38 protein-coding genes, 1 tRNA gene and 2 rRNA genes (2 of these 41 only partly in view) are annotated in these 51,305 nt (G+C 58.1%); 21 read left to right on the plus strand and 20 right to left on the minus strand.

Features of this window, described 5'->3' with window-relative positions; genetic code table 11:
- The 4 genes from ccoN to rnk (QTL56_RS12940) all read right to left on the minus strand — a co-directional run.
- Nucleotides 1–658 carry the beginning of a cytochrome-c oxidase, cbb3-type subunit I gene (gene ccoN / locus QTL56_RS12925; protein WP_245137985.1) on the minus strand. 995 nt of this gene lie to the left of the window's left edge, so 658 of the gene's 1,653 nt are visible here — the first part of the coding sequence; its start codon is at nt 656–658; the stop codon falls past the left edge of the window.
- A gap of 273 nt (nt 659–931) precedes the next feature.
- Nucleotides 932–1,837, minus strand: a complete 906-nt coding sequence (locus QTL56_RS12930) for a DMT family transporter (RefSeq protein WP_245137984.1) — start codon at nt 1,835–1,837, stop codon at nt 932–934.
- Between the two features lie 68 nt (nt 1,838–1,905).
- Entirely contained in the window at nt 1,906–2,187 is a 282-nt protein-coding gene (locus QTL56_RS12935) for a hypothetical protein (RefSeq protein WP_245137983.1), read from the minus strand.
- 398 nt (nt 2,188–2,585) lie between these two features.
- Nucleotides 2,586–2,999 (minus strand): nucleoside diphosphate kinase regulator, encoded by a 414-nt coding sequence (rnk, locus tag QTL56_RS12940; protein WP_245137982.1) that lies wholly within the window; start codon nt 2,997–2,999, stop codon nt 2,586–2,588.
- A gap of 248 nt (nt 3,000–3,247) precedes the next feature.
- Between rnk (QTL56_RS12940) and QTL56_RS12945 the strand changes: the two genes are divergently transcribed.
- Nucleotides 3,248–4,461, plus strand: a protein-coding gene (locus QTL56_RS12945; RefSeq protein ID WP_245137981.1) for an IS3 family transposase whose coding sequence is annotated in 2 segments (ribosomal slippage) — nt 3,248–3,590 and nt 3,590–4,461 — 1,215 coding nt in all. Because the reading frame shifts where the segments join, the coding sequence is not laid out codon by codon here.
- 429 nt (nt 4,462–4,890) lie between these two features.
- Here QTL56_RS12945 and QTL56_RS12950 read toward each other — a convergent pair.
- From QTL56_RS12950 to rnk (QTL56_RS12965), 4 genes are all read right to left on the minus strand, one after another.
- Nucleotides 4,891–6,120: an HPP family protein gene (locus tag QTL56_RS12950; protein WP_289393193.1), complete on the minus strand. Its 1,230-nt coding sequence runs from the start codon at nt 6,118–6,120 to the stop codon at nt 4,891–4,893.
- 26 nt (nt 6,121–6,146) lie between these two features.
- A complete protein-coding gene (locus tag QTL56_RS12955) occupies nt 6,147–6,761 on the minus strand; it encodes an alpha/beta hydrolase (protein WP_245137980.1) in 615 nt (204 codons plus the stop codon).
- A gap of 482 nt (nt 6,762–7,243) precedes the next feature.
- Nucleotides 7,244–7,783 (minus strand): GreA/GreB family elongation factor, encoded by a 540-nt coding sequence (locus QTL56_RS12960; RefSeq protein ID WP_245137979.1) that lies wholly within the window; start codon nt 7,781–7,783, stop codon nt 7,244–7,246.
- Between the two features lie 140 nt (nt 7,784–7,923).
- On the minus strand, nt 7,924–8,343 hold the full coding sequence (gene rnk / locus QTL56_RS12965; protein WP_245137978.1) for a nucleoside diphosphate kinase regulator: 420 nt from the start codon (nt 8,341–8,343) through the stop codon (nt 7,924–7,926).
- Between the two features lie 882 nt (nt 8,344–9,225).
- Here rnk (QTL56_RS12965) and QTL56_RS12970 point away from each other — a divergent pair.
- Complete coding sequence (locus tag QTL56_RS12970; protein ID WP_245137977.1) at nt 9,226–10,206, plus strand: sugar-binding transcriptional regulator; 981 nt, start codon at nt 9,226–9,228, stop codon at nt 10,204–10,206.
- Nucleotides 10,207–10,267: 61 nt separating this feature from the next.
- Entirely contained in the window at nt 10,268–12,322 is a 2,055-nt protein-coding gene (locus tag QTL56_RS12975; protein ID WP_245137976.1) for a bifunctional aldolase/short-chain dehydrogenase, read from the plus strand.
- 100 nt (nt 12,323–12,422) lie between these two features.
- Here QTL56_RS12975 and QTL56_RS12980 read toward each other — a convergent pair whose 3' ends face one another.
- From QTL56_RS12980 to QTL56_RS12990, 3 genes are read right to left on the minus strand one after another with little or no spacing between them, the layout of a single operon-like run.
- Nucleotides 12,423–13,466, minus strand: coding sequence for a substrate-binding domain-containing protein (locus tag QTL56_RS12980; protein WP_245137975.1), 1,044 nt, complete (start codon nt 13,464–13,466; stop codon nt 12,423–12,425).
- Between the two features lie 50 nt (nt 13,467–13,516).
- On the minus strand, nt 13,517–14,563 hold the full coding sequence (locus QTL56_RS12985; RefSeq protein WP_245137974.1) for an ABC transporter permease: 1,047 nt from the start codon (nt 14,561–14,563) through the stop codon (nt 13,517–13,519).
- Nucleotides 14,560–16,077, minus strand: coding sequence for a sugar ABC transporter ATP-binding protein (locus QTL56_RS12990; protein WP_245137973.1), 1,518 nt, complete (start codon nt 16,075–16,077; stop codon nt 14,560–14,562). The genes QTL56_RS12985 and QTL56_RS12990 overlap by 4 nt, the downstream gene beginning before the upstream one ends.
- A gap of 145 nt (nt 16,078–16,222) precedes the next feature.
- On the opposite strand from QTL56_RS12990, the gene mtnK reads away from it, so the two are divergent.
- The 5 genes from mtnK to QTL56_RS13015 are packed head-to-tail and all read left to right on the plus strand — an operon-like array spanning nt 16,223 to nt 21,647.
- The gene (gene mtnK, locus QTL56_RS12995; protein WP_245137972.1) at nt 16,223–17,494 is read left to right on the plus strand and encodes an S-methyl-5-thioribose kinase; all 1,272 of its coding nucleotides are present in this window, start codon (nt 16,223–16,225) and stop codon (nt 17,492–17,494) included.
- Complete coding sequence (gene mtnA / locus QTL56_RS13000) at nt 17,491–18,585, plus strand: S-methyl-5-thioribose-1-phosphate isomerase (protein ID WP_245137971.1); 1,095 nt, start codon at nt 17,491–17,493, stop codon at nt 18,583–18,585. The genes mtnK and mtnA overlap by 4 nt, the downstream gene beginning before the upstream one ends.
- Nucleotides 18,586–18,589: 4 nt before the next feature.
- Nucleotides 18,590–19,525 (plus strand): transketolase, encoded by a 936-nt coding sequence (locus QTL56_RS13005; RefSeq protein ID WP_245137970.1) that lies wholly within the window; start codon nt 18,590–18,592, stop codon nt 19,523–19,525.
- A gap of 2 nt (nt 19,526–19,527) precedes the next feature.
- Nucleotides 19,528–20,529, plus strand: coding sequence for a transketolase family protein (locus tag QTL56_RS13010; protein WP_245137969.1), 1,002 nt, complete (start codon nt 19,528–19,530; stop codon nt 20,527–20,529).
- Nucleotides 20,529–21,647 carry a RuBisCO large subunit C-terminal-like domain-containing protein gene (locus QTL56_RS13015; RefSeq protein WP_245137968.1) on the plus strand — a complete coding sequence of 373 codons (1,119 nt, stop codon included), beginning with the start codon at nt 20,529–20,531 and terminating at the stop codon, nt 21,645–21,647. Before QTL56_RS13010 ends, QTL56_RS13015 begins: the two co-directional genes overlap by 1 nt.
- A gap of 129 nt (nt 21,648–21,776) precedes the next feature.
- On the opposite strand, the gene QTL56_RS13020 is transcribed toward QTL56_RS13015, so the two are convergent.
- Nucleotides 21,777–24,401 (minus strand): AAA family ATPase, encoded by a 2,625-nt coding sequence (locus tag QTL56_RS13020; RefSeq protein WP_245137967.1) that lies wholly within the window; start codon nt 24,399–24,401, stop codon nt 21,777–21,779.
- On the minus strand, nt 24,398–25,522 hold the full coding sequence (locus QTL56_RS13025; protein ID WP_245138032.1) for a metallophosphoesterase family protein: 1,125 nt from the start codon (nt 25,520–25,522) through the stop codon (nt 24,398–24,400). Before QTL56_RS13025 ends, QTL56_RS13020 begins: the two co-directional genes overlap by 4 nt.
- A 319-nt stretch (nt 25,523–25,841) precedes the next feature.
- On the opposite strand from QTL56_RS13025, the gene QTL56_RS13030 reads away from it, so the two are divergent.
- The 6 genes from QTL56_RS13030 (at nt 25,842) to QTL56_RS13055 (ending at nt 36,323) form a co-directional block, all read left to right on the plus strand.
- Nucleotides 25,842–26,714, plus strand: coding sequence for a DUF4238 domain-containing protein (locus QTL56_RS13030; RefSeq protein WP_245137966.1), 873 nt, complete (start codon nt 25,842–25,844; stop codon nt 26,712–26,714).
- Between the two features lie 468 nt (nt 26,715–27,182).
- Nucleotides 27,183–28,769: a carbamoyltransferase C-terminal domain-containing protein gene (locus QTL56_RS13035; RefSeq protein ID WP_289393194.1), complete on the plus strand. Its 1,587-nt coding sequence runs from the start codon at nt 27,183–27,185 to the stop codon at nt 28,767–28,769.
- Nucleotides 28,770–28,786: 17 nt separating this feature from the next.
- Nucleotides 28,787–29,620: a glycosyltransferase family 32 protein gene (locus tag QTL56_RS13040; RefSeq protein ID WP_245137964.1), complete on the plus strand. Its 834-nt coding sequence runs from the start codon at nt 28,787–28,789 to the stop codon at nt 29,618–29,620.
- Nucleotides 29,621–29,818: 198 nt separating this feature from the next.
- Nucleotides 29,819–31,750 carry a family 16 glycosylhydrolase gene (locus QTL56_RS13045; protein WP_245137963.1) on the plus strand — a complete coding sequence of 644 codons (1,932 nt, stop codon included), beginning with the start codon at nt 29,819–29,821 and terminating at the stop codon, nt 31,748–31,750.
- A 326-nt stretch (nt 31,751–32,076) separates the two neighbouring features.
- Nucleotides 32,077–34,446, plus strand: coding sequence for an ATP-dependent nuclease (locus QTL56_RS13050; RefSeq protein ID WP_289393195.1), 2,370 nt, complete (start codon nt 32,077–32,079; stop codon nt 34,444–34,446).
- Nucleotides 34,443–36,323 carry a UvrD-helicase domain-containing protein gene (locus tag QTL56_RS13055; RefSeq protein ID WP_245137962.1) on the plus strand — a complete coding sequence of 627 codons (1,881 nt, stop codon included), beginning with the start codon at nt 34,443–34,445 and terminating at the stop codon, nt 36,321–36,323. The genes QTL56_RS13050 and QTL56_RS13055 overlap by 4 nt, the downstream gene beginning before the upstream one ends.
- Nucleotides 36,324–36,517: 194 nt before the next feature.
- Here the strand turns inward: QTL56_RS13055 and QTL56_RS13060 are convergent, their stop codons facing one another.
- The 4 genes from QTL56_RS13060 to QTL56_RS13075 all read right to left on the minus strand — a co-directional run bounded on the left by QTL56_RS13060 (nt 36,518) and on the right by QTL56_RS13075 (nt 39,836).
- Nucleotides 36,518–37,651, minus strand: coding sequence for an RHE_PE00001 family protein (locus QTL56_RS13060; protein ID WP_245137961.1), 1,134 nt, complete (start codon nt 37,649–37,651; stop codon nt 36,518–36,520).
- 269 nt (nt 37,652–37,920) lie between these two features.
- A complete protein-coding gene (locus QTL56_RS13065) occupies nt 37,921–38,706 on the minus strand; it encodes a hypothetical protein (RefSeq protein ID WP_245137960.1) in 786 nt (261 codons plus the stop codon).
- Nucleotides 38,666–39,250 carry a hypothetical protein gene (locus QTL56_RS13070; protein ID WP_245137959.1) on the minus strand — a complete coding sequence of 195 codons (585 nt, stop codon included), beginning with the start codon at nt 39,248–39,250 and terminating at the stop codon, nt 38,666–38,668. Before QTL56_RS13070 ends, QTL56_RS13065 begins: the two co-directional genes overlap by 41 nt.
- A 94-nt stretch (nt 39,251–39,344) precedes the next feature.
- The gene (locus tag QTL56_RS13075) at nt 39,345–39,836 is read right to left on the minus strand and encodes a hypothetical protein (protein WP_245137958.1); all 492 of its coding nucleotides are present in this window, start codon (nt 39,834–39,836) and stop codon (nt 39,345–39,347) included.
- Nucleotides 39,837–40,405: 569 nt separating this feature from the next.
- On the opposite strand from QTL56_RS13075, the gene QTL56_RS13080 reads away from it, so the two are divergent.
- The 7 genes from QTL56_RS13080 (at nt 40,406) to QTL56_RS13110 (ending at nt 48,345) form a co-directional block, all read left to right on the plus strand.
- A complete protein-coding gene (locus QTL56_RS13080; RefSeq protein WP_245137957.1) occupies nt 40,406–41,302 on the plus strand; it encodes a hypothetical protein in 897 nt (298 codons plus the stop codon).
- A 68-nt stretch (nt 41,303–41,370) separates the two neighbouring features.
- Nucleotides 41,371–41,871: a hypothetical protein gene (locus tag QTL56_RS13085; RefSeq protein WP_245137956.1), complete on the plus strand. Its 501-nt coding sequence runs from the start codon at nt 41,371–41,373 to the stop codon at nt 41,869–41,871.
- Nucleotides 41,861–43,774, plus strand: coding sequence for an AAA family ATPase (locus QTL56_RS13090; RefSeq protein WP_245137955.1), 1,914 nt, complete (start codon nt 41,861–41,863; stop codon nt 43,772–43,774). Before QTL56_RS13085 ends, QTL56_RS13090 begins: the two co-directional genes overlap by 11 nt.
- Nucleotides 43,775–43,856: 82 nt before the next feature.
- The gene (locus QTL56_RS13095; RefSeq protein WP_245137954.1) at nt 43,857–44,531 is read left to right on the plus strand and encodes an FtsH/Yme1/Tma family ATP-dependent metallopeptidase; all 675 of its coding nucleotides are present in this window, start codon (nt 43,857–43,859) and stop codon (nt 44,529–44,531) included.
- A gap of 433 nt (nt 44,532–44,964) precedes the next feature.
- Nucleotides 44,965–45,768, plus strand: a complete 804-nt coding sequence (locus tag QTL56_RS13100; RefSeq protein WP_245137953.1) for a hypothetical protein — start codon at nt 44,965–44,967, stop codon at nt 45,766–45,768.
- A gap of 185 nt (nt 45,769–45,953) precedes the next feature.
- The gene (locus tag QTL56_RS13105) at nt 45,954–46,292 is read left to right on the plus strand and encodes a hypothetical protein (RefSeq protein ID WP_245137952.1); all 339 of its coding nucleotides are present in this window, start codon (nt 45,954–45,956) and stop codon (nt 46,290–46,292) included.
- Nucleotides 46,293–46,476: 184 nt separating this feature from the next.
- Nucleotides 46,477–48,345, plus strand: coding sequence for a recombinase family protein (locus QTL56_RS13110; RefSeq protein ID WP_245138030.1), 1,869 nt, complete (start codon nt 46,477–46,479; stop codon nt 48,343–48,345).
- Here QTL56_RS13110 and QTL56_RS13115 read toward each other — a convergent pair.
- The 3 genes from QTL56_RS13115 to QTL56_RS13125 form a co-directional block, all read right to left on the minus strand.
- Nucleotides 48,302–48,378, minus strand: a tRNA-Met gene (locus tag QTL56_RS13115). The two genes, QTL56_RS13110 and QTL56_RS13115, sit on opposite strands and share 44 nt — an antisense overlap.
- Nucleotides 48,379–48,597: 219 nt before the next feature.
- Nucleotides 48,598–48,712 (minus strand): 5S ribosomal RNA (gene rrf / locus QTL56_RS13120).
- 140 nt (nt 48,713–48,852) lie between these two features.
- A 23S ribosomal RNA gene (locus tag QTL56_RS13125) occupies nt 48,853–51,305 on the minus strand (it continues 341 nt past the right edge of the window).

A 51,305-nucleotide genomic window follows, 5' to 3' on the forward strand; every position in this document is an offset into this window, starting at 1 on the left:
CGTAGATATGCGGTTCTTTTCGCCTGGCGAGCGTCCGTACGTAGAGTACGAAGTAGACGATCCATACGATCACAAGCCAGATATCCGCATACCATTCTGCTTCGGCATATTCCTTGGATTGAGTCACTCCAAGGAAATAGCCGGAGATCGCAAGAAGGCAGAACAGGTTAAAGCCGAAGAGGACAAACCACGGCGAGAATTGGTCCGCTAACCGCGCGCGGGAAGTCCTCTGCACAACATGGAACGATGTGGTGATCAGAGCATTCCCGCCGAACCCGAAGATTACTCCGGATGTGTGGGCAGGCCGTATTCGGCCGAAACTCGACCAAGCGGTGTCAAAATTGAGGGCAGGCCATGCAAGTTGTGCAGCCGCCCAGACTCCAACAAACATGCCAAATATGGCCCAGAAAAGCGTCAGGCCGACACCAATCTTGATTGGGTCATCGTAATATTTGCTAAATCGTGAAGGGTCTGGTGCCGGGGAAAACGCTCCCGACATTAGCAGCGCCAACAAACAGCCACTATAGATCAGAACGATCAACCCGTGGATGCCAAATGGCTCATTGCGCCCAACGGCGGCCATCGCGACACCGATCACGGCAAGTACGATGAGAACGCCTGCAGCAAGATCCCGCTCTCCAGTGGTCAACTGTCTCATGTCCCCTCCCCGCGTAGCACATTTAAACGTCGGAACCTGTCCAAGAGAAGAAGGATCCACACTGTTCTTCTGAATTTATCTCGGTTTTTCGCTTAAAAGTGAGCAATCCGCTATAAATCAGCACACTACCAGACCTCCGCGATCTTTTTAACCCGCGCTCGGTAACTGGACCAATAAATTCAACTAGCTTGACCTAGCGCGCCAAAAAATGTCTCGCAACTGCAGCTGTGCCAGCACGTTCAGAACTGCAACAGTGGTTCTCCAGCCAACTTGTCATACCTCGGGACTACCCTGTGGCCGTGCCTCGGTGACAGATCGTCTTTCGCCCATAACCGCGCGATAATTTGCCAACGTTATGATCGCACCACCCAGGAAGACCCAGAGGTCGATCGCTTCTGCGTAAATGTAACATCCTACGACTGCTGCCATTGGCACGCGGAGGAAATCAATTGGCATGGCCACTGATGCGTCGAGGCGTTTCAAAGCTTGGGCCTGACAATAGTGGGCGCAGAGGGCCCCGAGACCTGCGACAGCCATCCATGGCATGTCAGTAAAGTGGACCGGACGCCAGTCTGTCAGTGAAGCAATGAAACCCAAAGGAAGCTGGATCACGATCATCCAAACGACGATCGCCGCCGGTGAAGCCTCTCGTGTCAGTCTTTTAACCAAGATCAAAGAGAGAGCGTACCCGGCGGCGGCAATGAGCACGAGACCTGCAGCCGGATCGACCATTGTAAAGCCTGGACGCACAATGATGAGAACCCCGATAAAGCCGGTTACCGTTGCGAAGATCCGTGGCCTTGTGAGCTTCTCCCGCAGGAAAAGGAATGCAAACAGTGCAACCCAGATCGGCATAGTGAACTCAAGTGCAAAGACCGATGCCAGTGGCAAGATCACGACGCCAATCGTCCAAAGGTACTGCGCAACAAAGTGAATCAGGTTTCTTGCAAAGTGCAACTTCAACAATCTGCCTTGGCAAAGCTCCGGCAGCAGAAGTCGTCCAAAGATCAAGATAACGCATAGCCCCACCAGAGCACGGAAGAAGAGAACTTGCTCGATCGAAAGCGTGGCCGCGAGCTCTCGCGACCCCACTGACATTCCGACGAACGAGAACATTCCGAGCGCCATCCATAGCAGCCCTTGAAAGAACTCGGTGCGGTGATGATACTCGTTCTGCATCTCGCGTTCTTCCAAATCGGACGGTTGCCGCATCGCGCTCGCGTCCTTGATGAAATGAGGGCTGGGCTTCAGGCGGCTGGTGGACCCGGATCGTAAAATCCGTTTGTAGGGTTCGAACCAAGTCCGTGTCGCCGGTCCAAGCCGCCAGAAACGACGTACAAAATCGGTCTGGGCGCAGGTGTTCGTTCTTCTCGACCGAGCGCTTCGCGTTCGCGACGGGCCGCCTCCGGCTGGTACTCAACCTTCTCCAGCAAGATCTTCTCTTCCACACCGTTCGAGTTGATCAACGACATTTCCTGGCCTTCACGCAATCCGAGAAGTGCCAGCCCTCTGAGCGTGGTGATCGGCAAGAACATACCCACTGGCCCACTGAGCTGACCCGTGGCGATTACACACGTATCGCTCTCTCCACCGTCGACGAAAACGGACACGACTATTGACGCTGGCGATGTCCGCTAGCAAATCCTCCCGAAATACCACGATTGCCCTCTCAAGCTTTTGTCGTATCAACGGGATGAGAGTATCGTGTTGGCCATGCGGGCGATCGCGCAAGACCTCCAGAATGGTGAAATCTTTGGTCGTTAGAATAATGCTGCCGTTCGACATTTCGCAATTCTCCGTCGCTCACCTTCGAGCACATGCACAGACATGGACATGGATGGGAGCCCCCCTGCGCGCGGACAGCGCAGGGGTGGCTATCCTGCGGTCAAACAGCCTCCATTGATTGCGAGACGAGAGAGCACCGATATCATGATGCAAACTCGGTTACTTCAACATGCTCGACCTGCAGACGATGCTGGCGACCATCCCTTGCGACCCAATCGATCGACTGCCCGGCGGACAGACCGATGAGGGCTGCACCAATTGGCGTCAGGATCGAGATCTTGTTTGCGGCGATGTCAGCTTCTCCGGGAAAGACCACCGTAACTGTTCGATCCTCACCGAGGTCGCTTGTAAAGCGAACTGTAGAGCCCATTCGGACAACGTCTAAACCAATACTACTATCGGGCACGACGCGGGCCCGGTCGAGCTCCATGAGCAGCTCCTCGGACACGGTCGGATTGCGCAAAGCATGTGCTTCTGCGAGCCGCGAGAGCCTCGCATGGTCAGTTCTTGTCAGGCTGATCGCGGGTTTGCGATGGCGCTTCGTTTGGGGAGCCATTGGGTTATCCTACTAGAGATGCAAAGCCGCGCATCACGCGCTGCTGTATATTTGGAATTGTCGATGAGTTGCCGCTTGGTCGACGCTGGTTCCCTACGTTCGGGATCGACCTATGCCCCACGACCTGATCGCGACGCGATGCGGCCGAGGGTCAACTGCCTGCGATGAGGCACATTGAACTGCCCCCCATTTCGACCGGACAGTCGGCATAAGCAGAAAGGCTCAAGCACAGGCTTGAGGACAGGCTTATGTCTAACGAGTATCGACACGTTGAATTGCTGACGGGTGATGTCCGCCGCAGACGGTGGACAACCGAGCAGAAGCTGACAATCATTGAGCAGAGTTTTGAACCTGGCGAGACGGTGTCTTCGGCTGCTCGCCGCCATGGCGTTGCGCCCAATCTGCTTTACCGGTGGCGCAGGCTCTTGAGTGAGGGAGGTGCTGCAGCCGTGGATTCTGACGAGCCGGTTGTCGGCAATTCGGAAGTTAGAAAGCTGGAGGACCGCGTTCGCGAGCTGGAGCGCATGCTCGGCCGCAAGTCGATGGAGGTCGAAATCCTCCGCGAAGCCTTGTCCAAAGCAGACTCAAAATAACGGATATCGCGGCCGATCTTGTTGCCGAAGGACGGTTCCCGATGAAGGCTGTCGCCGACACGCTCGGCGTTTCCCGTTCCAATCTGATCGAGCGCCTGAAAGGCAGATCGAAGCCGCGCGGCTCCTATCACAAGGCCGAGGATGCAGAGCTTCTGCCCATCATCCGCAGGCTGGTGGATCAAAGGCCAACCTATGGCTATCGGCGGATCGTCGCGCTTCTCAATCGCGAGAGGCAAGCCGCCGATAAGCCTGTCGTCAACGCCAAACGGGTTCATCGCATCATGGGCAACCACGCCATGCTGCTGGAGAAGCATACGGCCGTTCGTAAGGGCCGCCTCCACGACGGCAAGGTGATGGTCATGCGCTCGAACCTGCGCTGGTGCTCGGACGGTCTGGAGTTCACCTGCTGGAACGGCGAGGTCATTCGGCTCGCCTTCATCATTGACGCCTTCGACCGCGAGATCATCGCCTGGACGGCGGTCGCCAACGCGGGTATCTCCGGCTCTGACGTGCGCGACATGATGCTGGAGGCGGTCGAGAAGCGGTTCATAGCAACGAGAGCCCCGCACGCAATTGAGCATCTCTCCGACAATGGCTCAGCTTACACCGCGAGGGACACGAGGCTGTTTGCCCAGGCGCTCAATCTGACGCACTGCTTCACCCCGGTGGCCAGTCCGCAGTCGAACGGCATGTCGGAAGCCTTCGTCAAAACCCTGAAGCGGGACTATATCCGCATCGCAGCACTACCGGACGCCGAAACAGCGCTCCGGCTCATCGACGGATGGATCGAGGACTATAACGAAATCCATCCCCATTCCGCGCTCAAGATGGATTCCCCTCGGCAGTTCATCAGGGCTAAATCAAACTAGCCGACATGTCCGCTGAAACGGGGTGCACTCCACACATCCGTTTGCGGATGATATGGAAGCAATTTTTCAGCATAACCAGAGATAGGGCTCTCATACCTTATAAGTCAAGCACTGCCCGCTCGCCTATCAAGCGAGGGGCTAGCTTGCTGCTGTAAGTGCTTCTCTCTGGCGACGGGATTCCGAAGGTCCTCAAGTATGGATACGACTTGCTATCAATACCGATCAGGCCTAGGTATCAAGGGCCGGTCAAGACCTCCCAGTCGCCGGTGTCCCCTAGCGGCGCGTTAGCCGCGACTTAGCCACGGCCTATGCCGTGGCGATTTTTTTCCAGTAGCCTCATCGTCGCCAGCTCGGACCTTTGAGAGGAGTTCCGGCTTTGTAACAGGCCATGAAAAGTCCTGAAGCCCCAGAATGAGAAGACGAACCGAATTAGAATTCTGTTCGAACCATGCTGCGGGCCAATGCAGCGATCAGGTCGGTTCTGGTGACGATACCGATGAGTTTTCCATATTCCAGAATGGGCACGGCATCGACGTCTGTGTCGCCCATCAAGGGTAACAACGCTCCAAGTGGCGTTGCTGCAATGGCGCGAGGTACGGTGACGCTCATGATATCGAGTGCCAGGACAGGCTTGCTTCTTTCCGGGTCAATCAGCCGGCGTAAAGCAGGCATGAAGCCTCGATCGAGTCGAAGCGCATCGTCTCTTGCTCGACTGATGAGATGCATCTGGAAGATGATGCCTAGAAACCGCTGCTTATCGTCGACAACGGGAAGCGATGTAAAACGATGACGCCGGAAGAGATCCGCGACTGTGCCCAAATCTGTGTTCGCCTCCACAGTGATCAGGTTCGAGGACATGATGGCGCCCGCAGTTGTAGTGCCGGACTGGTGTGCCGCTGCCAGGAGTTCCGCTGCACCGATAAGGCGTGCCAAATCTTCAACGCCGAGGTTGAATGACTGTCGATATTGTTGAAGGATGTCGCTCAGCTCAGCCTCGGAAAGCCCTAGCCGTTCAACGGCGATCCGATCAGTGGTGCCATGCCTGTTTTGCTGGTCGAATTGACGAAGTGGGTAGCGGCGCCCTGTCACTCTGGCATAGGCGATCGCGATAAATACAAGGCTTACCGTACCCGTCGCAATTGGTGCAAGTGCGAACCAGAAACCAAGATGCTGAACAGCTTCCGGACTCATGGCCACCGTCATCGCGACTGCTCCTGCCGGCGGATGCACCGCTCGCAGCGTGAATGTCGCGACAATCGCAAGGGCGATAGCGAGGGCGATCCGCAATATTGGCTCGGGAACGAACAGCGAGATTGCGACGCCGACGAGCGCAGCAACCGTGTTGCCGACAACTGCGGACCACGGCTGAGCAAGCGGACTATTTGGAACTGCAAACATGAGAACCGCACTCGCGCCTAGCGGTGCGACGAGGTAGAGGCCATAGTCAAGATCAACGCCGGGAGACAACACGAAAAAGCCGGTCAGCCAAAGCCCTATGAAAGCACCAAGGCCCGCGCGCACGGCTTCCATTGGAGCAGTGCCAGCGACTGCTGGTCCTAATGAACGTAAGAACTGCAATTGAATGTTCCCGATCGACTGAAAGCGCAAACTTTCAGCAAACGATGAAAATTTCAACCGTATTAGCACTCCGCCGCTCATCTCCTCCGAATTGGAGACTTATTAGTTCAGAAGGAAATTCGCAGCAAAAGAAGGGCTAGCGCGTGACTAGATGCCATGGCCGATTTCATGTTCACCAAATGCCTAACTGGCAGAATACAAAGGTTTCCTCGCCGCACAGTAGTAGCGATGACCGCGAGCTCGTTAGGTTTGCACACAGGAGCGTCACGACCCGCAATAGCCAGCTGCGGATTGGAAATCATGTTCAATAAGGCTCTATAGTCAGTTCGCACTAACGGATAACGGCAGCCGACATCGCCTTCGACCGAAGTCGAGACAAAGTTGTCGATCATATCCCGGACCGGGGTTGGATTGGGATTAACATGCCGCAAGATTAACCAACTATCCTGGGTGCTGGCAGTGATCTTTGCAACTCCATCGGTCGGGACCGTGGCACTGTGGTCAGCCCATCCCTGTGCGGTGCCGATCCTAGCGGCTGTTGCGCAGAACGTCATCTTATCAAAGCGCTCACAAGCTATTAGCGCCAGCCAGCTCCCGGTCAACCCATCGATCGAAAGCCCGGGAATATGTGCCCGCCCGAAGTGCAGTGCATCCATCAGCACCAAGACATCGCCGCCAGATAGTCCGTCATATAGGGTGCAGACGGCGTGCCAAAGCGCCATGGCGAGGCTGGTCGTACCGCAGTATATGCAGGTGAAGCTCCAACCCAACAATGTGCGCGTCCCACATTGTCAGATTGGCGCCAAGGGAATTGCAAAACACGAGCCCGGGGGGCAGCACGACCGTCCATGACGGAAAGAAGTCGCCGTAACGGAACAAGGATCAAACAACAGCGTCGGGACGGGAGGCAGCTCTTGGAATAGAGCTTGGTACGAGCGCTTCGCTTTCGTCTAGCAGCGACGATGGCGTTGGTTACTTCCACGCCACCATACTGCCCTCGCCTGCTCTGGACCGGATCAGACGGAGTGTGTTTACACTCGCACCGAATCCGGTCCTGGAACCGCATTCTGTCGCAGGCAACGATGACCTTCGTCCGCACCGTATAGCTAGAAACAGTGATTTCTCAAAGGGAATGAATGCTTGTTTGAGTTCGGATGCGCGCCTCGATCTCAGCGCGGATCCGGGAAAAGATCACGGCTAGACGTCAGGCTGCTGATGGTCCCGGATCATCGAATCCGCCGGCCACAACGGAACTCATGCAGCGATGCCTATCAAGTCCGCCAGATATGACGCGCAGCATCGGTTTTCGCCCAGCCGTAGGCTCTTCTTGACCTAGCGCCTCTCGTTCACGCCGCGACGCTTCTGGCTGATACTCCACCTTCTCGAGCACAATCTTCTCCGTGACGCCATTCATATTGACCAATGACATCGCCTGGCCTTCGCGCAGTCCGAGAAGCGCCAGACCACGAAGCGTCGTGATGGGTAGGAACATGCCCACCGGACCATGTGTCTGGCCGGTCGAGATCACACGCGTGTCACTCTCCCCAGCTGCAACGCGGAAGCGTACCCGGCTATTGATGCTTGCAATGTCACCTGGCAGGTCTTCTCGGAAAACGACGAGCGCCTTCTCCATCTTGTTTCGTATCAGCGGCATCAGCAGGCCAGTCTGGTCATGGTGGCGATCTCGCAAGACCTCTAGGATAGTGAAATCCTTGGTCGTCAGGATAATGTTATCGTTCGACATTTCGCAGTTCTCCGTCGCTCACCTTTGAGCGAATACATCGACAAGAATGGGAGATCCCCCTGCGCACATTCCGCGCAGGGGTGACTATCCTGCGATTAGGCAGCCTCCATTGATGAAGAGACGACAAAGCGTGCGAGTCATCATGCCACCTTGCTTGCTGCAAGATTTTCTACGTGCTCGACATGAAGACGATGCACACGGCCGTCGCGTGCGACCCAGTCGATGGACTGGCCGGCAGAGAGACCAATGAGCGCAGCGCCAATTGGTGTGAGGATGGAAATCCTGCCAGCGGCAATATCGGCTTCTCCGGGAAACGCGAGTATCACCGTGCGATCCTCGCCAAGATCACTTGTAAAGCGAACAGTCGAGCCCATCCGCACGGCATTAGAGGCGATCTTGTAATTTTGCACGACGCGAGCACGGTCGAGTTCGAACAGGAGCTCCTCAGAGACCTCTGGGTTGCGCAAAGCATGAGCCTCCGCGAGCCGCGAAAGCCTCTCATGGTCTGTTTTAGTCAGGACGATCGCAGGCTTGCGATGACGCTTCGTGTCGGTAGCCATAGTCTCGTTTCCTACAAGCAAGCGCAGTTGCGCGTTCGCCGCGCCGCTGTCGTTTTAATATTGATGGATTGTCGCTTTGACGACGCTTGTTCCCGCCATGCGGGAAAGAACCGATGCCCCTCGACCAAGTCGCGACGCAACCGGGCCGGGGGTTACCTGCCTGCGATCAGGCACATCCGTGTGCGGATGATATGGTTGCGTTCAGTCAGCATGTCCCCAAGATGGGCGCAACGGATTGCGAAGTCAAGCAACGCAATCAGTTCGCCTCGAAAGCAGATAAATGGTCGCTATCCGCTGGATCGAGCCAAGCAGCAGGTGGCGCGGCATCCTTCTAGTTCGATTGCTGAGGTTGCTATTTGTGACCCATACATATAGCCTCACATAATGGGCCAAGACTTCCCAGTTGAAGGCATCCCCGCGGCGCGTCAGTCGCTTCCTAGCCACGGCATCTGCCGTGGCATTTTTTATTCGGGATTTCTTACACCATATCTCGAAATCCGGCTTTGAGCTTCACCAGGAAGCGGCTTCAGCGCTCATTCTTCACGCGTTTCACGCGCGCACCCCTGGGCAAGTTGCCTCGCACCTGTTGCTTGAATTTGGTGCTGGTCGAGACTGCAAAGTGCATCACCCGGATCCCGTGAATCAAACAGAAGGTTCCATCGCGGGTGCTGACCACATGAAGTCCGCGAATCTCGCGCCCATTGCGTAGATATAATGGCACCTGGACCTCGCGAACCGCCGGGTTACGAGCCTAGCACATGACGGAAGGCCAACGGTATTATCCGATGCTTTTCTGCATGCCGATTATGGGCTCCCAAAAGCCGCAGTTGACTTTTGTCAGCGGTAATGAATTATGTCAGGACCACCTGACGAGTACATCATATGTCGATCCGCGCCACCGACCAAATCATTCACAAGGCCGCCTGGCTTTACTACACACATGGGCTTCGTCAGGACGAAGTGGCGCAAAGGCTCGAGATCTCCAGAGCTTCGGTCGCCATGTATCTTCGCAAAGCGCGAGAGATGGGCATCGTCACAATAACCACCTCCTCGGAGCTGTTTTCCGATGACGTTCTGGCACGCGAACTTGAGGACGCAACCGGGCTGACGACCGTCTGGATTGTGCCGGAAGACCGGCAAGCCATGGATCCGGCCGCCGAAATGCCCGTCGTTGCCGCCTCCGTATTTCTCGAACTGATAAACAAGGGTGAGCGGGTTGGCGTCGCCTGGGGCCGCACTGTCTACCACATCGCCGACGTCATGCCCTTTGCTGACCTGCGCGGTGTAACTGTTGTCCAGCTCTGCGGCAACTTGGGAGCCCCCTACTCCTATCGCCCAGACCAATGCACGACGGAAATTGCCCGACGACTTAACGCGGAAGGCATCAATTTCTACGCGCCGCTGGTGCTCTCCTCGGAACGACTGGCCGACGAGTTACGCGGCGAGCCTGTCATCCAGGAGCAGCTTGCCGCTATTTCCGACTGCCAGTTGGCGCTCTATTCCGTCGGCGGCATCGAGGCTGACAGCCACCTCGTCAAATGCGGCGCCCTCTCGGCGCAAGGCATGCACGAAATGGGTGAACTGGGGGCAGCAGGCGTCATTGCCGGACAGCTCATCGATCAGGACGGCCGCTGGATGGATTGCGCCCACAATCGGCGCTGCATCTCTGCAGATCTTGATTCCATCCGGGCGATCAGGAAGCGAATGCTCGTCGTCCAGGAAGACAACAAGCTCGAACCGTTGATAGCGGCATTGAAGGGTGGCTTTGCCTCGCATCTTGTCGTCACCACCTCGATGGCGCGAAGGGTTTTGCAACACTGGAGCCACGAAGGGCTCGGCAAGGTGGGTTCGGGCAAGGCTTGAACTTCTAAAGCTTTGGTCCACCGATGCCGGTCGGACCGGTATATCGGGGAGGTCGAATATCATGGAGAATCTCTGGCGCGACGACGAGGCCGAACGGTTCGTTGCAAGCTATTCCACGAAGGGCGTCAATCGCGACCTGGCGCTACGCACCTACACGACACGTCTTCTTGGGGGGGAGCCGCGGCTTGTCCTGCACGGCGGCGGCAACACGTCCGTCAAGACCGAGGTGACCGATCTCGTTGGCGATACCCATGCCGTCCTCTGCGTCAAAGGCAGTGGCTGGGACATGGGCAGTATCGAACCGGCGGGCTTGCCGGCCGTAAAGCTCGCTTCGCTCCTGAAGAGCCGCAAGCTGGCGACACTCTCAGACGAGAACATGGTGACGCTTCTACGCGCCAACCTGATTGACCCGAGTGCCCCCAATCCATCCGTGGAGGCACTTCTGCACGCCTTTCTCCCCCACAAGTTCATCGACCACACCCATTCGACGGCGATCCTTGCCATCGCCAACCAAGCAGAGAGCCGGGAAATGAGCCGTGATCTCTTCGGCAGCAAGATGGGTTTCGTGCCCTACATCATGCCGGGTTTTGCGCTTGCAAAGGCAGCGGCGGAGGTGTTCGACCAGGACCCCACAGTCGAGGGACTGATCCTCGACAAACACGGGATTTTCACGTTCGGCGACACGGCCCAAGAAGCCTATGACCGGATGATCTACCACGTCACTGTGGCGGAGGATCACGTCAAGAAAAACGGTCGCAATCCCTTTACGCCGGCCAGGCTCCCGGACGAACTCGCAAGTGTGGACGAGATCGCCCCGCTCCTGCGCGGTGCCGTCGCCGTCTCCAGGGGCGAAGGCCGCTACGACCGCATGGTCAATGTGTTCCGCGCTTCGCCGCAGATCCTTGACTTCGTCAATACAGCCGAAGTCGTCGATATGGCCGCCAGAGGCGTGTCTACGCCAGACCTATCGATCCGCATCAAGACGGGCCCGATGGTGCTGCCGGCACCGTCAAGCGACGGCGTCGCCGGATATCGCGCTCTCATCGACGAACGCGTTGCTGCCTTTGCCGCTGACTACACCGAATACTTCCGCAGCAACGACGCCCGCGACGACGTCGCGCGCGTCATGCTCGATCCCATGCCACGCCTGACGCTGGTGCCAGGCCTTGGCATGTTCGGCCATGGCCGAACCTTCAAGGATGCAACAATCGCGGCGGATGTCGGCGAGATGTGGATCGAGGCGGCACGTGATGCAGAAGCCCTGGGGCGCTTCGAGCCTGTGAGCCGGCCCGATCTTTTTGATCTCGAATACTGGTCGCTGGAACAGGCAAAGCTCGCTGGCGCCAAGCCAAAACCATTTACCGGCCAGGTTGCCGTGGTCACCGGTGGAGCCGGTGCCATCGGTGCAGCCATCGTCAAGGCATTTGCAGCCGAAGGCGCGCATGTCGTGGCGCTCGATCTCGACGGTGAAAAGGCGGCGGCGACAGCCAGGTCCGCTGGAAACAGCTCGATTGGCATCGCTTGCGACATCACCGACCCTGTCTCAGTGCGCGCGGCCTTCGACAAGACGGTCGCCACCTTCGGGGGCGCCGACATTGTCGTATCGAATGCCGGTGCGGCCTGGGAAAGTGCGATCGCCACCATGGACGATGCACTGCTGCGCCGGAGCTTTGAGCTGAACTTCTTCGCCCACCAGACCGTGGCGCAGAATACGGTGCGTATCATGACGGCGCAGCAGACAGGGGGTGTGCTTCTGTTCAACGCCTCCAAGCAGGCGGTCAATCCGGGCGCCAAATTTGGCGCATATGGCCTGCCGAAGGCAGCCACCCTGTTCCTGTCGCGCCAATACGCGCTGGAGCATGGAGCGGACAACATCCGGGTAAACGCCGTGAATGCGGATCGCATCCGCTCTGGTCTGCTCAACGACGAGATGATCGCCAACCGCGCTGCCGCCCGAGGCCTTTCCGTCAAGGAATATATGGGCGGCAACCTGCTTGGGCTCGAAGTGACCGCCGAGGATGTGGCGCGTGCATTCGTACACCACGCACTGGCCGAACGCACCACGGCCGATGTGACCACTGTCGACGGCGGCAACATCGCAGCGGCCATGCGATGATCTTCCGAACGGATCGGGCACCTGCCCGATTTGCTTCACCACCTAAAACAAAAGGGGCGGTCCGGCGAACCGCCCCTTCTTCATTGCTATGGACGACAATTCAAGGCTTGGGCATCCATTCCGGCATAGCGACATCGGCATGAGCGAACTGCGGCAACTTAGCGCCGAGCTCCTCCATATTCTTGATGTCCTGATCGTTGAGGTCCTTCTGCGTGATCAGAGTTGGCGGCACGATGACCTGCTTGCCCGGATCCTCGCCGGCCAGCAGCATGGCAAGTGTCCGCACGGAAACCTGCCCGACGACCGCCGGGTTTGTTGCAGCGGTCGCAACCCAAGCGGAATCCGGCTCGCGCATCGCGGCAATGTCGGAGGTCGAGATGTCAGCAGAGTAGATCTTGACGCTGGAGGACATACCCGCCTCGTCGACGGCGATCTTCACGCCTTTGGCGAATTCATCATAGGGCGCGAACATCACGGTGATGTCGGGATTGGCGGAGACCACCGAGCGGGCCTGGTTGGCGACCGAATTGGCAATCGGGTTGTCCATCGTGCCGAACTGGGCAGCCTCGTTGATACCCGGATACTTGGCCTTGAATTCTTTCCACGTCTCATCGCGGCGGTCGAGTGGCGCAATGCCGGCGACGTAGACATAGCCGGCCTTAAAGCTCTCACCATTGTCCTTCACAGCCTCCTCAAGCGCCAGGCGGGCGAGATCCCGGTCGGACTGTTCGACCTGCGGGATCATGTCGTTTTCGACATTCACGTCGAAGGCAACAACCTTGATGCCAGCGTCGACCGCACGCTGAGCGGCTTCCTTCATTGATTCGGTGAGGCCGTGCTGGATAATGATGCCCTGCACGCCGAGCGCGATCGCCTGGTCGACCATGTCGGCCTGGAGCGCCGCATCCTGCCGGCTGTCGAGGACTTGAAGCTGGACTCCGAGCGCCTTGGCCTGCGCCTCCACGCCAGCGAGGTATGACTGGAAGAAGTCGCCTGTCGACAGGTAACGCACCAGCGCGATCTTGACGTCACCGGGGTTGTCGAATGGCTTTGGCATATCGGCTGCAAAAGATGGTGCGACGAATGTCGTTGCTGCCATCAGCCCGAGCGTTATTCTGCCCAGAGTTCTACGTGTAAAATGCATTTAAGTCTCCTCCACTTTTGAACATTGACTAGTCGCCGAGACCTCCCGTCTCAGCGTTTGCCTCTTTTCGAGAGCGCAAAGGTGAAAATCAGGGCGATGACTAGTACGGCGCCCTTGACGAAATCCTGCGTGTAGTAGGGCGCGTTCATCATAGTCAGACCCTGCAGCAGGATGCCGACGAACAGCGCGCCGACCGCCGTGCCGAAAGCATTCGGCTTGGCGGCGCCCAGCACGGCAAAGCCGATGAGGGCGGCAGCCACGGCATCCAGAAGCAGATTGTTGCCCGAGGCTATGTCCCCGCGACCGAGACGTGCGGCAAGAAGGATGCCGCCGATGGAAGCGAAAACGCCGGAGATGATATAGGCTGTGATCTTGTAGGCATTCACCGGCGCACCGGCCAAACTGGCCGCACGCTCATTAGAGCCGACCGCATACATCATGCGGCCGAAACGGGTGTATTCGAGGAAGAACCAGATAACGAGCGCCAGTACGATCAGCACGACCACCGAGACCGGAACGAGGTTCGGCAGGATCAGATCGAACCGATGGCGGCCGAGAGCCAGGAAGGCTGGACTGAAGGCGCCGGTCGCGGTTGAACCGTCGGGAAGTGTCATACCAGCCGCGATCGAGCGGCCCTCGGTCGGAATGCGCTGAAGTCCCAGAAGCAGGAACATCATGCCGAGCGTTGCCAACAGATCCGGCACCCGCATGTAAACGATGATCAGGCCGTTGACCAAACCGACCGCCATCCCGACAGCGAGGCAGACGAGCGTCGCGGTCAAGGCATCGCCACCCATCACCACCATCACGTAAGACGAGGCCATCATGGCTGTGGTGGCGACAGAACCGATCGAAAGGTCGAAACCACCGACCACCAGCGTCGCCGTGACGCCGAGTGCCAGGATCCCAGTGATCGACACCGATTGCAGGATGAAGACGGCGCTCTGAGGCGAGGCAAAGCCTCCGGTAACGAGCGAGAAATAGAGGACCATTCCTGCAAGCAGAGCAAGAAAGCCGTATTTGATCGCGGTTTCACGTATGCTCAGGGCTGGCGGAACGACGCCGGTGGTGGCGGATTTGCTCTCTTCATTCATCATCTTGCACTGACCTGTTGGTAGGGTTTCCCGGCGATCTCACAGAGCAGCCGCTCGATATCGATGTCTGTGTTGAGATGCTCGCCGACGATGGTCTGTTCCGACATCACCAGGATGCGATCGGCGACCTCAAAGGCTTCGTCGAGTTCCGTCAGGAAAAGAATGGTGGATCGACCTGCGGCGGAAGCGCGAAGCTTGTCGCCAATGTCCCGGCGCGCGGCAATGTCGACGCCCTGGAATGGTTCGTCAAGGATCAGCAGGCGTGACGGCTCGGACAGCCAACGGCCGACCATGACCTTCTGCTGATTGCCGCCTGACAGTGTCTGCATCTCATCGCGTTCGCTTCGGCAGACGACGGAAAGATCTGCAATCTGCTGGCGCGCCTTCGCTCTCTCCGCTCGGCGGCTGGCAATGCCCAGGGAGGAAAGACGCTTCAGGAACGGCAGGCTGATATTCTCGTAGATATTGAAATCTGGGACGATGCCGCTGATCGCCCGGTCCTTGGCAACGAGGAAAACACCGCGCGCAATCGCCTGTCTTGTTGTCTTTGGCCCGTAACGCCTGCCATCGAGTGTCATCTCGCCGGCTGCCGGTGCACGGGCCCCGAACAGTGTTTCGGCGAGCGCACTCTTGCCGACGCCAACGAGCCCAGTGACCGCGACGATTTCTCCTTCGCCGAGATCAAGATCGAAAGGACGCGTCTGCGGCGACAGCTTCAGCCCACGAACGCACAAGACAGGACGGCCCGCCGTACGTGCGGATACATCGCCAGCGGCGACCTTTCGTCCGAGCATCGCCTTGACCGCGCCCTCATAGTCCAGTTCAGGGCCTTCGAAACGGCCAGTGATGCGACCGTCGCGCAGCGCCAGAATGCTGTCGGCAAGCCGACGGATATCGGACATGCGATGGGATATGTAGAGAATGGCGACGCCACGCGCTTTCAGGCGATCGACAAGCTCGAACAGACGGTCGGCCTCGGCGCTTGACAGCGAGGAGGTGGGCTCGTCGAGGATCAAAACCCGCGGCTCATGCGCCATCGCCCGGGCAATTGCCACCATTTGCCGGTCCGCGAGGGTCAGGTCGTTGATGCTTGCGGAAAGATCGATCGCAAGACCCATGCGTACGGCCACGGCCGCAGCCTCGCGACGCACCCGGCGCGGATTGAAGAACAACCTGGCACCGCGTCCATTCAGCCGATCAAGGGTGAGATTGGTGGCGACATCGAGATCGGCAATGACCCCGTCATTGATGTTCTGGTGCACGGTGACAACACCCGCACGGATCGCCTCAGCCGGGGTTGTCGGCTCGAAAGCAGCTCCCGAAAGCGTGATGGTACCTGCGTCCCGCGTGTAGACGCCGGAGAGAATGCGCACAAGCGTGGATTTGCCGGCGCCGTTGGCACCCATCAACACCGTTACCTCGCCAGCCTTCAGCTCGAGATCCAACCCCTGGAGCACCGGCACCTGGCCAAACGATTTGCGCACGCCCTCCACGCGAAACACTGCCATTTCACCCATGCATTCCTCCCATTGGCATCACGTTAGGATAGCCATTCATCAAATGTCAAGGCCGTTGACAATTGACAGAATCTCGCCTTAGCTTTGCGCAAAGTCAGCATGGAGCGTGCGGTGGAGGCCGCCCCGTGGACAGGAGGAGATTTCAATGGACAGCCAGGTCTTCGAGGCGCTCAGCGCAGAGACATTGCCGGTTCGACTGGGTGGAAATGCTGCCGTCACGAACCGGATAGGTGAGGATTCGCACCGCTGGACCATCAGCGAAGTCGGCGACGGCAACCTCAATCTGGTCTTCATCGTGACGGGCGAAAAGGGCGCAGTCATCGTCAAGCAGGCGCTGCCCTATGTGCGCCTCGTCGGAGAGAGCTGGCCGCTTCCGCTAAAGCGTTCGTTCTTCGAGTATCATGCGTTAACGCGCCAGGCGCAGCGCGACCCGGGTATGGTGCCGGAAGTATTCTTCTTCGACGAGACCCAAGCGATCATCGTCATGGAGTTTTTGACGCCGCACGTCATCCTTAGGCGGGCCCTGATCGATGGAAGAACGCTACCGAGAGTTGGGCGCAATCTCGGCCTTTTTGTTGCACGCACGCTGTTTCGTGGCTCCGACCTGTCCATGGTCACGCGCGAGAAGAAGGCGGATGTCGCGCTGTTCTGCGACAATGTCGAGCTTTGTGACATCACGGAAAACCTTGTCTTCTCCGATCCCTATATCGAAGCGACTCTTAACCGCCATACCACGCCGCAGCTCGATCCGCTCGTGGCTGAACTGCGATCCGACCGGGACTTAAAGGTCGAGGCCCAGCGTTTGAAGCACATCTTCTCGGCCAAAGCAGAAACGCTCTGCCATGGCGACCTGCACACGGGCTCCGTCATGGTAACAGAAGACGAGACGCGCGTGATCGACCCGGAATTCGCCTTTTACGGCCCGATCAGTTTCGACGTCGGCATGTTGATCGCCAATTTCTGGATGAGCTATTTCTCCCAGGCGGGCCATGAGACCAGACCTGGCGCCCGCGACGACATGCGCCTCTACCTGCTCGAGACGATCGAAACGCTGTGGGACACATTCCGCAGCGAATTTGCCAATCTCTGGCGCACCGAGCGCCGGGGCATCCTCTATCAGGCGAGCCTGTTCGAAGATCGACGGGATCCGCTTGCCGCCGAGCAGGCATTGAACATCGTCATCGATGAAATCTGGTCCGAAATGCTCGGTTTCGCCGGCATCGAGATCCACCGCCGTATCCTCGGCCTTGCCCACAATGCCGATTTCGAAACCATCGCCGACCCCGAACGCCGTGCATCCTGCGAAAGCAAGGCGCTGAAGCTCGGGCGTCACCTCGCCGTCAACCGGCAGCGCATCCACAGTCTCCGGGACATCAGGGCGACCGTGGAGCGACTTGAAAAGGAGATTCTCGCGTGAAAGTCGGAGAACGCCACTACCATACCATCTGGGTGAACGAGGACGGCCGCTCGGTCGACATCATCGACCAGCGCTGGCTGCCGCACGAGTTCCGTATCGTAACCTTGAAAACCGTCAGTGACGTTGCAGTCGCGATCCGCGACATGTGGGTGCGCGGCGCGCCCCTGATCGGCGTGACTGCCGCCTATGGCGTCGCGATCGCCATGGCCAAAGATCCATCGGATGCGCATCTCGATGCCGTCTGGGAGGAGTTGAACGAGACCCGCCCGACCGCGATCAACCTGCGCTGGGCACTGAACGCCATGCGTACGCGTCTCGCCGGTTTGCCGGAGAGCGATCGTGCGGGTGCGGCCTACAAGCACGCCGCCGAGATTGCCGAGGAGGATGTGGGACTGAACCGCGCCATCGGCGCCAACGGCTTGGAGGTCATCCGGCAGATTGCGTCGAAGAAGAAACCCGGTGAGCCTGTGCGCATCCTCACGCACTGCAATGCCGGGTGGCTGGCGACGGTCGATTACGGCACGGCAACGGCGCCCATCTACATGGCCGTCGAGGCCGGCATCCCAGTCCATGTCTATGTCGATGAAACACGGCCGCGCAACCAGGGGGCCTATCTCACTGCCTGGGAAATGAGCGGGCATGGCGTACCCCACACTCTGATCGTCGACAATGCCGGGGGACACCTGATGCAGCACGGTGATATCGACATGGTGATCGTGGGGACTGATCGAACCACGGCAAACGGCGACGTCTGCAACAAGATCGGCACCTATCTCAAGGCACTGGCGGCCCGCGACAACGGTGTGCCGTTTTATGTGGCACTGCCCTCGCCCACCATCGACTGGACCGTCAATGACGGCGTGAAGGAGATCCCGATCGAGGAACGTGCAGCCGATGAGGTGAGCTTCGTGCAGGGGCGCGCCAAAGATGGCTCGATTACGACTGTGCGCATCTCGCCGGAGGGCAGCCCTGCCGCCAACCCTGCCTTCGACGTCACGCCTGCGCGCTTGATCACCGGCCTCATTACCGAGCGCGGTATCGCTGCAGCGTCGCCCGAGGGCCTGAAGGCCCTTTTCCCGGAACGGAGCTGAGACGATGAGCTTGCCCAACGAAAAATCCACCGAAGAGATCGCACTCGGCATCCGGCGCCGTGTCTTCTTCCATACGATGAAGCACAATGGCGGCTATCTCAGCCAGGCCTGCTCGGCCGCAGAAAGCCTGGCCCTGCTTTACAACGAATTGCTGACACTCGGCGAACCAACGCTGCCAAAGGTACCACTCCCGTTCCGCGGCGTTCCCTCGGCCGAGAATCCTGATGCCTTCACCGGCGCTGGCTATCACGGGCCCGTGGGCCCGGAATACGACCGCTTCTTCATCTCGCCCGCCCATTATGCGCTCGTGATCTATTCCGCGCTGATCGAGACGGGCCGGATGGACGAACATGCGCTCGACCACTTCAACAAGGACGGCGGCTCGGTCGAAATGATCGGTGCCGAGCATAGCCCCGGCATGGAAGTGACGACCGGGTCCCTCGCCCAGGGGCTCTCCATGGCATCGGGCGTCGCCTGGGCAAGACTCCGGAAGAAAGAGCCCGGCAAGGTCTGGGTCTACATGTCCGACGGCGAGTTCCAGGAGGGGCAGACCTGGGAATGCCTGGCGGCGATGAGCTACCACCAGATCGACAACATCCGCGTCGTCGTCGACGTGAACCGTCAGCAATGCGACGGCGCCATGTCATCGGTGCTCGATCTCGGCGATCTCGGAGCCCGTGTCACATCCTTCGGCGTCACATGCCGCTCGGTTGACGGCCATGACCTTGATGCGCTCCGGAACGCCGCAAGCAGTGCCGAAACCGGCAAGCCTCTGGTCATCCTTGCCAATACCTCGCCCTATCAGGGCATGGATTTTCTGAAGAAGCGTTTCCCACGCCTGCACTATGTCCGCTTCAAGAGTGCCGAGGAACGAGACGAAATGCAGGTCGCACTTGCCTCTGCACTCGGCATCGATCTCAACGCGATGGAAGGAGCCTGATCATGGTCGAAATTGTCAACCGACCCTATGCTACGGCTTTTGAAGCCTTCGCCACGGCGCGGCCCGAAGTCCTATGCCTCTCTGCCGACCTCACCTCGTCCTGCGAGGTTGACGGCTTCCGGGATCGTCATCCCGAGCAGTTCCTGTCGCTAGGCATGGCCGAACAGAACATGCTCTCCTTTGCCGGTGGCCTCGCCATGCAGGGATACCGCCCATTCATCCATACGTTTTCGGTTTTTCTCTATCGCCGGCCCTACGACCAGCTGATCAACTCTATCGCCTATTCTAACCGGAAGGTCCGCCTGATCGGCTTTCTCCCCGGCATCACTACACCCGGCGGCATCACCCATCAGGCGATTGAAGACATCGCTATCCTGCGCGCCGTGCCGAACATGACGATCCTCGAAACGGGTGATGCAACGGAAGTGGAGACCGTGCTCGAAGTCGCCGACAGCATCGACGGGCCCGTCTATGTGCGTATCCTTCGTGGCGAGGTGCCGCGGCTGTTCTCGACGCCGTTTGAGTTCAACAAACTGCGGACACTGTCGACGGGTGACGACATTCTGGTCGTCTCCTGCGGCGTTTGCACGGAGGAAGCCCTGCGTGCCACGGGGCCGCTCATGGCGCGCGGCGTCGGCGTTCATCATCTGCACGCCTCCACACTAAAACCCTTCGACCGTGAAGGCCTGATCGAAGCAGTGCGCGGCAAAAAGGGTATCATTACGCTGGAGAACCACACGATCATCGGGGGGCTCGGCTCCCTGGTGGCGGAAATCCTGGCCGAAGAAGGGCTTGGCATCCGTCTGAAGCGTCTCGGCCTCAAGGATACCTTCGCCCACGGCGCGTCAAAACCCTATCTCATGAAGAAGTACGGGCTCGATGCCCATGCGCTTGTAGCCGCGGTCGGGGAACTCACCGGCAAGTTACTTGATATCGGTGAGAATGAGCTCGCAGAAGTTCGCCTCGATCATGTCCATTCGGCCCAGAAGGCGGAGGCGCTCTGATGGCTCCGCGCTTCAGCGTCACCTATTTCGTTCGTGCAAGTGATGCAGAGGAGGCTAAACAACGCGCCCTCGACATCGCGCTGGAACAGACAGTGGAGATCCCTCGCAGCTGCGTTCCGAAGGGCTATGTCGAGGATGAGATACTCGGCAGACTGGAGACCTTGGAGAAGGACCCAGCCGGCAGGCCGGGATACCTCGCCGACATCTCCTATTCGGAGGATGATGTTGGCGGTGATTTCCTGCAGTTCCTCAACATCGTCTTCGGCAACAGTTCAATCAAGCCGGGCCTTAAGGTCGAAGACATTACGCTGTCGCCGGGCATCGTGGCGTTATGCAAGGGACCTCGCCACGGCATTGCCGGACTGCGCGCGAGGGCTGGCATAGGCCAAACCCCGCTGCTCATGTCGGCCATCAAACCCGTCGGACTTTCGACGACTGAACTGGCTCGTCTGGCCCATGACTTCGCGCTCGGCGGAATGCACTTCGTCAAAGACGATCATGGGCTTGTCAACCAGAAGACGTCGCCGTTCGAGGAGCGGCTCCGGGCTTGCGTCGAGGCAGTCGGTGAGGCGAATTCGAAGACGGGCGGGCGCACAAGCTTCGTACCAAATGCCACCGGTCCTGCGACATTGATCGTCGAGCGTGCAATGCTGGCACAAGAGGCCGGCGCGGGCGCCGTGATGATTGCTCCGGCAATGGCCGGCTACGATATTATCCGAACCCTGGCCGCGGATCCGGGTTTCTCGCTACCGATAATCGCCCACCCTGCGTTTTCCGGCGCAAACGTTGTCTCGCCCGATTGCGGTTTTTCCCATCGCAGCTTCTTCGGCACCTTGCATAGGCTAATGGGCGCCGACGCGGTTATCTATCCCAATTTCGGCGGCCGGTTCGGTTTCACCCGGGATGAATGCCTGTCGATCGCCAAAGCCTGTGCGGACGACATAGGCGGGCCGAGTGCGATTGTGGCCGCCCCCGGGGGCGGGATGACGTTCAGCCGAGTGCCGGAAATGCGCCAGGCCTATGGGAATGATGTCATGTACCTGATTGGTGGAGCGCTGCTTCAGGAAGAGAACCTGGTCGACGCCTGCCGACGCCTCGTCGCTGCTGTGTACTCTTGAGGCAACTGAGACGTGCAATACGGGACGGTCACAACCGTGGCCGTCCCGTGTTCCTGAAGTCGAAACAATTGCTCTTGATTCGGTTAGCCGCGGTAATCGCTCTGGGCAAGATACTGTTCGAGCTTGGCTCTATGGCTGCCAATCTCTCATCTGCAGCACGTTACCTCCGAGCCTCTGAAACGCCCGCTGGCGACAGGAGAACACGATAATCTGCTGGTCTCGAGACTGCCTGTGGAGTGCGTCGAACATCTTCTCGATGCGGTCGTCATCCGAATAGACTAGCGCATCATCGAGGATGACGGGGGCCGGCCGGCCGTCACGTGCGAGAAGCCGCGCAAACGCCAGCCGGGTCAGCACTGACAGCTGCTCGCGCATTCCGCCGCTCAGGCGGTCGACATCCTCTTCCTGACCATTGCGCAGAATAGTCTGGGGTAGAAGCGTCTTGTCATCGAAGGTGATCGAAACATCGTCGAATAGCAGTTTGAGCAGCGGTCCAAGCTCAGCCATAACAGGCTTGAGGTAGAGCTCACGAGCCTCAGACCTGGCATTTTCCAAGGCGGTGGTCACACGCTGGAGGACAGCCACCTCCTTCTCATATGCAGCCACCCGCGCAGTCGACGTATTGAGTGCCTCCGAAGCCTCCCGCCACTTCTCTTCCACGGCTTCGTCGGATTGTGCCCGGATCTCTGCGTTTAGTCCGGCCATGGTCTCCCGCAGTGTATTGATCTCCTTGTCGACTGCTGCTTCGATCGAGCGAACACGCGTCAGCGCCGCTTCGATCGACGCGAGATCACCGGCATCTGTACCGAGCTTCAGGACATGCGCCTCCGCCTCAGAAAGCGATTGGTCCAGATCGGTCAGCGTGGCCGACAACAAGCGCTCGCGCTCAGCACGCACTTCTTCCGGCCCGAGGATCACAGCCAACTGTGCCTGATCGGAAATCAGAGACGCCACTCTCGTCTCCGCGGCGACGAATGCGTTATCGGCACGAGACTGGTCTGGCTCTACCTCACGGAGGGCGAGACGCGCCTGCTTGCGGCGTTCTTCGGCTTGTGCCAGCGCGGTGCGAAGCAGCGCCGGATCCTCATCCAGGTCGATACCCTCAAGGCTGATCGTGCTACCTGCCTCGACTTCCTCTCTGAGTTTCGCCAGACCCTCTGGAGCAATGAAGGACAGCCGGTCTCTCAATCCCCGCAAGTCAGCATCAGCCAGCTGTGCCCTTGCCTGCCTGTCTCGCGCTGCAGACAGGCTATTAACGCCCATTGACGCAAGTAAGTCGGTTCTTGCCGCTTCTGCCTGCACCAGTTGGTTGACGCTCCGACCGGGGCGGTTCGAACGCAAGGTAATTGTCCCAATTCCTGCGACTTCAAGTCGAGCATGTCCGTTGTAGGTCCGGTCTTCGCCATCTACCAAGGGCTTGCCGTCGAGGGTCACCGTTCCGGCTGTATCGGCTTCGTAGTGGATTGAGACTGACGGGCGAGCGGCCTCATCGATGGCACGCAGCTTGGCGATTTCGACTTCGCATGCTTGCAGTTCTTCGATGGACTTCGTCGGGATTTGCAGAAGTGCGAGTTGGGCGTCACCCTCTTCAATGCTCTGACGTAGCTTCTCCGCCTCGGCCAATCGCTGCTTCAAGTCGGCCAGGCGCTTGTGCGCCTCGTGTGCCTTTGTTGCCGCGTCGTGGCGGTTTAGCCGCTCGCGGATATCCTGCTCCTCAGCCTCCGCGAAATCCACGTTGTCACGAGCCTTTTCAATCGCGTCGGCCGCCTGCCGGCGCCGCTTTATCGCTTCAGCCCTATTGATCTCTGCAGAAGCTGCATCTTCTTGCAGAAGGGCTGCCTTCTCCCGAGCTTCAGTAAACGCCTTGAATTCCCGCTCTGCCGCGTTTCGCCTTTCGCGGGCGAGCTTCAGTTCCGCTTCTGCCGTTTTCAGTTTCTCGTTCTGCGCCTTAGCACCATCGAATTTGCTTTGGGCTTTCTCAATGGCCGCTTTGCGTTCTTCTCTTTCCGGAGGGCTGTCGAGTTCGACAAGCCTCGCTGCTGCGTTCGCGCGTTGGTCCAGCGCTTGGCGCAATCGGGTTACCTCGGCTGCCAGCCGCGCCTCATCCGCGGCGAGCCTATCCCGTTCCTCGATCGCAGCTGCATAGCGACCGCCAGCTTTCGGTCTGCCGGTCGCCGTGACCATGTCTGAGAGAGCTTCCTTGGCTGCCGCCATGATCTCGGCCATCCGGCGCCCGCCGGTGACGGCTTCCACCTCTCCCTGGACGGATTCGAGCAGGCTCTGGCGAACCTGTTTTTCGCCCTCTTCCTCGGTGCGGCTTCGCTTCTCCATACCGGTGATGCCCTGGCGCACCCACAGGAGGCCCGCAGGTCCAGAGGTCCCTCCCCTGATCAGGCTGGTAATGAAGTTTTCTGCCTCATCTGCCTGGGCGACGAGACGGCCGGATCCAAGATCCACCACACGTGCCGACCGCCCACCATAATATTGCTTGGTAATTCGGAAGCTGCCCTCGCCGGTCATAATATCGGCCTCGACCAATGGGTTCCCGCCGCTATAGGGGCGCAATCTCTGAACATCACCCGGAGTGCCCGAATGAGGTTGGAAGAAGAGTGCATGTAGGGCCTCAAAGCTCGTCGATTTGCCGAACTCATTGGCGGCGCAAAGCACGTTCACGCCGTCGCCGATACCCTCGATCGCCACACCCCGGCCGCCGAACCGTTTGACATTGAAGAGACGCAGGGCCGCGATCTTCATTGCGTGATCGCCTGTGTGTAGGAGAAGAGGCGCATCAAGGCCGCTCGCGCGATCTCACGCTCAGACAATGGTCGACGTTCGTCCATAGACTCGGCGAGCAGAGCATTGGCAGCTTCACGCAGAGCGCCGCCGCGATCGATCTGGTCAAGGTCTTCCAGCTCGCATTCTGTGACCAGCTCGTCGTGGTCTAACTGCAGAAACGCAAAATCTGGGGCTGCCTTCACAACGGCAGCGACGAGATCCGCGCGCCCTGCCAAGCGGCTATGCCCCGATGCCACCACCCGGATCAGCGAGTTCCTGCGTTCCCTCAAAGCCGGCAGCAGAGAATTGAGGGAAACCTCTGGGGCGTCGCCTTCGAGCAGATGAAGATTAAGGCTTTGCCAGGCGAACGTGGCCGTAGGCAAGGCCTGGATTTCAGGGAGCATCGAGGGACCGGGAATCGTAACCAGGAGCGCCGTGCCTGGTGCATCATGTTTGAAGCGGTCCGGCTCTGGCGTGCCGCAATAATGGGTTCGCGGGTCCACACTCACCATGCCGTGCCAATCGCCGAGCGCAAGATAGTCAAGCCCCGCGCGTCTTGCCCGGTCTGGCGCAATGACCTCGGAGGCGGCACCCTCTTCTGAAAAACTGCGAATGGCTCCATGAGCCAGTCCAATCCGCAGCGTCCCATCGGGTGTGGCTTGACCATCCATCCATTCCGTCAGGTCTCTGCCGGGGCGACGGGTGGTGCACGGCGCGGGCAACAGGACGACACCGCTTGCCAATTCGATCGACCGGGGATCGACCGCGAGCACGACGTTTTCAGGCGCTTCTGCCTGCAGCGCCGTCCAGAGTTGCGAGGCCTGCAAGGAATCGTGATTGCCCGGCAGGATGACCCAACTGATTGCGGGATCATGCGCCATCTCGGCGAAAGCCTGGCGGCGCACATGCGGTGCGGGTGTCTCGGTATCGAAGGTATCTCCAGACAGCAGCACCGTTGTTGCGTTTTGCTCTCTCGCGTGTGCAGCCAGCCGAGTGATTGCGAGGTGTCTTGCTTCGCGCAAGCGGCTAGGCAAGTCACCCTCGAAGTTGCCGAAACGCTTTCCGAGATGAAGATCGCTGGAATGGATAAATCGAAACATGACCACCGGATGTTGAGAGGCACACGCGTATCTGCACCGTTGTGTTCACCAAAGTCTATCTCGTTCTCCCCCTCGATCGCCATTGGTTTCGGATAGCGGCGGCGTCAGATGACATGTCAAGCGCTGCTCGGCAAGGCTCCAGGCCTCAGGCTGGGCAGCAACCCGAATAGGCGACCGTTGCGATCATGACATCGAAGGCTTCTTCGGCTTACACTGGCTCGGACGGGAGTGAGAAACTGTTTACTACGCAACAGGTGACCCTCTCCGTCCATCGGCACTCGAAAGAGATTTTGTAACGCCAGAGCACCGAGTTTACCTTATGTCGCGCAACGCGCCGCACCGCCATCACTACGTTCCACAGATGGTACAGCGAAACTTTGCCAACGAGAGCGGGGGCCTATTCTTCTGGCGGCGGGGCATGCCCGTTGGAGAGGTTCGCGTCTCCAAGCCGTCTAACCTGTTTGTCGAGGACCACCTGTACACGCTTGTTGATGAAAACGGTGTACGCGACCATTCGATTGAATATTGGTTTGGTCGGTTGGAGAGAGCTGTAGCGCCGTTCATCCAGGAGTTCCTCGTCAAAGTGCGGGCTAGGGTGACGCCGATCATGCATCGAACGCATTTGGATCTGTGGCACACCTATGTTTACCATGCACAGAAGCGCACTGTGGCCTGGCATCAACGATTTCTCACTCCAGAAGACCTGCTGGTCGTCGTGAAGGAAATTGCCACAGAACAGCAGTGGCATGAGCACCTCCAGCGTTGGGAGAAGGACCCGAAGGATGCTCTGCGCGAGATGAACAACGCGCGCATCGCTTCGCAGGTTACTCCGATGCCTGACGAAATGCTGGAAGAATTCCGAACAATGGGGCTAGCCATTTACATAGCACCCGCAAGGACCTCGTTCATTCTCGGAGACGATATGCGCGGAGATGCGTTTCTCAACGCACGCTGGGTTCAGTTCATGCCAATAGCGCCTGATGTTGCTGTAGGATACTGCGATGCTCCCGGCGTGCACATGGAACGTCTAACAGCCATGGACGTAAGGCGCATGAACGAAGCTATGACTAAGCAGTCTTATCTAATTGCTGGCCGATCGGAGGCGCAGATCGCTTCGTTGTCACGAACGCCCTATGCTCCGCCCGACATATTGAAGGGCTGGCTTGCTCACCGACAGGTGTCGGCGCGATGAAGATCCAGCTGTTAATTGGTTGAGTCTCGGCTGCTGCCTGTCATCCACATTGAGCATTGCAGCAGCAGTGTCAGCGATATTTCTTCGCTCGCGTCTTGGTGTTGAACCGGCTCGAATCGCCGACCCCATCAGTCATTGGCTGCATCAGCGTCAAATATTCCAACGCGGTCAGATCCTTACTCTCAAATGTCTACTGTGGCGCCGGAAGAGAATCTGCAAATGTGAGCTAAAGACTTGCGATGGCTAACCCGCGACTGCGCTTCGTCGGCCAACGCCAATTTCCCCGCCTCCCACAGCTTAAACTATCACATCACAACTTTGATGCTAATCCGCTCTAAGGGCGGTTGCAATTTTACACTTGGCCGTGTGATGTCATGGCGGTTCAACGAACAAACAGTCAAAATGAATATTCTCTCATACAACCCTGGCCACGACGGCGCGATCACATATCTCCAAGACTCCCGCTTGATGTTTTCGATCGAGGCGGAGAAGGACTCCGGTTACCGATACTCGTATCTGTCAGTAGCCGATGTCCTCGACGCCATTGGCGAGCTTGACGATTTGCCGGATGTCATATGTATGGGAGGATGGTGGCCCCGCGACCACCATGAGTATCTTCATGGATCGCACAGGAACTCGGGTTATCGGGGCGTCTCGGGCTCGGGCACCATTGTGGACAAGGGACGGCTGCTTCGAGGCAGGGTCAACTACTTCTCTTCGACGCACGAGCGATCGCATATTCTTTGCGCCTTCGGCATGTCGCCTTTCCCGAAAGGCACTGCATGCTACGCACTCGTCTGGGAAGGAGAGATGGGCTCCTTTTACGAGATCGATCCGGAGCTGAACATCACGCTGATCGGCGATGCGCTCACACAGCCCGGAAACCGATACGGACTTCTCTATGGGCTGGCCGATCCATCCTTTCCGAAGGACGGGCCCTATCCTCGCGCCTCTGACGCCGGCAAGTTGATGGCGATCGCATCGTTCTCGACACGCGACGTCCCCACGGCGGAGGAACAGCGACTGATGAGCTTCCTGTTGCGCGATCCCTACCGGAAGCTCAGCGATTACGACCAGATCGCAGACGCGCCGCACCTCAATGTGGGACTCGAGGACGCAGAGTTCCGAAACTTCGCAGGGATCTATAGTGATGCGATTTTCGATCGCTTTTACAGGTTTGCGAAGGAGAATCTGAAAGGCGGGCTACCACTCGTGATCGCAGGTGGCTGCGGTCTGAACTGCGACTGGAATTCCAAATGGCGGGACACCGATCTCTTTTCTGAGATCTTCGTTCCCCCCGTCGCCAACGACTCGGGATCGGCGATCGGCACTGCTATCGATGCGCAGTTCTACTTTACTGGCAATCCAAAGATCGACTGGAACGTCTACGCGGGTCGTGATTTCCGGACGGGCGGTCCTGTCGACCTGAGCAGGTACGACATCTATGAGAAGGATGATAACCGGGTCGCGGCAATGCTGGCAAACGACCTTATCCTCGGATGGGCGCACGGCCGCTATGAGATCGGACCTCGCGCGCTGGGGAACAGATCGATCCTGGCAGCTCCGTTTCGAGATGCAACAAGGGTTCGGCTGAATGAGATCAAACAGCGCGAACAGTTCCGACCAATCGCCCCTGTCTGCCTGCAGGACGAGGCCGAGAAGTGGTTCGGATGCGATCGTGAAAGCCCTCATATGCTCTACACCTACCGAGCAACCACCGATGCTCTCTCGGCCGTCACCCACGTCAACGGGACAGCTCGCCTCCAAACGGTGACACGGTCCAGCAACCTGGAGCTGTGCAACCTGCTGGAAGCATTCCGGTCGCGCACCGGTTACGGAGTGCTTTGCAACACGTCTCTCAATTTCAACGGCAAAGGATTCATCAACAACATGGTTGATCTTGATGCCTATGCCATCGAACACGGACTGGATGGATTCGTGGTCGACGGACGGGCGTATCTGCTGAAACACTCGCCGCGTTATCTAGCATACCTGGATGCCGGAGCGCCGACGACGGGAACGAATGCCATGCCTGATCCAGATCGAACTATGTGAACACGGATTCGCGAGAAATGGACTTCGACCCACAAACTCTGGAGAACGACGAGCCTGCCCGTTCCGCCGCCGTTAGAAACCTGATACTACGACAGGTTGAGATCCCGGCCGGAAGCGACGATAGGCCCACCAACGGCGCGCCGCTTATTCCGAAGCGGCTACTGAGATACTGGCACGACCTGACCGAACTTCCGGACGACGTCAATGCATGTCTCCAGAGCTGGGACCGCCTTGCCGACGAAGGATTTGATTTCCATCTGTTCGAAGACGCCAGTGCCGCAAGTTACATTGCCGATACCTACGGCGAGAGAGAGCGGCAGGCGTTTGCGCGTTGCAGCCATCCTGCGATGCGTTGCGACTATTTCCGCATGTGCTTCATACTGGCCGAGGGCGGCTTTTACGTCGATGCCGACGATGTCCTACTGGGAGACGAGTGGAGGCAGATCTTTCGAAACGACAAACTCAAAATACAGCCCCTCTGCTATGATATCACTGCCGGAGGAATGATGCCTGCAGCCGATGTCTGGCTTCCGGAGCTGCCGGAGGGTAGCAGGAATTTCTACGTCAACAACGACCCAATCGCCTCGCCGTCCGGCCACCCAATTCTGCGTAGAGCTCTTGACCGTGCGACGTCCAGGCTCCTTTGCGCAGAAGACAATCCAGAGATCCAAGCAACGACGGGACCCGGGAATTTCACCATCGCTCTCGTGGTTCACGCCCGGGAGCTCGATCAAGCCAGCCTTCCCTTCGATTTTGAGCTCCTGCGTGATTGGAACGCGATAGCGGAAATGAAATGGGATCTCTCTTACCGAGGCGACTCTCGCAACTGGCGCAACGTCTATGGTTGCTGAGGTCATTCGGCGATGAGGTCTACAAAAGGTTTCAAGGACGTCTTCGGTCCACTGCGGGCGCTTGCTTTCCGTGTCTCTCGCGTATTGTGGAGCGTCATTCCGGCCGGTCAGATCTCAGCATTCGGTACCGGAGCGGGCAAGATCGGAATGGTTATGATCATAAACCTTGATCGCCAGCCACGAAGGCTCCGCCGGACGATGCGCGAGCTGAACCGGTACAAGACCTTCGACGGTCGCCCGCTGTGGACGATATCGCACAGACTTCCCGCCATTGACGCGCGAGACGGTCGTGAAATTGCATCGACCTCCGACGTTGATCAGACATACCGGCTGGCGCATCAGCTCTTCGTTCAACCGGACACGAGGCTTGAAGAGTGCTTCGACCCCTCGGAAACGGTCCGGATGACCCGACAGGAAGTGGCCGTCGCACGGTCGCACATAGAAACATGGAAGGCGATCGCCTCTGGTCAGCAGGAACACGTTCTGGTGCTGGAAGATGATATATGGTTCGCGTGCGGTGCTGCTGCGGCCATCGATCGAGGATGGCGCGAATCATGGCAGCGTCTGGCGGGGCGCGGAGGACCAGATCTTCTCTACTTCTCCTACGAGGACGCCGGCGGCACGGCCGCGCGCTTGGATGCCTGCGACGCCGTTTTTCGTCCGCTGCGTGGTCTATGGTTTCTGTCAGGCTACGTTCTGTCCCGCAGAGGTGCGCGGATCCTGCTGGAGTCAATGCCCGTCGTCGGGCCGGTTGACATGTGGATCAACTACTGCTTCGAAAAGCTGCAAGCGCTTGCGCTCTCTTCTCCTGTGGTCCTCCAACGAGATGATGGAGGCTCAGACAATTCCCATTCCATCCTCCCATATCTGGCGCGTGCGGGAATCGTTGACGCGAACTCAATGCCGGTCCCCAAGAGAAGTGCGGCAGGACCGGTTTTTGCATGGACCGCCAAACGCGAGCGCGAAGGGCTGGCCATGGCCCTATCAATGCTTGGACTCCGAGTTCGAGTATTCGACGGCGATGAGAAAGAGCTGGGTGAAGAAGATCTGGCATCCATACTGACAACATTCGACGCGCTCGTGGATGCGCCACTTTCGGAAAAGGCGTTCGCTGCAATGATAGCGCGGTCCGACTCCAGGTTCGTGCTCGAAGGGGCTCCCAGGCTGGATCGCCAGCAAAACCGCGAAATACTGCCGCCATCACGCACTGTCGCATTCGACGCCAGGGAACCCAGCGACGAAATGTGGCAACCGTTGTGCGCTTTGCTCGGTCTCACACCGCCGCCCTATGCGTTTCCCTCGGGTGCTCCCAGATCATGGCGGATCCTGCGAGACGATCGGCACGAGCCGGTGAGACAAGTCAACGGCATCCGTCCCGAGCGTCTGACAGACGACTCAGCTTGGGCCTTGGTTCCTGACCGGGCCTGGCCGAATCGTACAGCCTCCATGCGAAGCATCCACCCTGTGGGCGACTGCCTCGTCAACGAGGCGATGACTACACCCACGGCAATACTTCCAGCCGCGATCGAGACATTTCCCGGCAATCGTGCCGCGTTCAGTCAAGATGGGTTGTTGCAGAACGCCGATGGTGCCCAGCTCGTGCTGAGCAAGGTTGAAAGCGGCAATAGAAAATATCGCTCGGGAGCCTTTGCGTCGGTGCGGTCTTTTGAACACGGTCGGTTCGAAGCGGAGATCAGGCCGGCCTGCGGAGCCGGGCTTGTTACCGGCTTCTTTCTGCATCGGGCTTCGCCACGGCAAGAGATTGATATCGAGCTGACAGGCGACGATCCGCGACGCATACTGTTGAACGTATACTTCAATCCGGGCGACGACGGCTCAGCGATCGAATATGGTTATCGCGGCTCGCCCTGTCGGATCGACCTCGGGTTCAATGCAGCCTCCGACTTCCATCTGTATGCGATAGACTGGCGCCCGGGCTGCATAACGTGGTCGGTAGACGGAAAGGCAGTCCACCAGCGAGTCGGATGGGATCCGACGCCGCTTCCTCATCTGCCCATGCGCCTCCACGCTAACTTGTGGGCCCCCCGATCTGAGGCCCTTGCGGGTGTCATGAACGACCGCGCGCTACCTGCGACCGCCACGTTCCGCAACATCAAAATATGGGCATGATGCGGAGATCAACGGCGAAGCGCTCAAAGGGACCACCCTTCCTTTGATGGTCGCGGAACGCCCGCTTGACGAGTTTAACCGCTACCCCACGGATCGCTCCTGGAAGCCAACTGCCCGAATCAGGGGATCAACGCAACAGCGTCAGCCGCCGCGTATGAAGTCAATCTGGCATTGCTTTCAGGTGACGGCACGCGCAACCTTTTGCATAGCCTGGATCTATTCTGGAAGACTTTCCCAAGAACTGGATCGAAAGCCGGAATTCGGTGGTTGCGATGGCAGCAACACGGTGACGAATCAACTAATCGATGACTATTGTGCAATCCAGAATGGCATTGATGCTGGATTTTTTGATGCATATTAAAACTCTGCGTATCCGCAACTTCCGACGCTTGAAAGACGCCTGTATCGATCTGGCCTCAGATATCTCGATCTTCGTCGGCGCTAACAACAGTGGAAAGACGTCCGCGACACACGCGCTTCAACTCTTCACTGCAGCGTCCCGCGAGCGATTTTCGATCCATGACTTCAGCTCGGACTGCTGGGATTCCATCGACGGCTTCGGAGCCAGCCTGCCAGGCGCCGTGCTTCCGACGATATCCATGGACATCTGGTTTGAGGTCGAACCAGGGAATCTTCATCGGGTAGCAGATCTCCTACCGAACCTCTCTTTTACCGGCAGCACGGTCGGTATCCGCGTGGAGTTCGCGGCTACCGATGACACCACGCTGCGCCAGGAATATCAGGCTGCTCACGCTGCCGCTGCAGCAAACGCACGGCCCGCAGCCGATGGAGTGCCGGCCTACCATCCCTCGCCACGAACACTCTGCGACTACCTTCGCGACGAAGGAGGCGCGCGACTGCGCAAAGGATTCGACCTTCGTTACTATGTCTTGGACAAGGCGCGCTTTGACAGCGAGTTCCGCGAACTGCCAGGATACGTCCCACGTCTCATCTCCTCGGACAACGGACGCGGCGGAATGGAAATTCTTGCTGGCCTCGTAAAGGTCGACTTCCTGCACGCGCAGCGGCATCTCTCTGACTCGCCGGGTGGGACCCGTTCCGAGGAACTGTCGAGAGTTCTTGGACGGTTCTACCAGCGGAACTTGGAGCAGCGTGCCGAGGACTTTGACGCCCAGCGGGCCCTGGCAGATTCCGAGACGATGCTCAACGATCACCTCGGGAGGGTGTTCGGACCTACTCTCGATCGTCTTTCCCAGCTTGGATACCCAGGTCTGGGCAACCCACGCCTGCTTATCAAGACTGCATTGAACCCTGCCGCGATCATGAGCTCGCAGGACGGAACAAGGGTGCACTACGCGCTAGGAGAAGCCGACCAGCACGGCGTCCTTCCAACGCTGCCCGACCGATACAATGGGCTCGGTTTCAAGAACCTGATCTACATGGTCGTGGAACTGCTGGACCTTCATGCAAGGTGGATGGAGGTGGAGGAAAGCAGGCCGCCTGTCCATCTCGTCTTCATCGAGGAACCGGAGGCCCATCTGCATGTCCAGCTCCAGCAGGTGTTCGTGCGGAAGGTGCTCGACATCTTGAAGATCGAGGGCCCGGAGGCAGCCCACTACACTAGCCAACTCGTGGTCTCCACGCATTCCTCCCATATCCTATACGAGCGCGGATTCCGCCCGATCCGTTATTTTCGGCGCATGCCGGGCGGGTCGCAGACGTCGCAGGTCCTTAACCTGTCGGTGTTCTATCGGGACACGAAGCCGAAGACCCGGCTCTTCCTAGAGCGCTACCTCAAGCTCACGCATTGCGATCTCTTCTTCGCCGACGCTGCCGTTCTTGTTGAAGGCAACGTCGAGCGCCTCCTGCTACCCGCAATGATCGCCAAGGCGGCTCCAGGGTTGCAAGCCGCGTATCTCAGTGTACTTGAGATCGGCGGGGCCTTCGGCCATCGCTTCCGGAGACTGGTGGAATTCCTGGGCATCACCACGCTCGTCATCACCGACATCGATAGTGTGCTGCCGGGTGCGGCGCCAGAGCCGGAAGACGAAGTTGAAGAGGACATCGCACCAGTCGCGGGTGGAATGTTCAACGATCTGATCGGCGATGTGGAAGCCGCGGAAGAGGTAGTCCCAGAGGCTGCGGAAGAGGAGCCGGAAGACGACGATGACAAGCCCGGACCTGGGACTGCCTGCATCGTTGGTCATCCGGGAGCGGTGACATCGAACCAAACGCTCATTAAGTGGCTACCTGGCAAGACGCTCATCGCCGACCTACTCGCTGCCGACGCCGAGGAGTGCGTGCAGGCAAGGGGCGCGCCGCACGATGCCCTAATACGTGTCTCGTACCAGACCGCTGTAGAAGTCTCATGGAAGGGGGAAGTCGCACTCATCGCCGGACGCACCTTAGAAGAGGCCTTCGCCCTTGAAAATCTCGTCTGGTCTCAGGACAAGGCTCGCAAGTCGCTTAGGCTTAAAATGAATGGAGCTTCAAACCTTGATCTGGCTGCCATTTCGGAAAGGCTCAACAAGAGGATTGCGGCATCAGGGTTCCGCAAGACTGACTTTGCCTTGTCGCTTCTGGAGCAGGATCCGAAGGAATGGAAGGTCCCCACCTACATCGCCGAAGGTCTGCGGTGGCTCGAGAGCGAGGTCACCCCGGCTCCTCCTGCCGTTGACAACGTCGGGAATGCAGGTCCGGAACCGAATGCGGGAGATGTAGGAATATTGGTATGACGAGCAGGAGCGGCAAGCCTGACACGCAGGCCGACGTCGAACTTCGCGACGCATTGAGCGCCAAGCCTCCGAAGCACTTCGTGATGGTCGCAGGCGCGGGGTCGGGAAAGACCACGTCGCTGATCAAGGCGCTGGAGTATGTTTCAAAGACGCGGGGCGATCAACTACGGATGCGGGGGCAGCAGATCGCCTGCATCACCTACACCGAAGTGGCGGTGAACGAGATTCGAAGCGACGTCGGCAACGACCCCCTCTGCCGCATCTCAACCATCCATAGCTTCCTGTGGTCGCTGATCCAGCCTTTCCAGTCCGACATCCGTGACTGGGTCCTCGTTCGAATCGACGAGAAGATCGCCGAGGAGGAAGCGCGCCAAGCGAATCCTAAAACTCGGGCCCCCTCTCGGCCTAAGATAGAAGCTAATCTGACGAGATTGCGCGAGCAGAAGGAAGTGGTTTCCTCCCTGGAGAGGTTCACCTACGGTACCGGCAGCGACTACCGGCACGGCATCCTTGGGCACGCAGACATCCTCAAGCTCGTGCCCGCCTTGCTTGAGCAGAAACAGCTTCTTCGAGATCTTCTCGCCGCGAAGTATCCAGTCCTGTTCGTCGACGAGAGCCAGGATACCATGCCCGCGTTTATCGCTGCGCTTCGAACAGTGACTCTCACCGTGAAGCATGAGTTCTGCCTTGGTTTCTTCGGCGACCCAATGCAGAAGATCTTCTCAACGGGATCCGGCGCTGTTGCGCTCGAAGAGGGCTGGATCGAGATCAGGAAGCCGGAGAATTTCCGGTGTCCCCAGGCCGTACTGAAGGTCATCAACGCTATACGAGCCGAAGACGACCGGCTCGTGCAGACGGGCGGAAGGACCGAGCGGTCGGGCGACGCCGACATACCCGTCGCTGGGACAGCGAGGATCTTCATCCTTCCCGCCGATGAGCACCGTACGACGCGTATACGAGACGTCCGCGAATACCTCAGCCGTAAGAATACAGATCCGCATTGGAAGAGCGATGAAAAGGACGCCGACGTCCGGATGCTTGTTTTACTGCACCGTGCTGCCGCAAGCCGCTTGGGCTTCCCGAACCTGTATGCGGCGTTGCACGACAGGTCGACAGAAAGCCTCAAGGAAGGCCTGGCGGATGGCACGGCCTGGCCGCTCCGGCCGTTCCTCAACTATCTTCTGCCTCTAGCAAACGCACTACGCGACGGCGACGAATTTGAGCTCGTATCAATTCTGAGGGGCGGGACCGCTCTCCCAGGGCAACGTGACGGCGAGAGCTTTGTAGACAGCCTGAAGCGCCTGCACGCGGCGACGACCGCACTGGAGCGCCTGTTCACGGATCCTAATGTGACGGTCCGGCAGGTACTTCAACACGCTATTGCAACGTCGCTGATGACCGTCGATGAACGAATGGCGAGACATCTGGCGTTGCCAGTTGCCCCCGACCTCGAGCACGATCCCGAGTATCCGCCTCTGCTCGCCTTCCTGGCTTGTCCGGCAAAGGAATTCTTTGGCTACCGGAAGTACCTCGACGACCTCTCCCCTTTCTCCACCCAGCAAGGTGTAAAAGGCGCCCAGTTCGACAGGGTCATGGTCCTCCTCGACGACGAGGAGGGAGAGGCAATGAGGTCGTTTTCCTACGGAAAGTACTTCGGCATCACCGCCTTGTCGGCCACAGATATGGAGAACATCGCTATAGGCAAGGATTCTGCAATCGAGCGCACGCGGCGCCTGTTCTATGTCTGCTGCTCACGGGCCGTTCTGGATCTCGCAGTCGTATGGTTCGCGCCCAACGTCGATGTCGCGAGGGCGGCCGTTCTGGAAAGAGGCTTCTTTCGCCCGGATGACGTCCTATCCGAAGATGTGCTTACATGACCCGCAAACCACGCTCTGAACCGGCTTTCTTGAATCATGCATACTGAACCTGTCTGCGGGCCTAAAAGCAGCTTTTCGCAAGCGATGGTGCTTGGCAACAGCGCAAAGAGCGCTTGCTCCTTTATCTAGTGAACCTCCCATCCCGACCGTTTCGAACACTCAGCAGGCACCTTGGGCAATCGCCGACAGGCTGGCTAAAGCACACCCCACGCTCGAAACCTCCCCCTCCCCGTCATCTCCCTCAACCCCAGTTCCTGCACGATCCGCCGCGCGCCTCGAGGCGTCACCTCAAGTGTCTTCGCCACCATGTCGGCCGAGATCAACGGCCGCGATATGACGAGCTCCACGAGCTCCGGCAGCCTGGATGACGTTCGCCGCCCCTCCAGTTTGCGCATCATCATCTGCCGCGCCAGCACCAGCCGGTCATGCTCCTTCAGCCCTGTCTCGGCGGCAATGATCAGCGCTCGACTTATCGCCAGTAACCGCGTCTCGCGATCACGATGCCGGCGCCGATCGACGGGGATGGCTTTCAGCCCGAGATTGATCGCCGCGAGATGCCCGCTTGTGGTAACGCCGCCCTCGCGCAGTACCGAGGCGGAAAGCAGTCGACCGAGCCAGGGCGCATGCTGCAGGACGGCAATCTCATTCCAGGCATCGAGCGCCACGATCGCTTGGCAGACCGGCGGCAAATCCTGGGCCCGCGCCAACACGGCTTGCCACTCCGCCAGCCGCTCGTCCTCATCCCAGTCGAGGTCATAGACGAATGGATCCTTGTCCGGAACGTTCTTGGCGAGACCCGGCTTCTTCGCCTCTTCGATCGCGGCCCCGGACCGGGCGAGCACCGCATCGATCGCGGCAAACGCATCACCCAGACCGTCGGCATCAGGATCTTCGGCCTCCCCTAACCCAGCCCCAGTGCCGCCCACTTCAACATTGCCATCAGGCAGCCCCTCCCCATCTCCACCCAATGATGCCGCGGGCCACGCCCGCCCGCGCAGCGACGCGAGGCCTTGAGCAGAGAGTGCCCAGGCCGGGGGATGGGAGGCGATGCGACGGCGGGTTTTCAGGATGTCGCGGGCGATCGTCAGTTCGTGAGTGGGGGCGCGGATGTCCCGGAGCGCGTCATGCAGGACGAGGTCTTCGAGATGGACGAGTTCGCCATCGACCCAGAGTGAGGCATGCGCGTCGAGGAAATGCGCGCGCTCCAGAAAGCCCTCACCGACGGCGGAACGGGCAATGCGCTCATCGAGACGGGCGAGCGCGACGGCGGCCTCGGAGATCGGCCGCAGCAGGCTCTGGATGGGTAATTTACCGAGATCGTAAGACATTGAAATTATGGTAAATGTTTCGTTAAGAGAAATCTATAGCGGTAGTAAAGTTCCTAACCTAATAGAATGCTCCAGGCCACGCCTGGCCGCCGATAAGTAACCCTTATCGAAACACAGAAATATATTCGGATAAAATTCGAACAATAATTAATAAATAACGGTTGTTAGATGAACTTTACTAAAATACCTCTGAAATTTATTCAAAAGTCAATCGGGCTTCGATTTTTATATAAAACCGAAACCCGACACCATATCTCCCCATTGGCGCATCATCGGACCGGCTGGAAGGGATCAAACACTCCGACTTCGTTGTTTCTGTCCGGAAGCGCAGTCATCGAGCAATCAAAATCATTCTCGAAGGCACTCGCCATGAAGGTGCCAGTCCAGCATCCACCTTGGGTATCGAAACAGCTGATGCGCCATTTTTCGTCCGGATCGGACACTAATGGAGAAGCATCCTCAATCAGCGATGTTAGGGGGCGTTCGCCGAACCCAGCTTGACCGCCAATCCTCCTCGATACCATTTTCCAGTCATATTGGCGGCGGGTGATCCCAAACGCGTGCCGAAAAGGGATGTAGCGGCGCGCACCGTCACCGTACTCGATCATTGTGATATCACCAGCAAATTCGGTTCCTGACGGCCCTACCACGAGCTCACCCACTGTCGCGATGGCTCTAGTAGACATAACCTTCGAGAAGTAGCGTCGAAAACCTTTGAGGCAGCTCTCCGCAAACGCGTCGAAGATTAGGCGCTGTCGACGGAGTAACTGTTCATGCTCCTCACGGCTATCTGGATCCACAATGTACCATCTCGCAAGCTCGGTGCTTACGATGGCAACACGTTGTTCTGACTGAGTCGGCATGAGCTGCAGATCGAGACCTTGAGCAAGTTTCGTCTTGATCAAATCGGTGAGGGTCAGATTTGTAAAAGGATGGGTTGAATTCATTTCAGTTCCTTTTTGAATATAGGTGGAGATCGTTCGTTTCGCTGTACGCAAACGGTAAGCGAGCATCTCAGTGAAGGGTGATGGGGGTGGAGGCTGGCGCAGCCTCATCAATGTCGCCGGAAACCCGAACGATCTTCACCTGGTCCCCGTCGCACGCCCACGTGTATCCGGGGGGCATGCGCAATAGCAGCGCAACATCCTCAGTTGTCAGATTTAAGTGCTGTCGCAAGCCGGAAAAGGTCGCAGCGGATTGGGCTTGTACGGCTTCATCTTTGCATATGTCGCCTCCTCTCTTAAGCGTGCGCAAGAGCACGTCACCTAGAGGGCCTGCATGGAAAGCAAACAGTTGACGATGATCGACAACCGCGATCCAGTGGTCTGGGATCAAGCGATTTTTGCCTTTGAACTTCCGCGATTTTGGCGGCTTGCTCGTGACTACTATCCGCAAAGGGGTGACCCACTCCTCTGCACAAAGCGGATCACTCGAAGAGCTAAGCGGAACGAGTTCATGGACACCCTCCTGCAACTCGATCAATCCATGTAAGCTGTTAAGAGAACGGGCGACGAGCTCACCGGCGTCATACGTGTGATCAGTGATCAAGGTTGTGGTGATGATTTTGCCGTCTTGGACAATTGATAGATATTGAGACATGCGAATACTCCTTAAGACCCGCGTGAGCGCGTGATCCTGCGATGGTTTTGGGGATGGAAGTGATTGTTTGGTCGGACAGAAAGCTGATGAACGCCTAGACCTGATGCAGCGCTCTCAAGTCCTGATCTTGAAAGGTGCCGATTGAGACGCCATAGCGATCTACTGACGGCCCATCATTCGCTTGATACGTCGCCAGAGGCATTACTAGAACGTCAAGGGATTCAATCGCGGCGCCATTGTCGTTGCAGTAGGCAGAGTAGGCAGATGCCATGCGGCGCAATATGGCATCACACTCGTCCAGGGTCTCACCGCGACATCTATCAAATTGTGCCATGCAGACTTGGGACGTGCGGGTTACGAGGACGAAACTGCATGTCAAACCGTCTGTTATGATCCGACATGCGTGCCGCATGATGGCCAAAGCCTCATAGCGATCGCTGAACGCAAGTGCTGGAATATCGGCAAGATCATCGAGATCAATTGCGGGAGATATGGCGGCTTGGTTGATCATCTGGATCAACTGAAGCGCGTTTGGATCACGCGCCGCACGTGCATCCAGTGAAAGATTAAGGGGATGGCGAGACATTTGAGGTTTCCGAAGTGGAGATGTATTCATGCTTCGGCGGATTTCGACCGCCGTCAACGCCGGGCCAGAAAGAATTTTACAAAATATTGTTATTACGTATTTTTTTCTCAAAAACGTCAAACCGCAGACATTGGCAATCTCGCCGAACGATACGGCGCTCGACTCGAACGAATGATCGGAGAGCAGCCAATTTTACTCTACCAATGATCGAAACAACAATTAAACATATGCGAAGAACGGCCATATCCTCGAACCATCGGTTAACCATGTTTAGAGAAGAACGTCGTCTTGGAATTGCCTGATCAGACTTGTCGGGCTATAGGTACCCGGCGTGGCGAGTACGCCCCGCAATAGCGGCTTCCACCGGTGCTGGACACACCAAGTGGAAGCCTAACCCTCAACCTTCTTCCGAAAGGCCTCGGGCTATCATGTGTAATATCCAATCTTCTGTGGCGGGCAAGTCTCGTCAGCGCTCTCCTGTTTATCGATCTAAACCTCAGCGCACCAAATCCTCGCCCATCGCGGCGGCGACTGCCATTCTTGGCTACTGATCAAACAGGACATTTCCCATGCAAGATATTCATTTCGGGTTATACGCCGACACGCCTCCGCACGCCTTGACTACAGCGCCCGAAGCTGTTGCTAAGCTGATCGAGAAGGCCATTGCTGCAACGATGACACCCGAGATAGCGCGATCCGCAGTCGAAGGTCATGCTGAGAGCCTGGCATCTTTGGGACGAATCATCGCTGTCCAGGAAGGACATCTGCTAGAAGCTGTCATCATAGCCCTTGCCTCGACGCATCCCTCGAGGGTGACACTGACCGACCTCCGCCTACCGGTCCTTCCCGCTGCGGTCGAGGTCATCAAGCGCAATCGTCGCAAGCTCTATGAAGGAATAAGCTTTGAGGCGCATTCCAACCCCTCCGCAGGAACGTACCATCCCGACTTAGTCGTCGTTGACGCCACTGGCCGCTGCGCGGTCATCATCGACGTGAAGCGGAGCCTATCTGGTTACCTCGGTGGGAGCAAACTGCTGGAACTACAGCAGCGAATGACGGCCTCCGGATTGGTGTTGCCCGATGTACTCTGGCGCGACCATCAAAGGCTGGCTGTCGAGACCGTCGGTACAGCCATAGTCGACGGATCAAAGACTTCGACTGATGTGTCTGATGGAGTGTGGCCTCTGTCTCGCCTCGATGACCTACTGCAGATAGAGGGTGCGGCCCAGCTGGCTATTGATAGCATGGAGGCCTTCCGCTGCGGCCTACGTAAGCAGTGGCAAGCGGCGATCGCAGAGGCAGCAGCCAAGTCAGCGCAACCTTCGGAGGGTGCAGTGGCAGCCACCCAAGCACACCCATCGCAGCAGCGCATTATAGATGTGCCCGCAAGGCGACGCGGCCGTCCCCCCAAAGCTCGGCCGCCAATTCAGGTCGGCGTCCTTGGGCCCGGTTTGCGACCGCACTAAGCGGCGCACATCACTTTTCATCCTATCAGATTTGCTGGACGCAATCCGGCCACGGAAGAGCTTTTGCTATGATTCACCCTGTCATTGATTTCCAGGTTCACCGCTTACGTCGCCAATACGGCACGATGAGGCTTCGCTACTCCAACTCGCCCACAAGCTTGCACCAATCGCCCTCGGCTAAGGACAGCAACGGAGCGCTATCCAACGACACCACCGCGCTCGTCACGGCACTCGTGCTCAGGATCGCCAGACGGCGCGGGCGCTCACTCAACGCGCTGCCGGGCACAGTCCGTGACGCCCTGTGCGACTTGGTAGCGCAGAACGACCCCACTGCACGCTTGCTGTTTCAGTGGCTTGATCGTGAGCCGGACACCGACGAGGCGATCTTGCAGGCGGCGCTCCTACCTGATAGATGGCGCGGCACGTCGCACATTGGGAGCAGACCTACACGGGTTTATCGCCATCACCGTTTCTGGCAGCCAGATAGTCCGCGTCTCGCCGAGCTTGACCGTCGTCGGCTTTCAAAGCTGCAGTGGCTGCTGGAAGAGGAGATGCGCCATGACCGCTGATCGCCTCGACCGCTACCTGCTTGGCCGCCTCAACCGCCGATCCCGACGGATCGCATATCGGGCGGCAGTCGCGGCCGATATCCTACGCGCGCACCAGCGCGCCATCGGGATGCATACGGTTACCATTTATGCGCCTGGGGCAAGGGCTGTGCCATTGACCGGAGCTATCACTGCAGACCGACGCACTCTGCTTCGGGTTCTATCAAGCGATGCATTGCTGCCTGTCTTGCTACCGGTGACAGTCCGCAGACATGACATCGACCTAATCATCGAGGATATCGTCGGCGACATCGACGCATCTGTGACCGGCGCTGAGACTGAGGCGACTCCCGCGGAAGCCGTAGAACGGTCGCAACTCCGCGACGATCGTGGAGATCATGGTCAATACCTAAAGCAGCTTGCCAGCCTCTTGCGAGCAGTCGCACATCCGCCAGCAATCACCGAGACGGTCATTGTCCTCAGCATTGTTGAGGCCGTGAGGCGATCACATCTGACAGCCGCCCAGGTCCTTCAGATCCTGTCCAGACCGGCTGCGGTCGTGCTTCTGCGCGTCCCTACCCGCGGATTTGAGCAAGCTCTCGGGCTGATGATCGAGCATGGCGTCATTGGGCCCGCCATGCGCCTGCGGGATGGCGGAGGCGGATACTCTCTGAGCAGGCGCGTACACTCCGGTCAGGAATCACACGATCAGACCACGCTGATTACTTTCCGAAACGGTGAAGTTATAAACCAGAGCAGTGAGAATCGACGCCAATTGTTGGCCAAGGCACTCTCCACCGGGAGACCCGTTCTGGTGGCTGCCGAGGACGAAGAGGTGTGGCCTGATCGCGTGACATCAAGCGCGGACCTGATCCTCGATGCGCCAAAAATCGATTGGCAGCTCCTCAGCCACGCAATCGAGATCACGACAGGGCACTCACGCGTCGCCGTGGAAGAGGCCGCCCGGGACTACACGATCGATATGTGCAGTCTCGGTCTCGATGATCTCGCACTGGCGATCAAGCCCGGACGCACCATTAGCAACGTCCTCAGCCGACTGGAAAGTTTTGCGCAAGAGCATGCTGACGTCCAGCGCGACGACGAAGGAGCCGGGTCCGCCAAGCAGACTGCTGCTAGCGGGGAGCGAAGCCGAACCTCGAGCAGTTCAGAACGCAGCCGCCGTGCCGACAAAACGCTGTCGATGGATATCATCCAGCCAGCACAACGGCCAACAAAAGCAAAGGGCGAGCGAGTAGATGAACCGTATCTGTGCATTGAGCAACTCGCAGGTTATGGCGATGCTCGTCAGTGGGCAATCGATCTCAAAACAGATCTTAGCATCTGGCGTGCCAAAAAGCTGGCGTGGGCAGACATGAGCACCAAGCTACTGCTAAGTGGTCCGCCTGGGACCGGCAAAACAACGTATGCTCGGGCACTGTGCAACTCGCTGGCGATCCCGCTGATCGCAACCTCAGTCGGACACTGGCTGGAGCCGGGCTATCTCGGAGATGTGCTCAAGCGGATGACGGCCGTTTTTGACGCGGCCAGAGAGCATGCGCCGGTCATCCTGTTCGTCGACGAGATCGACGGGATTGGTCGACGAGACAGCGGTTCAGGGCGCAGCTACGATGACTATTGGATCGCAGTCATAAACAGGATGCTGGAACTCCTCGACGGCGCGGTGAGGTCAGAAGGCATCATCGTCGTCGGCGCGACCAATCGGCCCGGCGTAATCGATCCGGCAATCCGCCGGTCAGGGCGACTGGAGCGGCATATCGAGATCCCGCCTCCCGACATGACTGCGCTAGAAGGTATTTTCCGCCATCACCTCGGTGCAGATCTGGATGGGGTGCTAGCGAGTGCACACAAAGCTGGTTCAAAGCGGAGCAATCAGTCGCAGGGAGTGGCCTATGCTACACGTTGACCGAACTGGGAACAACAAACGCTGCCCCCGGCGCACTGATCGGCAGGCAGCCCTTCGCCACCTGGCTCTTGCAGCCCAAGGCATGACCGGCGCTGATATCGCACGTCTGATCCGGGACGCACGCGGGATTGCTCGTCGCGCAAAACGCAAGCTTCGCTACAGCGATGTTTTGGAGGTGCTCGATCGACAGATTGGCTCGGTGCCTCCAGATGTACGTTGGCGGATTTCAGTTCACGAGGCAGGCCATGCGGTGGCGTTCGCAACCCTCGGCATCGCAGAGGTCCAGTCGGTCACCACCGGTCGCGGTGACGGGGGTGCAACATCGGTTCGATGGCCTGAGGTGATGCCCCAGACTGAGCATGGTGTGATGCAGGTTATCACCTGCTATCTCGCAGGACGTGCAGCAGAGAGCCTCATCTTCAACGAGACGTTGATCGGTCACGGCGGCAGCGATGGTAGCGACCTTGAGATCGCAACCACAAACGCGGTTCGTCTTGAGACAGTGCTCGGATGCTCCGGGGATCTGCCTCTTGTTTACATGCCGAGTGAACGCCCACAACACGACCTTCGCTACGATCGGGGGCTTGCAGTGCGGGTCAACAAACGTCTCGAAGAAGCTCTAGGTACGGCGATGTCCATCGTCACCCGTCATCAAGACGCCTTGCTCCGCCTGGCCCGGGAGCTGGATCACCGCCGTTACCTAGACGGCGCGGCGGTACGGGACATCCTCGGGCGCGATGAGGGCAGATCTGTATGAACGCCGTTAGCGGCCTCCCCCGGGCGAATGGTCTAAGTTCGTCCGGGCCTCGTCTTGTGGTGTTTTAGATAGGGAGGGACGCGGATCAGTACATCTTGGTATGCTGGCAAAGCGGTATACCAGCAGGAAAGATCGTGAGACCGGTAAACTGCGTTCAGATACATTGCACATTACCGATTCCGATTTTGACACTATCGATTCAAACTGCAGCCCAGCCGATTCAGAAGCAAACGCCGTCTTCGCAATTGTCGAACTGCATGCCGCCTGTGCTGTCGTGGACCGCATCTTCCTTTGGGTCGATCTTGGACGCGAAGTTTCGGCATTTGTAGCAAACGCCGTGCGAGAGATGCCGCGATCAGGCCGGTCCGGTCATTGACGCCGACCAAAATCCGCCTGAGCCTAGATGCAGGTGCAACAAAGTAACCCAAAATCCATGACTATAGATAATCCGACAACGACACATACCAAGGTGGATGTGCCCCCCTCTCGCCTGCTCGCCAATTGCCACATCCCTCATGACGGCTCAGAGGCCTCGTCACCGACCGAAGCCGGGCAAACAGCGGCCCGCACATCAGCTTTCTGCACATCCTTTGTCAAGTTCGCCCCATCTGTCGCACTCGGTAGCCTCTACGTCAGCCAGCCGGTCTTTCACGGTAAAGCAATCGCGATTGAACTAAGTCAGGGAATGATCCGAGGCGCTATCGATTCCGTCACCGGCGATCAGAGGCGGTTAGAGCGCATTTGCGAGATCCACGCGTTAGAACTGCATCGCGCCTATACCACACTGACGACACGATACGGCGGCGATTGCATCAGGCTGGACGGCCGAATGGTGCAGCTGAATGCGGAGCTGCCGAGCTTCGTCGACATCCATCGCATCCTGCTCCTTGATCGGGGGCAGATCCTCTTCGAGCGGCCATATCAGGAGCAGATTTTCGAGGAAGACTACGGGCATGTCCCGCGCTTGGTCACGTCAATCAGATGTGTCGAGGAGACGGACAGACTGACTCAGGATTGGACCTCAGCAATGATCAGGGCGAACGTTCTCGACGACGCGGAACCTGTCCGTATTCAAGGTTTTTTGTGGCTGCCCTTCCGCGCTGACCGTTATCGACCGTCCGTTTTCAAGGAGTATGATCCGGCGCGTTTCTCAGAACTTGAGGCTTGTACGCTCAGCAGCGATCTGGTTCGCGGCAAGGTCGGCAATGTCGTCTACATCCGAGGGCTAGGTGACTGAGATGCTCGACGCACTATTTACACCCCCCACAGACAGTCGGGCTGCCGAGTGGGATCGCCGGGTCTGCGATTTCTGCTCACAAGCGATCTCCGTCTGTCGATCACACTCACTGCCAACGCCGTCTCCGATTCCACATTCGATATCTTCGATTCTCGGACGAACGCCGTTTGCGGGGGGAGGCTAAGATGGCGAGATCACGCACTCAGCGCCTGCGAGACCAGCGAGAGCGCCAGCAGACCTACCGCGATGAGCAGCGACGGCTCCGGCGACCGGGCCGCGACGACATCGCCCGCGTCGCCCTCCGATGGCTCATCCTCGGAACAGCCAAACTCGCCGAGCGGGAAGGCAATCCCGCGCGGATGAACAAGGTCGAGACCGATATCTTGGAAGCCTTGGTCGAGCAGGGCTTTGACAGGTCTGCCTCTGATGCAGCGCTTGGCGACCTCATCGACAGATACGTCGACGGCAAATGGGATTTCCGGCGCAAAGTGCATCTTGGGATCGGTCCCGAGCCGGACGAATGACCAGTCCCTTAAGTGGCCAAAGGCGATGCGGCAGGCAACTGGCGCATCGCAAACGCCGTCTGCAGTCTAAGTGCCCTATCCCCCCATTACTTCATAAAACGCCGTTTGCACCAGAATCGTGGGAAGCGGGCCCCTTGTGGCAGTAGGTGCCATTCACTAACTGGCGAGGATCATTGGGGGTACCATGACCGCAAAAAACGCCAAAACCGCTATTATCTACGCACGCTACTCGACGGATCGACAGACAGATGTGTCCATCGAGACCCAGGTCGAACTGTGTCAAAACTTCATCGCAGACCGTGGCTGGCAGTTGCTCGACACTTACTCTGACAGAGCGATCAGCGGCTCCAACTATCTGACCAGACCGGGCATCCAGCGCGTTCTGAACCGCATCAAGAGTAGCAAAGTGGATGTCGTTCTGTGCGTTACTGTCGACCGTGTCTCCCGCGACGCTGAGCACGGCAATGGATTCCTCAAGCGCCTTCGCTACAACAGCACCGAACTTTGGACGGTGCACGGCGGCTCTTCAGTCACCGACATTGAGATGGGCCTTCGCGCGACGCTGAGCCAGGAACTTGTCGAGCAAATTCGGTATAGGACGCGGGAGGGCATGAAGACCGCGGTCCGCCGAGGCAAGGCAACGACATGTCTTGCCTATGGGTACCGGATCAAACTCGAATATGATGCGCACGGAGAGCGCATTCCGGGTCTTCGCGAAGTCGACCCTGTACAAGCCGAGGTCGTACAGGAGATTTTCAGTTTATATGCCGACGGCGTATCTCCGAGTGCTATCGCAGTCGAACTGAACCGTAGAGGCATTCCGGGCCCGCGCGCGGCTGCGTGGCGTGACACCGCGATCCGTGGCCATGTGGACCGCGGGACCGGCATCCTGAACAATGAGCTCTACCTCGGCAGGGCTATATGGAACCGCCGCGAGTATCGTAAGAATCCGGACACGGAACGCAGGATCGCTCGCCATAACGATAGCCACGATTGGGTCGTAGACGAACGCCCGGAACTGCGCATTATCCCCGACGATCTTTGGTCCGCCGTCAAGCGGCGGCAGTTAGGCGTCCGCGGCGAGTTTGAACGGACACTCTCTAATCCCCTAAACCGCACTCACCGTCCGAGTTATCTCCTGAGTGGACTGCTCGAATGTGCCGAGTGCGGCGGACCTTATGCCGTCATGGCTACAGGTCGGTATGGCTGTACCAACCATAAAAAGAAGATCCCCCTGGATGTTCTTGGCGGAGCCTGTTGCAGCAATCACAAGACGATCCTCCGCAGGGAACTCGAGGACCGTATCCTCACATCCATCCCTGCCGCTTTAGTACACATGGACGTGTTTCGCCGGACCGTGGACAAGGTCCTGCAAAGTGAACTCGCGGAGCAGAAGACTGCAGCCCATCAAACCCAGGACATCGCCGCCGCTCTCGAGCGCAACAGGCGCGAGCAAGAAGGCATCGTCGCCCAGATGTCTCAACGAGCGGCTGAAGGCCGACGGCCCAACGCTGCCTTGGACGACCGGCTCGACAGGCTCGACGACGAACGGGAAGCACTGGAGCGGCAGCTGGCAAGCGCGCCATCGATGGATAAGCCCGTCAGCGATGCAGAACGCCTTGCAGCTCTACGCGACGAGATCAACGAAGACACAGTCCGCACCGTGATACACGCCATGCTTTACATGATGCGCGATCACGCTGATCCCCAGACCAAGCAACCGCTGATCGGCATCATCCGCCAGCTCATTCAGAAAGTGGTCATTGCCAGTACACCGGGCCGTCAACCGCCGGCACTGGAAGTGCATGGCCGCATTGCATCCATCCTCGCTGCCATGGAGACAGCACAAGTGATGGAAGCAAGGTTCAAGGCAATGGTGGACCAGGATGTGCTGGCGCGCCAGCTGTCCGGGGCACTCGACACGGAGGACAAAAAACAAAAGCTCCTCGCGGGTTACGCAGAGGAGCTTTCAAGGAAACGACTTGAATGGCAGCAGATTCAAGTCTCAGTGGTTGCGGGGGCAGGATTTGAACCTGCGGCCTTCAGGTTATGAGCCTGACGAGCTACCGGGCTGCTCCACCCCGCGTTACCAGCGTAAATCCCGGAGGGATTTATCGCGACAGAGCAAACTCGTAAGAGTTTGCGTCTCTACCGGTGCAAATCCGAGGGGATTTGCGCCCTTTTCGGCATTGTACCAAGCAAAAAGGACCGCTTTGAGCGGCCCTTGGATTTCGGCAGGGCCGAATGCGTGATTTGAGAAGATTTTCAGGTTCGTTTTTGAACCGGACAACATTGCCTTTAGCAGACCTGGCAGCGACCTACTCTCCCGCGTCTTGAGACGAAGTACCATTGGCGCTGGGGCGTTTCACGGCCGTGTTCGGAATGGGAACGGGTGCGGCCACCCCGCCATGACCACCAGGTCGGCTAAGGGCAATGTTGTTGAGAAGCTGGTGAGGTCGTCGCAAACCGCATGCGGTTTATCGCGAGAACCTCTTTTTGATGAACACGTATTTGGCATCATCGCCCGGTTTTTCCGGGCCGATGAGCATGGTCAATGAGAACGATCAAGCCAATCGGGCTATTAGTAACGGTAAGCTTCACTCATTACTGAGCTTCCACACCCGTCCTATCAACGTGGTAGTCTTCCACGGCCCTGATAGGGAATACTCGTTTTCAGGTTGGTTTCCCGCTTAGATGCCTTCAGCGGTTATCCATTCCATATATAGCTACCCTGCTATGCCGTTGGCACGACAACAGGTCCACCAGAGATATGTCCATCCCGGTCCTCTCGTACTAGGGACAGATCCTGTCAATATTCCTACACCCACGGCAGATAGGGACCGAACTGTCTCACGACGTTCTGAACCCAGCTCACGTACCGCTTTAATTGGCGAACAGCCAAACCCTTGGGACCTGCTCCAGCCCCAGGATGCGATGAGCCGACATCGAGGTGCCAAACAACCCCGTCGATATGGACTCTTGGGGGTCATCAGCCTGTTATCCCCGGCGTACCTTTATCCGTTGAGCGATGGCCCTTCCACACGGGACCACCGGATCACTATGACCGACTTTCGTCTCTGCTCGACTTGTCAGTCTCGCAGTCAGGCGGGCTTATGCCATTGCACTCGACGACCGATTTCCGACCGGTCTGAGCCCACCATCGCGCGCCTCCGTTACTCTTTCGGAGGCGACCGCCCCAGTCAAACTACCCACCATACACTGTCCCGGATCCGGATGACGGACCGCGGTTAGACATCCATGACGATAAGGGTGGTATTTCAAGGATGGCTCCACGGAAACTGGCGTCCCCGCTTCAAAGCCTACCACCTATCCTACACATGCCGACACGAATGCCAGTGTAAAGCTATAGTAAAGGTGCACGGGGTCTTTCCGTCTGACCGCAGGAACCCCGCATCTTCACGGGGAATTCAATTTCACTGAGTCTATGTTGGAGACAGCGGGGAAGTCGTTACGCCATTCGTGCAGGTCGGAACTTACCCGACAAGGAATTTCGCTACCTTAGGACCGTTATAGTTACGGCCGCCGTTTACTGGGGCTTCGATTCAAAGCTTGCACCTCTCCTCTTAACCTTCCAGCACCGGGCAGGCGTCAGACCCTATACGTCGTCTTGCGACTTCGCAGAGCCCTGTGTTTTTGATAAACAGTCGCTACCCCCTGGTCTGTGCCACCCCATCATACTTGCGTATAAAGGGGTCACGCTTCTTCCGAAGTTACGCGTGCAATTTGCCGAGTTCCTTCAACATAGTTCTCTCAAGCGCCTTGGTATACTCTACCTGACCACCTGTGTCGGTTTCGGGTACGGTCTATACGGTGGAGCTATTTCCTGGAACCGCTTCCCCGCCCAGACAATCCAATAAGTCTGAACGAGTTACGCAATCCGTCACTACCACCAGGCCCACGAATATTAACGTGGTTCCCATCGACTACGCATTTCTGCCTCGCCTTAGGGGCCGGCTAACCCTGCTCAGATTAACTTTAAGCAGGAACCCTTGGTCTTTCGGCGAGGGGTCTCTCACCCCTTTATCGTTACTCATGTCAACATTCGCACTTCCGATACCTCCAGGGCCCCTCACGGGTACCCCTTCACAGGCTTACGGAACGCTCCGCTACCACGTGGATAAATCCACATCCTCAGCTTCGGTGCATGGCTTTAGCCCCGTTACATTTTCGGCGCAAAGACCCTTATTTAGACCAGTGAGCTGTTACGCTTTCTTTAAATGATGGCTGCTTCTAAGCCAACATCCTGGTTGTTTTGGGATCCTCACATCCTTTCCCACTTAGCCATGACTTGGGGACCTTAGCTGGAGGTCAGGGTTGTTGCCCTCTTCACGACGGACGTTAGCACCCGCCGTGTGTCTGCCGACTAGTACTCCCAGGTATTCGGAGTTTGGTTAGGATCAGTAAGACGGTGAGTCCCCATAGCCCATCCAGTGCTCTACCCCTGGGGTATTCGGTCGACGCTCTACCTAAATAGATTTCGCGGAGAACCAGCTATCTCCGAGTTTGATTGGCCTTTCACCCCTAGCCACAAGTCATCCTGATCTATTGCAACAGATATGGGTTCGGCCCTCCAGTTGGTGTTACCCAACCTTCAGCCTGCTCATGGCTAGATCACTCGGTTTCGGGTCTAATGCAACTAACTAAATCGCCCTATTCAGACTCGCTTTCGCTGCGCCTACACCTACCGGCTTAAGCTTGCTAGTTACACTAAGTCGTTGACCCATTATACAAAAGGTACGCCGTCAGGCTTGCGCCCTCCGACTGCTTGTAGGCATCCGGTTTCAGGTTCTATTTCACTCCCCTTGTCGGGGTGCTTTTCACCTTTCCCTCACGGTACTTGTTCGCTATCGGTCATGCACGAGTACTTAGGCTTGGAGAGTGGTCTCCCCATGTTCAGACAGGATTTCACGTGTCCCGCCTTACTCTAGGACAATGAGTGTTCTACGCGTACGGGGCTGTCACCCACTACGGCCGACCTTTCCAGATCATTCC

Origin of the sequence: Peteryoungia algae (assembly GCF_030369675.1) — a bacterium.
In the GTDB taxonomy this organism is placed as follows: domain Bacteria; phylum Pseudomonadota; class Alphaproteobacteria; order Rhizobiales; family Rhizobiaceae; genus Allorhizobium; species Allorhizobium algae.

Excerpts from the sequence above, each read along its gene's own strand:
- QTL56_RS13015 (WP_245137968.1), top strand. The coding sequence starts at position 20,529 with ATGGCTCCGCGCTTCAGCGTCACCTATTTCGTTCGTGCAAGTGATGCA.
- QTL56_RS13060 (WP_245137961.1), bottom strand. The coding sequence starts at position 37,651 with ATGTCTTACGATCTCGGTAAATTACCCATCCAGAGCCTGCTGCGGCCG.
- QTL56_RS12975 (WP_245137976.1), top strand. The coding sequence starts at position 10,268 with ATGGAGAATCTCTGGCGCGACGACGAGGCCGAACGGTTCGTTGCAAGC.
- QTL56_RS13005 (WP_245137970.1), top strand. The coding sequence starts at position 18,590 with ATGAGCTTGCCCAACGAAAAATCCACCGAAGAGATCGCACTCGGCATC.
- QTL56_RS13035 (WP_289393194.1), top strand. The coding sequence starts at position 27,183 with ATGTTTTCGATCGAGGCGGAGAAGGACTCCGGTTACCGATACTCGTAT.
- QTL56_RS12970 (WP_245137977.1), top strand. The coding sequence starts at position 9,226 with ATGTCGATCCGCGCCACCGACCAAATCATTCACAAGGCCGCCTGGCTT.
- QTL56_RS13085 (WP_245137956.1), top strand. The coding sequence starts at position 41,371 with ATGATTCACCCTGTCATTGATTTCCAGGTTCACCGCTTACGTCGCCAA.
- QTL56_RS13030 (WP_245137966.1), top strand. The coding sequence starts at position 25,842 with ATGTCGCGCAACGCGCCGCACCGCCATCACTACGTTCCACAGATGGTA.
- QTL56_RS12930 (WP_245137984.1), bottom strand. The coding sequence starts at position 1,837 with ATGCAGAACGAGTATCATCACCGCACCGAGTTCTTTCAAGGGCTGCTA.
- QTL56_RS13010 (WP_245137969.1), top strand. The coding sequence starts at position 19,528 with ATGGTCGAAATTGTCAACCGACCCTATGCTACGGCTTTTGAAGCCTTC.
- rnk (WP_245137982.1), bottom strand. The coding sequence starts at position 2,999 with ATGGCTCCCCAAACGAAGCGCCATCGCAAACCCGCGATCAGCCTGACA.
- QTL56_RS13070 (WP_245137959.1), bottom strand. The coding sequence starts at position 39,250 with ATGTCTCAATATCTATCAATTGTCCAAGACGGCAAAATCATCACCACA.
- QTL56_RS12955 (WP_245137980.1), bottom strand. The coding sequence starts at position 6,761 with ATGGCGCTTTGGCACGCCGTCTGCACCCTATATGACGGACTATCTGGC.
- QTL56_RS13065 (WP_245137960.1), bottom strand. The coding sequence starts at position 38,706 with ATGAGGCTGCGCCAGCCTCCACCCCCATCACCCTTCACTGAGATGCTC.
- QTL56_RS13110 (WP_245138030.1), top strand. The coding sequence starts at position 46,477 with ATGACCGCAAAAAACGCCAAAACCGCTATTATCTACGCACGCTACTCG.
- QTL56_RS13025 (WP_245138032.1), bottom strand. The coding sequence starts at position 25,522 with ATGTTTCGATTTATCCATTCCAGCGATCTTCATCTCGGAAAGCGTTTC.
- rnk (WP_245137978.1), bottom strand. The coding sequence starts at position 8,343 with ATGGCTACCGACACGAAGCGTCATCGCAAGCCTGCGATCGTCCTGACT.
- QTL56_RS13040 (WP_245137964.1), top strand. The coding sequence starts at position 28,787 with ATGGACTTCGACCCACAAACTCTGGAGAACGACGAGCCTGCCCGTTCC.
- QTL56_RS13105 (WP_245137952.1), top strand. The coding sequence starts at position 45,954 with ATGGCGAGATCACGCACTCAGCGCCTGCGAGACCAGCGAGAGCGCCAG.
- QTL56_RS13095 (WP_245137954.1), top strand. The coding sequence starts at position 43,857 with ATGACCGGCGCTGATATCGCACGTCTGATCCGGGACGCACGCGGGATT.
- QTL56_RS13075 (WP_245137958.1), bottom strand. The coding sequence starts at position 39,836 with ATGTCTCGCCATCCCCTTAATCTTTCACTGGATGCACGTGCGGCGCGT.
- QTL56_RS13055 (WP_245137962.1), top strand. The coding sequence starts at position 34,443 with ATGACGAGCAGGAGCGGCAAGCCTGACACGCAGGCCGACGTCGAACTT.
- QTL56_RS13080 (WP_245137957.1), top strand. The coding sequence starts at position 40,406 with ATGCAAGATATTCATTTCGGGTTATACGCCGACACGCCTCCGCACGCC.
- QTL56_RS13045 (WP_245137963.1), top strand. The coding sequence starts at position 29,819 with ATGCGCGAGCTGAACCGGTACAAGACCTTCGACGGTCGCCCGCTGTGG.
- QTL56_RS12990 (WP_245137973.1), bottom strand. The coding sequence starts at position 16,077 with ATGGGTGAAATGGCAGTGTTTCGCGTGGAGGGCGTGCGCAAATCGTTT.
- QTL56_RS12950 (WP_289393193.1), bottom strand. The coding sequence starts at position 6,120 with ATGAGCGGCGGAGTGCTAATACGGTTGAAATTTTCATCGTTTGCTGAA.
- QTL56_RS13050 (WP_289393195.1), top strand. The coding sequence starts at position 32,077 with ATGGCATTGATGCTGGATTTTTTGATGCATATTAAAACTCTGCGTATC.
- QTL56_RS13020 (WP_245137967.1), bottom strand. The coding sequence starts at position 24,401 with ATGAAGATCGCGGCCCTGCGTCTCTTCAATGTCAAACGGTTCGGCGGC.
- QTL56_RS12985 (WP_245137974.1), bottom strand. The coding sequence starts at position 14,563 with ATGATGAATGAAGAGAGCAAATCCGCCACCACCGGCGTCGTTCCGCCA.
- mtnK (WP_245137972.1), top strand. The coding sequence starts at position 16,223 with ATGGACAGCCAGGTCTTCGAGGCGCTCAGCGCAGAGACATTGCCGGTT.
- QTL56_RS12980 (WP_245137975.1), bottom strand. The coding sequence starts at position 13,466 with ATGCATTTTACACGTAGAACTCTGGGCAGAATAACGCTCGGGCTGATG.
- QTL56_RS13090 (WP_245137955.1), top strand. The coding sequence starts at position 41,861 with ATGACCGCTGATCGCCTCGACCGCTACCTGCTTGGCCGCCTCAACCGC.
- QTL56_RS12960 (WP_245137979.1), bottom strand. The coding sequence starts at position 7,783 with ATGTCGAACGATAACATTATCCTGACGACCAAGGATTTCACTATCCTA.
- QTL56_RS13100 (WP_245137953.1), top strand. The coding sequence starts at position 44,965 with ATGACTATAGATAATCCGACAACGACACATACCAAGGTGGATGTGCCC.